The sequence below is a fragment of the Rhizobium sp. BK112 genome (genome assembly GCF_014193215.1).
Taxonomy (GTDB): domain Bacteria; phylum Pseudomonadota; class Alphaproteobacteria; order Rhizobiales; family Rhizobiaceae; genus Rhizobium; species Rhizobium anhuiense.
Window position 1 is genome coordinate 907,430 of record NZ_JACHYZ010000001.1, and the last position, 55,099, is coordinate 962,528.

Consider the following 55,099-nt stretch of genomic DNA (forward strand, 5'->3'; position numbering starts at 1 on the left):
AACTATAGCCACTCGTGCGCGGCTGCGAAGCGATGATGCCGCCGAGGAGGGCGCCGGCTGCCAGGCCGCCGATGATGGCGCCGGTATTGTCATATCGATTGTCATATCGGCGATACCGGCGATCGTAGCGGCGATCCCAGCCATAGCGGTCGTCGCGGTAGTAGCGCCCGTCGCGATAGTGGTGGCGGTTGCGATACCACTTGCGACCATTGTTGAACTGACCCGGGCAGTTCGTGAAGTTGTTACAGCCGATGGTCATGACGCGGGCGTCAGTGTTTTGAGGCGCCGACTGCGCCGACTGCACCGGGCTCGGCACGAAAACCGGACCTGCCGAGGCCGGCGTTCCGGAGAAGGCCGTCGCTATCGACAGGGCAATGATGGCGAATCTGTTCATTTCACTCACCTTGGGTCAACGGATGTATCGAAGGGATAACGTAGGGGAAGGGATTAAGTTTCATTTGGGGATGGACGGGAGGACATGTGTGCGTCGGCGCTAACGCAGCAGGGCTGTTCGGCCACATCGCGACGATCGAATGCCAGGAGAGTTCCGTGGGGTTTACTGGAGGGCTTCCCGTCACATGCCCTAGCGGATGCCGGACATAAGCAAGACGCAAAACGTCATAAAGACGGTAAATAGGTTTGTGTAAGGGACCCACGGAAATATGCGCTTTGGCTCGTGGTATTTTGGAATTCGCGATTTGGGCGGTGGCGGACCATAGGGCCCTTCGCCTTTCGCCGAGAAGTATAATTTACCAACGCCCATATGGATGAGAAGCGCGAGCGCTGGGGCGCCGACCAGTATAAAGAGCCATTTGGCGATCGGAGCCACTTCGAAAGGCTGAGTCAAAACGGCGATAGCTGCGGTTGAGAGCGCCCCGACCAGTATGCCAAATATTGTGAGCACACGAACTCGAAAATCCTCACCCACCGCGGACACCCTTCTATTCAACAAAATTACCTGAGCGTCATGGTGACGCTTCCCAAAGAGTGACACACTAGCCGCCGCGTCATTTCTCGAAGCTTCATCCCAAGCTGAGCAAAAACCGCGACTGCGTCCGCAGATCAAAACCAAGTCCGGGACGATCCAGGAAAACGCATCTTTCACCCCGCAGAGGGAAGGGGAGGTCGCGACTAGCTTGACGTCTGGCGCTGTCAGGCTCCCCTTCCGCCGGCCAGCAATCGAAGCTGGCTTTCGTCATGCACCCCCTGGCGATAGAGTTCGATGATGAGCGCGCCAAGACGGTCGGCTGCCTCGCCTGATCTGTCGATATTGAGCCCGCTACAGAGGGCTTCGTGGACACGCCTGCACACATCCAGATCTTCGGAGGCGAGCGGTTCGTCACGCGTGCTGAACAGCTTGTCTGACATCGCAATCTGCCCTTTTTGGATGCCGTGAATCGCTATCGAGTAAAAAAAAGATAATTTCGCGATCTTTGCTCCGCAAGATGGGCGAAGGTCCGAAATTCAAAACAATTCGGGGCGCACGCCGTAAGACGCAGGCGAGGGCGTCAGGGCATGGAGACGGACCGATCGGCGCGTCGGCTCAAGATGGTGCGAGCGCGAGATCTACTCGGTTGCGGGTGCCTTGCCGCTTTGCTGCGACAGGCGCAGCTCTTTCAGCCGCTTGGTTTTCTCCCGGCGAGCCCGCTGCTCCGCCTCGATGGTTTCCTTGGCGGCTCGCTCGGTGTTTTCGAAACGATCCTGCCGGTAAGCCTTTGATGAGGGTTCACGTTCTCTTTTCATGGCCGCTAAACGCAAATCGGCGAAAACGGTTTCATGGGAAAATGCGTAACTGGCCGTCAATCGATCGGCGTGGCCCGGCGTGAAAGCCATCATGGCAGCCGGGCGCCCTCATGGGCGCCCGGCACCATCAGGGATCAGCCTTTGATGAAGGCCAGGATGTCGGGATTGATGATGTCGGCATGGGTGGTGCACATGCCGTGCGGGAATTTCTCGTAGACCTTCAACGTGGCATTCTGCAGCAGCTTGGCCGAGAGCAGGGCGGAGTCGGCGATCGGCACGATCTGGTCGTCGTCGCCGTGCATGACGAAGGTCGGCACGGTGATGATCTTCAGGTCTTCGGTGAAGTCGGTTTCCGAAAAGGCCTTGATGCCGTCGTAATGCGCCTTGGCGCCGCCGATCATGCCCTGGCGCCACCAATTGTTGATGACCGGCTCCGACACTTTCGCACCCGGCCGGTTGAAGCTGTAGAACGGGCCGGCCGGCAGGTCGTGATAGAATTGCGAACGATTGGCGGCGAGCTGCCTGCGCAGATCGTCGAAGACCTCGATCGGCAAGCCGCCGGGATTGGCATCCGTTTTCACCATGATGGGCGGCACGGCGCCGATGATGACGAGCTTGGCGACGCGGCCCTGAGGCTGGCCATGGCGGGCGACATAATGGGTCGCTTCGCCGCCGCCGGTAGAGTGGCCGATATGGACGGCATTCCTGAGATCGAGATGTTCGACGACGGCTGCGGCATCGGCGGCGTAGTGATCCATGTCGTGACCGTCGCCGACCTGGGTGGAGCGGCCGTGGCCTCGACGGTCATGGGCAACGACGCGATAGCCCTTCTCAAGGAAGAACAGCATCTGGGCATCCCAATCGTCGGAGCACAGCGGCCAGCCATGATGGAACATGATCGGCTGGGCGGTCTTCGGCCCCCAATCCTTGTAGAAGATCTCGACGCCGTCCTTGGTGGTGACTGTGCTCATCTTTGGCTCCGTTGGTTGGGTTGGATTTGATGAATGCGGGCAGAAATTTGCGCCGTTGCCGGCGGAATTGACAAGGCCATAGGCAAGACTACCCGGGACCAGGTTGGAATATGTTGATCTCGTCATCAAGCTGTTCTTTGTATTCAATTGACATAACAGAATTTTATATTGGAGGAGGCTTCTTCGCGCCGCGGCCTGCGCGTCCCAGGATGAGGACCTTGGAGGATGCCGTAGCCCCCGACGATGAGGGCACACCGGTCGCCCGACGATAAGGGCACACCGGTCGCACGACGGCACGTCCCCCGACGCCCGCATGGCTGCCCCGCGGGCTGGGGCTCACTTGAACGCGGATCGAGGCCCAACCATCTAATCCTCATACAACAGCACAATGGCGAACCGTCGCAACCGCGACCGCATCGCCGGCGGCGGGACGATCGTTACCGCCGCTTGAGGATCACATCATGGGTTATATGGACAAGAACATAGCGCCTCAGAATGACGGGGCGCTGATCGATGCCTATTCGCAATCGATCGCAGCAGCAGTCGACATCGTCGGGCCAGCCGTCAGCCGGATCGAGAGGGTGGGTGGCCGGCAGGGGCACGGGTCGGGCTTCGCCGTCTCGCCCGACGGCCTGATCATCACCAACAGTCATGTCGTTGACGATGCCAAGGTCGTTCGCATCACCACGCCCGATGGCTTCGTCACCGAGGGCCGGGTGCTCGGCCGCGATGTCGATACGGATATCGCCCTCATTCGTGCCAATACGAGTACCGGCGCCTGGGCGAAGCTCGGAGATTCCCAGCGCCTGCGCCGGGGCCACATCGCCATCGCGATCGGAAACCCGCTCGGCTTCGAATGGACGGTTACTGCCGGTATCGTCTCGGCGCTCGGGCGGTCGATGCGGGCAGCCAGCGGCCGGCTGATGGAAGACGTCATCCAGACCGATGCGGCCCTCAATCCCGGCAACTCCGGCGGGCCGCTGGTGTCTTCGGGCGGGGAGGTCATCGGCGTCAATACCGCGGTGATCCAGGGCGCGCAGAGCATCGCCTTTGCCGTGGCATCGAATACGGCCAATTTCGTCGTTTCGGAGATTCTCCGCTACGGCCAGGTCAGGCGTGCCTTCATCGGCATTTCAGGTGACACGATCGTACTGCCGCGCCGGGTGGCGCTTGCGGCGGGCACGGTGCAGACGACCTCGGTTCGCATCCGCCGCGTCGAGCCGGAGGGCCCGGCGGCAAAAGGCGGACTGCAGGAGGGCGATTATATCCTCGCCATCGACGGCAGTCCGGTCGGCGGCGTCGACGATATCGTCCGGTTGATGGACGGCAGCAGGATCGGCAGGGAAACTTACATCCTGGTGTTTTCGGTGGCGGGACGGATCGAAAAGAAGATGCTGCTGCCGATGGCCCGATCGTGACACCACTGCGTCAGGCGCTGACCGCCTCCTGATCCGTTCCCGAAAAATCCACCGCCGCAAAGGCGGCCGCCAGCACCTCCGGCCCGGCGCCGCTTTTGGCCGCGTCGGTGGACAGGATCTGGCGGTAGCGCCTTGCGCCGGGCAGGCCGGTAAAGAGGCCGACCATGTGGCGGGCCACGTGCTGCAGCCGGCCGCCGCTGGCGATGTGGCGTTCGGCATAGGCCATCATCCGGCCGCAAAGCGCCTCCCAGTCCGGCTCGACCGCCGGCGCACCGAAGAAGCGCTGGTCGATATCGGCAAGGATCGCGGCATTCTGATAGGCGGCGCGGCCGAGCATGACGCCGTCGACATATTCGAGGTGGGCGACGGCTTCATCAAGCGTGCGGATGCCGCCATTGATGCCGATGAAGACATCGGGCCAGCGCTGTTTCATCCGGTAGACGATCTCATAATCGAGCGGCGGGATCTCGCGATTTTCCTTCGGGCTCAGGCCCTTCAGCCATGCCTTGCGGGCATGGATCCAGATCGCGTCGGCGCCGGCATCAAGGACGCGGGTGATCAACTCCGGCAGCGCCTGTTCCGGCTCCTGCTCGTCGACGCCGATCCGGCATTTCACCGTCACCGGCACGGTCGCAACCCTCTTCATCGCCGCGATGCATTCGGCCACCGTTTCCGGCGTCAGCATCAGGCAGGCGCCGAAGGTGCCGGACTGCACGCGGTCGGAGGGGCAGCCGACATTGAGGTTGATCTCGTCATAGCCATAGGGTTCGGCGATCTTCACCGCGTCGGCAAGCTTGACCGGGTCCGATCCGCCAAGCTGCAGCGCCAGCGGATGCTCGGCGGCGTCATGACCGAGCAGCCGGTCGCGCGGGCCGTGGATGATCGCATCGGCCACCACCATCTCGGTATAGAGCAGCGCTTCGCGACTGATCTGGCGGTGGAAATAACGGCAATGCCGATCCGTCCAGTCGATCATCGGGGCGACCGCAAAAATGGGCCTCTTCTGCGTCATCGACGTTCCATTGTTCGTTGTTCTCTGGGTGCCGCAATGCGGCATCGCACCGCCGCAGGGGCGGGATCATCCATAAGCGCGCATATAACACTTGCCGATGCGATCGACAAACGGCGGCCGCGCTGCAAACAAAAACGGCGCCCCCTGCGGAGCGCCGTTCATCCCGCGTGAGCGGAAGTCTGACTTACGAAGCCGAGATGTTGACAGCCTTCGGGCCCTTGCCCATGCGGTCCGGCTCGGTGTCGAAGGTAACCTGCTGGCCTTCGCGCAGCGACTGAATGCCAGAAGCCTGCAGCGCAGAGATATGGACGAAAACGTCCTTAGCGCCGCCGTCCGGCGTGATGAAACCAAAACCCTTGTCCTGGTTGAAGAATTTTACGGTGCCCTTGGTGGCCATTGGGATCGTCCTTTTCCCTTAGTCTGTGTAGTATCCGCGCCCCCGAGAGGAAGCGGACGGCTTTAGCTTTCGCCCCGATCGATTGGGACGAAGGGTCAGTCGGAGAAGTCACGTACGGGGAAAGAACGTCTACGTAGGCGGGTAGTCCCGCGCCGCCTTCCATAACGGAAGGGATTACCACATCAGTCCAGTCACCGGCATGCAAATGCCCGAGTAGGTGAATTGGTGCCAGCTTTTCGGGCAAAAAGCAAGCGGGATTATTGTGGCATGTCCCTTATCGTGACGGGAAATGCCGAAGATTCAGATACTTGACCGTGGGTTAACGGATCCTTGCACGGCTGTGCCATATCGGGATTCTGTGCCGAAACGGGATGAGCGGCGGATTCGATAGCCGGGCATGGATTTTGTCAGCAAATCGTTCTGGGCGGCTAGGCATGGCGGCGAACAGGATCTGGCGGATGCGAAGGTGATATGGTGGCCTGATGCTGGTGGCGGTGGAGCCGAATTTGGTGGAGCCGGCGGTCCCAACTCACCTTCACCATGAGGGCTCTCTTTGGCGTCTGCCGCCTTCCACTGCCGTTGGTGCCGTCGACCTCCCTCGTCTCCTTCATTCCTGTGCTCGTCACATGAATCCAGTGCGCCCACGTCCTTGGGCGCGGGCGAACGACTTCATCGCATGAGAGTCATTCACGGCGCCGACGCGCCGTGGCTGGATTCCTGTGACGAGCACAGGAATGAAGGAGAGGGTGGGATTGCCGGCGTGCGCCTCGTTGGCTTTATCCTGCCCGCCTACTGCGCCTCCCTCAGCAACGCACCGAGACTCCACGGATTATCCCCCTTCTGGTTGGCGATGTCGTCGACCTTCCAGCCGCCGTGTTCGCGTACCAGGGTGTAGAAAAGCGTCACCTCTTCGCCGTTTTCGAATTGCACCTCCACCTTGGCCTTATCATCCAGCAGGATCGGTTGGCCGATCCTGACGTCGCTGGCTGCGCCATCCTGACCTGATATGACGGGATCGAAGTCGACCGCGCCGACATCGCCTTCCGGCGTATTGTCGAGATCAGCCTGGAGGAGCTCGTTCAGATGGTCGGAGAAGAAGGCGGAATAGGGCGAGGGCGCTTCGGCGTCGCTCTTGTCGGTGTCATAGCTGTAAAGCGCCTTGAGCAGCGCCTTCGGCGTCTTGTAGGTCTGCGCTAACGCCGGCAAAGCTGCGAGCGCCGAGAAGGTGAGGGCGAGGATCAATGTGGGCAGACGCATGCGGCTCTCCTCGGATCGGCAGGAATTATAGCCGAATCGGGCGCGAAGGGGAGCGGCAATTTGGACCGGGCGGCCAACCCGAACTCGCTCTTCTTCCCAGCCGGGAGAAGAGATTGGGCGCGGCGCCCTGTTCCGCCTGATCGACACTGAGGGGCTTGCTGGCCGCAAGCCCCTCTATTTTGAAAACCATCGGCGACGCATCGCTGCGTCGCCTGCAATCCAGTCGCAACTAAATCAACGCCTCATGCGACAAGATCGAAAACGACGACTCGAAGACGTCCTTCACGGCCACCGTGAAATCGTGGCTGGTGACGTTTCCAGCCGCGTCGTAGGCTTCGGCGGTAAAGGTCAGGCTGTGTGTGCTTTCGTAGTCGATCGCCGCTTTCGTCTGGATCTTGTTGCCAACGAGCTTCAAGACGCCGTCGGCATCATCCGTCAGCCGCCACTTCACCGTGCCGCCCTCCGGATCGACCGCCGAGAGAAGGCCGACCGAAGTGCCAATCGCGACGTTCTCGGAGATCGAGCTGCGCGAGAAGGAAAGCTTGATCGGCGCCTGGTTAACCGGGGCTTCGTTGACGTCGAGGACGTTGATCGTGATGTCCTTTTCGACCGTGACCTTGCCGTCGGAGACCGCGACCTTGATCGTGTGCGACTTGGCCGTCTCGTAGTCCAGGGCCTTGGAGGTGACGATGCGGTTGCCGTTGATCCGGAAATGGTCGTTCGCCCCGTCGAGCAGCTTGTAGGTGAGGACGTCACCGTCGGCGTCCTTGGCGCTGAGCAGGCCAACCGTGGTCCAGATCGGGGTGTCCTCGGAGAGGGCGGTCTTGGAGAGCTGGATATTGGTCGGAGCGCTATTGCTGCCGTCACGCGTGAACTTTTCCGTGGCGAAATCGTAGACGCCATCGGCAAAGCGCGCGAATTCGACGTCATGCAGCGTATCCGACCCCTCCGCGGCGCTCGTCAGGATGTGATCGCCGTTGTTCAATGCGAAGGAATAATTGGCGAAATTACCTGAGAAGATCGCTGTATCGATGCCGTCGCCGCCATTGATAGTGTCGTTGCCGGCACCTCCGGTCAATTTGTCATTGCCGGCCTTGCCGTTGATGATGTCATTGCCGCCGCTGCCGTCGAAAATGTCGTTGCCGTTGGTGCCGGTAAACTCGTCGCTACCACCGCCGGTCTTGACGTCAACGCCGGAGACATAGCCGGTAATGAAAGCCCCGCGATCTCCGAGTTCGTCGGAAAGATCGAGGTGGGCGCTGTCCGTCACTGCCAATGAAGCGGGATAATTGTAGGCGGGGTTGTTCGAGTAGACGATCTTATCAAAGCTTTCGAACTGTGCGCTTGAACCCGAAACCAAATATCCCGCCGTTTCAAGGATTTCGATGTTCTTGATCGTCAAGCCCCTTAGTTCAAGGGCTTGCAGAGTATCGATCCCGGCGCCGCCGTCGATCGTTCCGGAGCCCTGACCGTTCACGCTTATGGCATCGTCACCGTCGCCTGCATTGATGTCGAAGATCTCAGGGTTACGGCCGCCGGCGTCACCATCGGAGATCATATCGTTGCCCGCGCCGCCTCTGATGACGTCATTTCCGACGTTATCTATAAGCTGGTCATTGCCGTCACCGCCATTCAGAATATCATTGCCATCTCTGCCCGCGAGCCAGTCATTGCCATCACCGCCGTTAAGCGTGTCATTGCCATCGCCGCCACGAAGCAGATCGTTTCCGGCGCCCCCATTCAGCGTGTCTGCGCCGTCGCCGCCATCGATGGTATCGTTGCCTGCGCCTGTCGTGATCACATTGTCGCCGCTCGAGCCAGTCACCTGCGCGGAGACCGAACCCAACTCGGCGGCCAGGTCGGCCATGCCGGAATCCGAGACAACCAGAGTGACAGGCGAGGAAGGATTTGCGGCGGAGTCCCGGATAACGTCGTAAGCTTCGAATGCGGCGCCTGTCTTGGTAATCGTTGCGCCGTTCGTGTCCAAAATATTCAAGGCCATATTGAAACTTTCCAAAAAGATGCGTTGCATTCTATGAAAATGAGACATCCTCAGTAGAACTGTTCTTGCAGCTTCAACGGACGACAACCCCCTGGGGATCTATGCCAATCCCCGATAAAGTTTTCAATGCAAAATTGTGTCTTTTCATTGCTTTTTAATGAAAAACTAAGGATAAAATACTGAGAGAACGAATTTTAATTTGAGAACTCAAAGCCATACTTTGGTTTTCATAATAGTATTATGTTTCATTTTCAGCCGGGATGCTCTCGGGAAAATTGTGTTTTCAGCGGGTTTTTCGGTGGTGTCGCGCCGTGCGACGGTCCTCCTGACTATCGCAGGTTGGTGCTGGCTTTGACTTGTTCCGGTTTCCCACGCGGGAGGCCTCACGCGAGCTTGATCAGTCCTGCCTTCGTCGACCTGAAACCGCAGGCGCGGTAGAAGCCGGTCAGGTGCGGTTCGAAATCGACATGCAGCCATTCGGCGCCGCGCTCGCGGGCGAGGCTCGTCGCTTGCCGAACCATGCGCGTCGCGATGCCCTGCCTTTGCATGTCGGGATGGACCGATGTGTCGAGGATGAAGGCATGGATGCCGCCGTCCCAGGCGACGTTGACGAAGCCGACGAGCCTGTCGTCGCGGTAGGCGCCGATATGGGCGAGGCTGCGGGACAGGATGGGAGTGAAGTCGCGGCTTTCAGAGGTGCCCCAGACGGCTGACCAGAGGGCGTTCAGTTCGGCGGCGGAGGGGAACGGGTCGATGCGCAGTTCTGGCATTGGCGGTTCCCTTCATTCAGCGGGCATGGAGGGTCTTCCCGATCAAAGGCAGGGGCGGGCCTGACTCATTTTGTGACGGCGAAGAGCACCTGTGGTGGCCACGTACCTAATTTCGCTTTCAAGACACGTAGAATTCGTTGATCACCGCCCCGGCCGCCCCGTCTTCCCCTTTGTCCGCCCCTTGCGCTTCTGCTCACCCGGGTCCTCATAACTCCCAACACCGGTCTTCCCGCGGACGACCGGCCGCACGTCATCGCGCTCCGGCTGGCCTTCCAGCAACGGCGAAAACCGCTTGGTGCCCTTGGCGGCTTCCGGCTTTTCCGGAACCTGGCCGATGACCGGCTTTTCCGTTCGGCCGACGGTCATTTCGTCGAGGTCGTTCTTGCGGAACAGGCTCTTCTTTGCGGGTTCGGCGATGTCCCGGCCCATCTCATCCAGATCCGGTTTCCGGAAGAGCGGGGTGCCTGGGCCCATGTCGTCGAGGCTGGGCCTGGTGAAGTAGGAGGCGGTGGCTGCCTCATCCGCTCTGCCGGGCACCGACCCGGGTCGAGCCGCTTGTCTCGACCCGTCCTCCGGACCCCCCGCGGGAAGAAGGGACTCGCGGGTCGCTTTGGCGTTCCGTCTGACGCCTTCCATCGCCTTTGACTCCTCGCGTGCCATCGGATCGTCCATGACGGCCAGTTCGGCAGCCTTGAGGCGTTTGATTTCGTCGCGGAGGCGGGCGGCTTTTTCGAAGTCGAGGTCGGCGGCGGCGTCGCGCATGCTCTTTTCGAGCGCGTTGAGATGGGTCTGCAGGTTGTTGCCGACGAGGTTGCCGCCATCGGCGAAGCCTTTGCCCGAGACGCCCGAGATATCGGCGCGGACGTGGTCGCGTTCGTAGACGCTGTCGAGGATGTCGGAGATCCTGGCCTTGACCGATTCCGGCGTGATGCCGTGTTCGGCGTTATAGGCCATCTGCTTTTCGCGGCGGCGACCGGTTTCTTCCATCGCCCGCTTCATCGAACCGGTGACCTGGTCGGCATAGAGGATGACCTTTCCGTCGACGTTACGCGCCGCACGGCCAATGGTCTGGATCAGCGATGTCTCCGAGCGCAGGAAGCCTTCCTTGTCGGCGTCGAGAATGGCGACGAAGCCGCATTCGGGAATGTCGAGGCCTTCGCGCAACAGGTTGATGCCGACGAGCACGTCGAAGGCGCCGAGGCGGAGATCGCGGAGAATCTCGATACGCTCCAGTGTGTCGATGTCGGAGTGCATGTAGCGCACGCGCACGCCCTGCTCATGCAGATATTCGGTCAGGTCCTCGGCCATGCGCTTGGTCAGCACGGTGCAGAGCGTGCGGTAACCCTTGGCGGATGTTTCGCGGATCTCGCCGAGCACGTCGTCGACCTGGCTGCGGGCCGAGCGGACCTCGACCGGCGGGTCGATCAGGCCGGTCGGGCGGATCACCTGTTCGGCGAAGACGCCGCCCGACTGCTCCATCTCCCAACTGCCCGGCGTGGCAGAGACGGCGATGGTGTCGGGGCGCATGGCGTCCCATTCCTCAAAACGTAGCGGTCGGTTGTCCATGCAGGAGGGCAGGCGGAAGCCGTATTCGGCCAGCGTCGCCTTGCGCCTGAAGTCGCCCCGATACATGCCGCCGATCTGCGGCACGGTAACATGGCTTTCGTCGATGAAGACGAGGGCGTTGTCGGGAATGTATTCGAAGAGGGTGGGCGGCGGATCGCCGGGGTCGCGGCCGGTGAGATAACGTGAATAGTTCTCGATGCCCTGGCAGGAGCCTGTGGCTTCGAGCATTTCGATATCGTAGCGCGTGCGCTGCTCCAGGCGCTGGGCTTCCAGCAGGCGGCCGGCCTTTTCCAGTTCGGCCAGGCGAAGCCTCAGCTCTTCCTTGATCGACTTAATGGCGCCGTTCAGCGTCGGGCGCGGGGTGACATAGTGCGAATTGGCGTAGATCTTCACCGATTTCAGGTCGCCGACCTTCTGGCCGGTGAGCGGGTCGAACTCGGTGATGGCGTCGATCTCGTCGCCGAACATCGAAATGCGCCAGGCGGCATCTTCCAAGTGGGCGGGGAAGAGTTCGATCGTATCGCCGCGCACCCGGAAGGAGCCACGGGTGAAATCCATGTCGCGGCGCTTATATTGCTGGGCGACGAGGTCGGCCAATAGCTGACGCTGGTCGAGCCGGTCGCCGACCGACATCTGGAAGGTCATCGCCGTATAGGTCTCGACCGAGCCGATACCGTAGATGCAGGAGACCGAGGCGACGATGATGCAGTCGTCGCGTTCGAGCAGCGAGCGCGTCGCCGAGTGGCGCATGCGGTCGATCTGCTCGTTGATCGAGGATTCCTTCTCGATATAGGTGTCGGAGCGCGGCACATAGGCTTCCGGCTGGTAATAATCATAGTAGGAAACGAAATATTCCACCGCATTGTCGGGGAAGAAGTTCTTGAATTCGGAATAGAGCTGGGCGGCCAGCGTCTTGTTCGGCGCCAGGATGACGGCCGGGCGCTGCGTCGCCTCGATCACCTTGGCCATGGTGAAGGTCTTGCCGGAGCCGGTGACGCCGAGCAGCACCTGGCTGCGGTCGCCATTCTCCAGGCCTTCGACGAGATCGCGGATGGCCGTGGGCTGGTCGCCGGCCGGCTCGTAATCCGACTGCATGCGGATGGCGATGCCGCCTTCGGATTTGTCGGGCCGGGCAGGGCGGTGCGGCGTCCAGATCTTGCCGTTCTTGTGCAGCGGATTGCCGCTCTCGATCAGCGCCGACAGCGCCTCTACGGTTGCGGTGACGGCGGTGCCGGCCTGCAGCGACGAAGCTTCCTCCAGCGTCGTATCCATACCGGAGACGGGATTGAGGCCGGCGGCCGCGCGCGTCTTCGGGTCGGTCGAGCCGCCCATGGAAGTGCCGCGCGCCGATTTCGAGGCGGCGATCTCGACCTTTTTGCGATGCTTGCCCGCCTTTGAGGCGATCTGACGCTGGGTCTCGACGCCCGAGGCCTCGGCATCAGCCTCGAGCTGCTTCACCCAGTCGGCGACAGAGCCGGAAAGCGGGGCTCCCTCAAAGGACGATTGGGCGGCTTCCTCGAAGCCATTCGGGGCGGGGGATTTCTTCGGAGATTTAGCCATGGCGCGAATATGGAGAGAGTCAGCGCGAAAGGGAAGAGGGAAAGAGTACAAAAGGGAAACGAACTGTGTGTTCGAAAGTGTGAATAGTTTGCAACGCAGGACCGCAACAGTGCTCCTTGCATTCTGTCTGCCGCCGGAGCACCCGCCTCGCCCTTCGAGGTGAGGCTCACTGCGTGTCGGCGCTCCGGCGCGGGGCACGACGGGTGCAATAAGCTCGGGCTAACAGCAGTTCACCATCGTTGTGCGGTAACCATTTGCTAACGTTAAGCATGTCCCAAGATCGTGTATTGCAAATAATATTCTCGCAATGTTTGTAGGAAATATATCGCGACTGCGCGTCGGCTTATTTGGAGATGAATTGAGTGAGAATTAAAGTCCTTGTTTGTGCCGCCCTGCTGGCGCTGGCCGGCTGCAATGCCCCGGTGTCGCAATCCGTTGCAGATTCCCAGCGTCCTCCCTCGACTGACGTCCGGCAGAACTTCGTCAACATCGTGTTCAAGAGAACCTACAGGCACGAAGCGGGAGAAGTCGTATGGGCTCGCATTTCCAGCGTGGTTCTGCTCGATCCTGAAAAAAAGATCTATGCTTACTGTGTGCGGGTGGTGCCCAAGCGCAGTTGGGGAGACTGGGCCTATCTCGGCGTCTCCTTCACGGACGGCAAAATATTAGGCGCGACGGTGAATGACGATCGCTGCCGCGACAAGCGGCTGCGCTACTACCCGTTTCCTGAGATGAACGGCATGAAAACCTGATGAAGGAGCGAGGGGCGCGCCACCGTTCGAGGCTTTGATGAGCGGCAGCGCGGCATGCCCGTCATGGGCGCGCGGCATCCTCCAACCTTCCTCATGCTGAGGTGCGTAGCCGCGCAGGCGGAGCCTCGAAGCACAGGGTGCGGCGCTGCTGCTTGCAGCCTCGGGAAACCCGATCCATCAATTTTGATTGAGAGAGCTTCAACGGAATGAAAATCAAGTTCCTTGCTTACGCTGCCCTGCTGGTATTGGCCGGCTGCCAAACCGCGGTGCCGCAATCCGTTACAGACTCCCAACGGCCGCCTTCCAGCGCAGTGCGACACGAGTACGTCGACGCTCTGCGGGGAACCATTAAACCGGGGAACTTCGTAAAGGCGGAGATTTCCAGCGTGGTTCTGCTTAATCCGGAAAAGCAGATATATGCTTATTGCACGCGCACGACGGAGCGCGGCAACCCAAACTGGTCCTATATCGGCCTGGGCTTGCAACACAACATGATATTGTACCTGAAAAGGAACGACTATCGCTGCCACGACGAACGGCTGCGTTACCATGATTTTCCGGAACTCCGGAACATGAAGTACTGAGCCAGAGGCGGGGTCTTTGCCAGCCTCGCCGGCACCCTTTCGGACGCCATCAAAACCAGAGATCTCGTCACTCAGCGCTTGACCAGCACGCTTGCCTGCACCGGCTGCTCGATACCCTTCAGGGCAAGCATGCGCGTTTCGGCGTCTGCGGTGAGAGCGGGCGCCTTCGCAGTCGTTTCGGCAGAGATCAGGATCTCGCCGGCGGCGGCCTGGGATTCGAGCCTTGCGGCCTGATTGACGACTCCGCCGATCGCGGTGAAATCGCTGCGGAAGCTTGAGAATTCGCCGATCTGGACCTCGCCGGAGTGGATGCCGACGCCGACGCCGAGGGTGCGGCCGGGTAATGCCTCGAGCGTCAGGCCGTTCAGCGCTGTGGCGCAATTTCGCTGTATTTCTAGGGCGGCCAGGATCGCAGCGCCGGCGTGATCATTCCGAACGATTGGGAAATTGAAGATCGCCATCAGTCCGTCGCCCATCTGTTTGTTGACGATGCCGTCATGCGCCCAGATCGCCTGCGCGCAGCGATCCTGGAACAGGCTGACGATCTCGCTCAGTTGCACCGCCTCGATACGCTCCGACAGATCCGTGAAACCACGGATATCGGCAAACAGGATGGTGGCGTCGACGGTGATCTGGCGCTGCTTCTTGACATATTGGAAGGAGCGCTCGCAGATCGTGCAGATATCGGGGTTCATCTTGCTGCGAGTGATGCCGAAGGCGCGGAAGGGCAAAGCGAGGGGGCCGCCGATCGGGATCGGCATATGCATCTGGTCCCAGCAGCCGCGGCAGATCCTGGCGCTGCCGTGCCTGGCCGGCTCCATGGAAGAGGTTGTCGTCATGTTTCCAAATCCGTCGCCTGATAGCCAAAAAAACAAGCTTCCAATACTTGGTTGCTTTTGACAACTCTCCCAATCATCGAAGACAATGATGGCTTGAAGTCTTTCGTCCGGCGCCATCCTGATCAGACACATCGCCGCCAAGTCGAATATCGTGTGGTGCGGCGATAGCATCGCGATAGGACCTCCTGTAGGATATTGTTCATAATACATTCGCTCTCCAGGAAAGACCGGGGATGGAGCGCCGTCTTGCAGCAATCCTGATCGCTGATGTCGTCGGTTACAGTCGATTGAGCCAGATCGACGAAGAGGGCACGCGTGCGCGTTTCCAGGCGGATCAGGACAATGTCTTCGAGCCGGCGATCGAGCGTCATCACGGCCGGCTTGTCAAAACCATGGGCGATGGTCTGCTGGTCGAATTCCAGAGTGTCGTCGATGCCTTGCGCTGCGCGGTGGAGGTTCAACAGCTGAAAGCCACGCATAATGCCGCTGTTGTCCCGGAGCATCGGCTCGAGTTCCGGATCGGCATCAATCTCGGCGATATTATCGTCGAGGGCGAGGACATCCAGGGCGACGGCGTCAATATCGCCGATCGAATGCAGGCGCTGGGGGAGCCGGGCGGCATCGCCATATCGGGCACGACATACGACCAGGTGAAATCGAAAGTCCCGGTCGGTTTCGCGTCGCTCGGCGAGCAGCGGCTGAAGAGCATCACCGAACCGGTCCGGGTCTATCGCGTCCTGCTCGATCCGACTGCTGCCGGCAAAACCGTCAAGACCCGCAGGCGCCCGCCGATGCGCCGCCTCATTGCGGGCATCGCAGCCGCCGTCATCCTCGCTCTTGCCGGTGCGGCGCTCTGGTGGTGGCAGCCGTGGATGCCGGCAAAACCCCCGGGGCTCGGCGAACGTTTTGCCTATCCGCTGCCGGACAGGCCCTCGGTTGCAGTTCTGCCCTTCATCAATGTCAGCGGCGATACCGAGCACGACCATCTCGCGGAGGGGTTGACCGACGACCTGATCACCGAACTGTCGAAAGTATCGGGTCTCTTCGTCATCGCCCGCCATTCGGTCTTCGCCATCCAGGACTCCGCCGGCAAGATCCAGGACGTGGCTGCCGAACTCGGTGTTCACTATGTGCTCGAAGGCACCTTGCAGCGCGCCGGGCCGCGGCTGCGGATCAATGTCAAACTGATCGACGCGGTCACCGGCCTGTCGCTCTGGGCCGAGCGCTACGACCGCCAGTATACCGATCTCTTCGCGGTTCAGGACGATGTGATCGGCAAGATCATTGCGGCCCTGTCGGTCAAGCTCAGCGCGCGCGAGCGCGACCAACTGGCCCGAATCCCGACCGAAAATCTCGAAGCCTATGATTATTACATGAGGGCCGAGCAGGAGGGCTTCATCTTCAGGGATGTCGATACCTATCGCCGGACGCTCTCCTTCTACCAGAAAGCGATCGATCTCGACCCGGGCTTTGCCAATGCCCATGCGGGCATTGCGCGCGTCGCCGTCGATGTCTGGCGCAACGACTACAATTATCTCTGGTCGGCGGCCGTTGCCCGCAAGATCGCCTATGACGCCGCCGGGCAGGCGCTCAAGCTCGATCCCAACAATGCCAGGGCGCACACCGTCCTTGCCCTGCTGCAATGGGTGGACGGGCGCGAGACGGAGGCCAGGAACTCCGCCAATATGGCCGTCGCGATGCAGCCGAACGATGCGGAGGCCGCCGCCAATCTCGCGCTCATCCTCGTTCACACCGGAAGCGCGGGCCAGGCCGTCGCCGAGATGGAGAAGGCCTTGCGGCTCGACCCATCGCCGGCGCCGAGCTTTCAACTGCTGGCGGGGATCGTTTTTTATACCGCCGGCGACGACCAGCGGGCGATCTCGCTGATAGAGCCGACGCTCCACAGCCTGCCGAAGGTCGAGCCGGCGCGCGAATATCTGGCGGCTGCCTATGCGGATCAGGGCAATCAAACCAGGGCCGCGGCGGAGACGGCAAAGCTGCTGGAGCTCTTCCCGGAGAGCAATCTGACCTATTACGGCTATCTCTATGATTATTGGCAGGACGGTGATCTGCAGCGCCATCTGGCCGGATTGCGAAAGGCCGGCATTCCCGAATGGCCCTTCGGTTTTACAGGCAATCAAGGCGACAGGCTCGGCGAGGCAGAGCTGCGCAATCTCGTCGACGGCAAAAGCTGGAGCGGCAAGCACAAGAACGGCACGGATTTCATGCAGTATTTCGACAAGGCCGGAAACACGGCCTATCGCAGCGCCAATACCAACATCACCGGCACGGTCGAGGTGCGAGGCGACAGAATCTGCGAAAAATTCGCCGGCTACTTCCTCGACCGGATGGTATGCGGATATGTCTACCGCAACACCACAGGCGAGCAGGGCGACCGGCCATATGTACACGTGACGCCGCGCGCCCTGACGTTCTTTTCACTTACGCCCTGACGTGCCGGCGATGGGCTTCATTTCGTCGCCGGTTGCTGCCAGACGGTGTGCATCTTCTCCGAAATCAGTGTCTGCTGAACTTCGGACCAATGCTTCTTGGAGTCGGTCACCTTGGTCGGATTCTTCTCCATGCCTTCCGCCGCCCCGGGATCATAGCTGAGATACAGTTTGCCGTCGATGATCCGCCAGGCTTTCGGATCGATATTGGTGGTCACCGTCCCCAAGGACACGCCATCGGCGCAATAGCCGCCATATTGCGGCGCATATCTGGACGGATCGCCCTTGAAGAGGTCGCGATTTCTAGCGCTGGAAAAATACCAGGTCGCGCCAAGCCAGTGATAGGAATATGTCTCGGATCCTTCGATGGCCTGATTTTCCGTGAAATAGGCGACCGGATCGTAGCCCTTGATCGCAACATTTCCGAAATAGCCGGTATTGACGAGTTCCTCGGCCCCCGCAGGCTGAAGGAAGGAGAGCAGCATGACCGTAGCGCCAACGGTTACGCCCACCCGCTTTCCGCATTTTTGCACATGATAAGACATAACAAGCTCCGTTCCCGGACGCGGTCTGTTACCTCAAGCGAAATGCTATTGCCGTTTGGTGCATTCCTTGTAGAGCGGTTCGCCTACAAGCTCGGCTTTCTGGCAAACAGCACCGGCTTCTATGAGTAATTTGGCCGTATCCCAATGCGCCCGCCACCCGGCTTGAGTGAGAGGCGTGTACCCATTTCTTTCCGTCGCTTCGACATCCGCATTCTTCGTCAACAGAAAAGCGACCACCTCAGTGCGGCCCTCTTCGGCGGCGCCGTGCAGCGGCGACATCTGATAGAAATTCTTCCTGTCGTTGACGACAGCTCCCTCTGCGACAAGCAGTTTCACCACCTCCAGATTTCCTCCATAGGCTGCCGCATGCAGTGCCGTCAGCCCACCCTTGTTGCGAATTTCGATGTCGGCGCCGCGATCCAGCAAAAGAGCGACGACATCGGCATGGCCCGCCAATGACGCGATAATCAGCGCCGGCTCGCCCGCCTCATCGACCTCCGACAGATCGGAGCCCTGATCCAGCAACTGTTTGACGCGTGCGACATCGCCATCCCCAGCCGCCTGGTGCAAAGGACCAGCCCATGATGGCAGCACGCCCATGGCAAGCGCAGCAACAGTCGCGATAAAAACATTCACGGGCACGATCTCGGCTTGATTGGGGTTCGCATGCGCCGTTTTGTCGCGTTTTAGCACGCGTGCCGGCCGTAAACAAGATTACGCTAATGGACGCGCTCGTGGTCAACACCACGCATGCGCTGCGGCTGCGACCAACGGTTCCGGGGAATACGGTCACACTTGTTACTCCCCCTGTCCGATTTCCGATGCGAAACTATCTCAGACCAATGCGCGATGAACCGGGCTTCCAAACCAGGGAATTCGCCCTGATGAGGAGATTGAACCATGACTGCTTCAGCCGAGAATGGAAAAAGCGGACAAGCCATGCACAAGCCGCCAGTCGTGTCGCCGCAGGCCTGGGAGGCGGCCCGCGAACAGCTGCTGGTCAAGGAAAAGGCCGAGACCCGGGCTCGCGATGCGCTCGCCGCCGAGCGCCGGCGCATGCCATGGGTGGCGGTCGAGAAGGCCTATGCGTTCGAAGGTCCCGGGGGCAAAGTCAGCTTGCTCGATCTGTTCGAAGGCAGACACCAACTCATCCTCTACCGCGCCTTTTACGAGCCCGGCGTGTTCGGCTGGCCCGAGCATGCCTGCCGCGGCTGCTCGATGGTGGCCGATCAGGTCGCCCATGTCGCCCATCTCAACGCCCGCGACACGACACTGGTCTTTGCCTCGCGGGCGCCGCAGGCCGACATCACCCGGCTGAAGGCGCGCATGGGCTGGACGATGCCGTGGGTTACCATCACCGACAGCTTCGACAAGGATTTCGGCGTCGACGAGTGGCACGGCACCAACGTGTTCTACCGCGACGGCGAGCGCATCTTCCGCACCTATTTCATCAACAACCGTGGCGACGAGCAGATGGGCGGCACCTGGAACTACCTCGACATCACCCCGCTCGGCCGCCAGGAAGTCTGGGAAGACTCGCCCAAGGGCTACCCCCAGACCCCGACCTACAAGTGGTGGAACTGGCACGACAGTTATGTGCCGGACGCCGAGCCCGACAAGAAGTGGGTCGAGGTGTCTGATGCAGGGGAGGCGGCGTTTCGGGCCGAGAGCGCAAACGAGAAACCGTGAGGGAGGCAGGCGGCTGCGGATCAGCGGCCTGCAGGCGCCGGTCCGTCGGGCCGCGCCGTCAAATCTTCGGCCGCCCGCCATAGAGCCGTTGCCTTGCCGGCCGCGGCCCGTGCTTTCCCGATGCCGGAGCGACCGCGCCATCGGTTGGTTTCTCCACAGGACCAGCAGCGGGGCCGGTAACGCTGCCCGCTGATCGCCAACTTATTCTTCTCAAAGTGGAAACTTTTCGGGGACGGTTGCGTTGTAGCCGCTACCGGCAGTGCGCCTGACAGGGCCGTCTATGGGGAGGCTTATGCATGAAGGTCATGATCGTTGAAGACGAGAATTTTATCGCTCTGGAACTCGAGCGCATCGCGCAAGAGGCCGGACACCAGACCATTGGGCCGGTCTCGACGGTGGAGCAGGCTCTCGCCCACGCTCAAAGAAGCGATGTCGCGCTCGTCGATCTCAGTCTCTCCGACGGGCTGAGCGGCGCCCAGCTCGCGCGCCGGCTGATCGATCGCCATAGAGTTGACGTCATCTTCGTGACTGGCAGTCCCGAGAGCGTCGGTCACGGTATCGACGGTGCGCTTGATGTGATCGCCAAGCCCTTTACCGACGAGAGGGTCGCCAGCGCGCTCTCGCGGGCGGCGGCGCGACGCAAAGACTTCGACAGCAGCAAGGCTGCGTTCTGAACAGCAAGGCTATGTTGTGATAAGAAGAAGATCGGCGTCATTCAGACCGTTGGCGCCCACCTGAGGAGACAGTCCGGATGAAGCACGCGCTCATTGCCGTTCTCTTCATTCTCAGCGCTTGCGCCAGCGCAGGGGATCCGCAGCCTCTTCCGGGCAGCCTCACCTATGGCGGAAAGGTCCTCCATTCGCCCTATCGTCCGGGAACGGTGGTCAAGAATACCTTTCTCGGCGATTTCGGTTACCGCGTCTTCGAAACCTATGTCGTTCAACCGGATGGGACGCTCAAGCTGACGTCCCAAAGCACAGGGCCGGACTTCCTTTGGCAGTGAAGGCTCCTCAATCCAGAGGGCGCAAGGTGCGCGCACCTCGAGCATTTGAGGCTGCTCGTTGACTTTTGCATTTTTCATTTCAGTGCAGTTGAATGTTGCGCTGCGGTAAAAATTTCGTCTATACCGCAGGCATTCACAACGGACCCGGTGAGACCCCGGGTGGCTCTTCTGGCCGCCGATCCGCCAGACAAAGCAAAACCTGCATGCCGTCACGCGACCGCTCGCCAGAGCGGGTCTGGCCATGCTTTGCGAGAATCTATCCCATGCTGCTTTCCTCCATCCGTCGTGATTGGTCCGCCAATCCTATGCGCGAAATGCTCGCCGGAGCGGTGGCGACCTTCGCCCTGATCCCCGAGGTGATCGCCTTTTCCTTCGTGGCGGGAGTCGATCCCGAAGTCGGTCTGTTTGCCTCTTTCGTGATCAGCATCGTCATTGCATTTACCGGTGGACGCCCGGCGATGATTTCGGCCGCCGCCGGGTCGGTGGCGCTGGTCGCAGCGCCGCTGGTGCATGCCCATGGTTTGCCCTATCTCTTTGCGGCCGGGCTGCTGGCGGGGTTAATCCAGATCGGCTTCGGCCTGCTGCGCCTTGGCGTGTTGATGCGCTTCGTGTCGAAATCCGTCCGCACCGGCTTCGTCAATGCGCTAGCTATTCTGATCTTTGCCGCGCAAATGCCGCATATTGTCGGTGCCGGCTGGATGGAATATGCCGTGCTGATCGCCGGGCTTGTTATCATTTACCTGACGCCGCGGATCACCACCGCGATCCCGTCGCCGCTGATCTGCATCCTGATCCTGACCGTCGCGTCGATGGTGCTCGGGCTTCCCGTGCTCACCGTCGCTGACCTCGGCAAGCTGCCGGAATCGCTTCCGGTGTTCGGCTGGCCGGCTGTGCCGCTGACGCTGGAAACGCTTAGCATAATCGCCGGACCCGCACTTGCCATCGCCATGGTCGGGCTGTTGGAATCGATGATGACGGCGAGTGTCGTCGACGATCTCACGGATACGCCGAGTTCGAAGAACCGCGAATGTACCGGTCTCGGTCTCGCCAATGCGGCCGCGAGCCTGTTCGGCGGCATTGCCGGCTGCGGCATGATCGGCCAGACAGTCAGCAACGTGAAATATGGCGGGCGCGGCCGGCTTTCCACGCTGTTTGCCGGCGCGTTCCTGCTGATCCTGATGGTGCTCCTGAAGCCGTGGGTGTCCGAGGTTCCCGTCGCCGCACTGGTGGCGATCATGGTCATGGTATCGATCGACACGTTCGACTGGTCGTCGCTCCGAGCCGTGGTGGTCCATCCCAGGATGTCGAGCGCCGTGATGGTGGCGACCGTCATCGTCACCGTCTTCACCGCGAACCTGGCGCTCGGGGTGACGGTCGGGGTGCTGCTCAGCGGCGTGTTCTTCACCTTCAAGGTTGCTAGCCTGCTGCGGGTGGACGTCGCGCCCGACGCAACGACCGGGCGGCTGACCTACCGCGTGTCCGGCCAGGTGTTTTTTGCCTCTGCCGATGTCTTCGTCGAGGCTTTCGACGTTCAGGACGCGATCGGCAAGACCGTGCTGATCGACGTGTCCGAAGCGCATTTCTGGGACATCACGGCCGTTGCTGCGCTCGACAAGGTCGTCCATCGTTTTAGGGCGCACGACATCGCCGTGGAGGTCGCGGGCCTTAACCAAGCCAGCGCGACTTTGATCGGAAGTCTCGACGGCAAGGTGGTGTTGAAGGAGGTCTAACGGCTAAGGTCGGATTTCATCCTAAGGCGATATGATGGCGAATTCCTCGCTCCCGCCAGTTCCTGTGGAGTTCAGCCGTGTGACGGCCAGTTCAATGAATGCTTTGACCAAAGGCGGCAGGTGTCGGCTGCTGGGATAGACGACATGGAAGCCGCCGGCCGGGGTCGTATAGCCGTCGAGAACGCGGCGAAGCCGCCCATCCTTGATGCAGGCTTCGGCAAATCGGTGTGGCAGTTGGGCGATGCCGTGGCCGGCGATTGCGGCGGCCATCACCGCCTGCATCTCGTTGGCGGCGAAGCGGCCCGAAACCGCGATCGTTTCCTGACCGCGCGGACCTTCCAGCAACCATTGCGCATGGACAGACTGGCCGGCGATGACGCAGTCGTGGCGGACGAGATCTTCAGGCGCGGCGGGCGGGCCGCAGCGGGCGAGATAATCCGGGCTTGCGCAGAGAAGGCGGTGCATCGAGCCGAGTTTGCGGGCGACCAAGGTAGAATCCTCGAGGACACCGGTGCGGAAGGCCAAGTCTATGCCGTTTTCGACGAGGTTCAGCCTGTCGTCGGTCAGGCGCAGTTCGACCCTCGTCTTCGGGTAGGTCGAAAGAAATCCAAAGATCGCATCCTGGAGGAAATGGCCACCGAAGCCGACCGGCGCCGATATGCGGATCGTGCCGGCAGGCTCCGCACGCGCTTCCGCAAGCTGCAGGTTGGCGCCTTCGATGGTGCGTAGCGCCTGGCTGCTTTCTTGGTAGTAGAGACGCCCTGAAGCCGTCAGGTTGAGGCTGCGGGTCGTGCGCTGCAGCAGCCGCACGCCGAGTTCGCGTTCCAGCTCGGCGATGCGGCGGCTGACCGTCGTCTTCGGCATGCCGAGCAAGCGCGCGGCGGCGGTGAAGCTGCCCGCTTCGACGACGCGGGCGAAGATCATGATATCGTTGAGATCGAGCATTGTAGCTCCACATGGTACGATGTTTCTCAATTATAGGCCATTATGGTTCAATGCGACAGACCCTAACTTTGCTGTATCCGTCACAACAAGGAGTAGACAGATGAGCAACACACGAAGCGTTCTGGTCACAGGCGCCACCGGCCAGCAGGGCGGCGCGGTCGTGCGCGCCCTGATCGCGCGGGGACATCGCGTCAAGGCGATTAGCCGCCGGCCGGACAGCGAAGGCGCAAAACGGCTGACCGCGGCGGGAGTCGAGGTCGTCGCCGGCGATCTTGACGACGCGGCATCCGTGGCGACGGCGGCAGAGGGCGTCGACACGATGTTTCTGATGGGCAACAGCTACGAGGCCGGAACGGACGCGGAAACCCGTCAGGGCATTGCCGTCGCCAATGCGGCAAAGGCCGCCGGCGTCGGCCACCTGATCTATTCCTCCGTCGCCGATGCCGACAAGAAGACCGGCATTCCGCATTTCGACAGCAAGTATCTGGTCGAGAAGCATATCGCCGGTCTCGGCATACCCTATACGATCAGCGCGCCCGTCGCCTTCATGGAAAACACCGTGGCACCCTGGGCGATCGACGGCCTGCGCCAGGGCGTCTACGCCGCCGCGCTGCCGCCGACGCGCGTGCTGCAACAGATCACCATTGATGACATTGGTGCTTTTGTCTCGGCATTGGCCGAGCGGCGCGAACAGGTGTTCGGCAAGCGTTTCGATATTGCCGGCGACGAGTTGTCGGGCGAGCAGCAGGTGAAGATCTTGTCCGAGGTGCTCGGCCGCCCGATTCGCTTCCAGGAATTGCCGATCGCGGCGATACGGCAGCAGAGCGAGGATACGGCGCTGATGTTCGAATGGTTCGACCGCACCGGCTACGACGCCGGTATCGCCGCCCTGCGCCGCGATTTTCCTGAGGTCGGCTGGCACAGCTACGCCGACTGGGCGCGGGGCTTCGATTGGAGTGTGCTCGGTAGGGCGGGCGGCTGAGTTGATGCGGTATCACCGGCTGGTGATATCGCCGGCTGATGACATCTGACGGAGGTGGATCGGCCGGCAATCGCCTTACGGCCACGTCGAAAGAGGGGCAACGATAGCCCAACTTCTCGGCATCCTCGGCCTCGAGCCGAGGATGCAGGCGATCGTGCCCGCTTGCACAGTCGCCGGTGAATCCTAGTATTCAATCGAAGACTTGTGTCCTTGAGAAGGAGGCTTCGATGCCGTCGAGTTTCAACGTCGAAAGTGCCGATGGTTATGAACGGCTGATGGGGCGCTGGAGCAGAAGGCTGGCGCCGATGCTGATCGATTTCACCGGTCTCGCGAATGGTAATCGCGTGCTCGATGTCGGTTGCGGGACCGGCAGCCTGGCGTTCACTTTGGCGGAAACGCCAGGCCTGCGGGAGATCGTCGCCGTCGACTATTCGCCGGTCTTCGTCGAGGCCGCAACCCGGCGGAACACCGATCCGCGAATAACGATCCAGCAGGCCGATGCCTGCGCTCTTCCTTTCGAGGACAACCGCTTCGACCGGGCGATGTCGCTGCTCGTCCTGCATTTCGTGCCGGAGGCGGGAAAGGCGGTGTCCGAGATGGTTCGCGTTGTGCGCCCGGGCGGCGTGGTCGCGGCGGCCGTCTGGGACCATTATGGCGGCATGTCCTGCATGCGAATGATGTGGGATACCGTGGTGATGCTCGACGAGAATGCGCTGCCCTTGCGCCGCAAATATTGTTTTCAGCCGATGATGCGGCCGGGGGAAATGAAGGAGAGCTTCATCGCGCAGGGCCTTGTCGATGTCGAGGAGACGTCGCTGCTGATCCGGATGGAGTATTCTTCCTTCGAGGACTACTGGGATCCAATCGCTGCCGGTGAGGGGCCGCTCGGTAAATATGTCGCAGGGCTGGATCCGGCGAAGCGAAGGGCCGTCGATGCCGCCGTCAGGGCGGCATACGAGGCGGGTGAGCCCGATGGGCCGCGGTCTTTCGCGTCGGTGGCGTGGGCGTGCCGGGGGCAGGTGCCAGCGGAAGGCTAGGCACAGCTTGCTGCGTATGGCGCAAGTCCAAGAGAGCCTCCTCCTGAGGCACCGCGCAGAGACCCCCAAGGATGGGGCGGATGCGGGGCGGCATCAAATGGACGCAGGGAGCGGCGTTGCGGCGTGTTCTTCGAGGCTTCGCCCTTCGGGCTCGGCGCATCAGGATGAGGGACGTTGGAGAATGTCGCGCCCAAAGGGCAGGGCGCTGGCCAGTCGCATTCCTGCGACAAGGAGCCGCGTGTGACCCGATCACGCCAATCGTGATGGAACAGCGGCAGGATTGATGACGTTATTGCCCGCTGTCGCCCACAGCGAACGCAATTGTCGACAGCATCACCCGCCCGTTTCGGGCACCCCTTCCGACGGCATCCGGAATTGCCCGCCTCGCCGCCGCTTTCGGACGGAGGAATTCATATGTCCGCTTTGGAAAGCCTGCGCCGGCTGACGCCGCAGCAGCGCAACACCGTCATCGCCAGTTATCTCGGCTGGACGCTCGACGCCTTCGATTTCTTCATTCTCGTCTTCGTTCTCAAATATATCGCCGAGGAATTCCACACAGACGTCCCCGCCGTCTCGGTGGCGATCTTCCTGACACTTGCCATGCGGGCGCTCGGCGCGCTGATCTTCGGGCTTGCGGCCGACCGCTACGGTCGGCGCATCACACTGATGGCCGACGTGCTGCTTTATTCGCTGTTTGAATTCCTGACCGGCTTCTCCACGGGGCTCACCATGTTTCTGGTCCTCAGGGCGCTCTATGGGATCGCCATGGGCGGCGAATGGGGCGTCGGCGCTTCGCTTGTCATGGAGACGGTGCCGGAGGAGAGCCGCGGCATCGTCTCGGGCATTCTGCAGGCGGGTTATCCCTCGGGCTATCTGATCGCCTCGATCGTATTCTTCCTGCTCTTTCCGGTCATCGGCTGGCGCGGCATGTTCTTCGTCGGCGCGGTGCCGGCGCTGCTGGTGCTCTACATCAGGCGCAATGTCGAAGAGAGCCCGGCCTTCCTGAAGCGGCAGGCCGAGGGGCGGCGGCCATTCCTGACGGTCTTGCGCGAAAACATTCCGCTGTTCATCTGGGCGGTGTTTTTGATGACGGCGTTCAACTTCTTCAGCCATGGCACGCAGGACATCTATCCGACCTTCCTTGAGACCCAACGCAACTATTCGAGCTACACGGTCGGCGCCATCGCCATCGTCTACAACATCGGGGCGATCTGCGGCGGGCTGTTCTTCGGGGCGCTGTCGCAGCGGATCGGGCGCAGGCGCGCAATCGTCATCGCCGCGCTGATCGCCGTGCCCGTGGCACCGCTCTGGGCCTATGCGCCGGGGCCGGTGCTGCTCGCCATCGGCGCCTTCCTGATGCAGTTCTTCGTCCAGGGCGCCTGGGGCATCGTGCCGGTGCATCTGAACGAGCTGTCGCCGGATGAGGTGCGCGGCACCTTTCCGGGCTTTGCCTACCAGCTCGGCAACCTGCTCGCCTCAGGCAATGCGACGCTGCAGGCGGGGTTGGCTGCCCGCTGGGACGGCGACTATGCGTACGCGCTATTAATCGTCGCCGCCGTAGTGGCGCTGGTCGTCGCGGCTCTCGCCGGCTTCGGCTACGAGAAGAAGGATGTCCGCTTCGGCACGGAGGAGGCCGAGGAGCCGCATGGCGCGATGCGAATCTAGCGCTGCCTGCGGTACGAGGGCCGGCGGCTGATGTCGCCGGCCTTTAACTCGGCGATCCGCATCGCCTCGATGGCGTGAGACGATCGGTCCATGCTCTGGGACTTGCGGCGGAACGCCAGCATGCTAGGTAAGGCCCGCCGGTATCTCGCCGGTCAACTTTCCCTTAACAGCCCCCCGAGTTTCTTCATGTCCTTTTCTCCCGCCGCCATCTGGCCCGTCGTCATGCTGTTTGCCTCGAATATCTTCATGACCTTTGCCTGGTACGGGCATCTCAAGCACAAGAGCAGCGCGATCTTCCTCGCCATTATCGTCAGCTGGGGGATCGCCTTCTTCGAATATTGCCTGGCGGTACCGGCGAACCGTATCGGCTCGGCGGTCTATACGACGGCGCAGTTGAAGACGATGCAGGAGGTGATCACGCTGATCGTCTTTTCCGGCTTCTCGATCTTCTGGCTCGGCGAGAACCTGACCTGGAACCATGCGATCGGCTTCGCCCTGATCGCAATTGGTGCATCCTTCATCTTCCGTGCATAAACTTTAGCCTTTTCAACAGATTACAAATCGTCCATGTCTCGATATCGCCGCATTTCCTACAGATTGCGGTCGCATTCGGCTGGCAGCCTGTCACCTCAAGCTTTTTGTTTTGCGCAATTCCGGGCGCAAACCGCTGTGCATTTTTGCTGGAATCGCTTCAGCATTGATCAGGAGGTGATCTGCCATGAGCCTGTCTTTCCCGACGATGGCGGCGATCCGGTTCGGCTATGGCTTGCGGCCGGGCGAGGCGCCACCTGACAGCAAGGACGAGCTCATCGGCCAGCTGCGCAATGGGGCGGCGGCGATGCCGGATTTTCCCATGGGCGGCCCGGACATGCGCCACCGGGCGATTCTCAGCCTGCAGTCGCAGCTGACGCAAATTCGGCAGGACGCCAAGACGGTGACTGACGATACGGTGCAGCGCGAGATGCGCAAGGGGGTGCAGCGCCAGGCGCAGCAGCAGTTCCAGCACGATTCGAACCTGCGGCTGATGCAGGCGGTGCTGTCGCCCTACGGTTTCTACGAGCGGCTGGCGACCTTCTGGACTGATCATTTCTCCACCAGCGCCAACAAGAGCCTGCCGATGCGCCTCATCGTGCCGCTCTACGAGGCCGAGGCGATCCGGCCGTTCATATCGGGCAGGTTCGGCGATCTGCTGCGCAGCGCCACTGCCCATCCGGCCATGCTGATCTATCTCGACCAGGCGGATTCGCTCGGGCCGGACTCGGCCGGCGGCATCAAGCGCAACAAGGGGCTGAACGAGAATCTCGGCCGCGAACTGCTGGAGCTGCACACACTCGGCGCCGGCAGCGGCTATAGTCAGGCGGATGTCACGGCGGCAGCCATGGTGCTGACGGGGCTCACCGTCGACCGCAAGGAGATGGATATCGTCTTCCGGCCGAATATATCGGAGCCCGGCGCGCATCAGGTGCTCGGCGTCAGCTATGGTGGTAACAGGCGCTCGCGCGACGATTATCTCGATTTGCTCGATGATCTCGCTGTCCATCCGAAGACGGCGGCGCATATCAGCCGCAAACTCGCAGTGCATTTCGTCTCCGACCAGCCCGACGAGGGCATGGTGTCCGACATGGTTGAAGCCTGGAAGAAGACGGATGGCGATCTGACGGCCGTCTATACCGCCATGCTCGACCATCCCGCCGCCTGGCGCGACGAGGGCACCAAGGCGCGCCAGCCCTTCGATTATGTCGTTGCGGGTCTCAGGGCGTTGAATGCGGGGCCGGTCAACGGCGTCGTCGGCAGCTTCCTGGCGGCCAACCAGCAGGGCACTGAAGAGGGCGACATGGCCGCCAATACGCCTGGCATGGCGGGATCACCGGTGACGACGGATCCCGCCGGCGAGGCAAGAGACAAGCGTCTCAAGGCCTTCCGGACGGCGCGGGCACTGGGGCAGGGCGCGTTGAAGCGCATGGGCCAGCCGATCTGGCTGCCGCCAAGCCCGGCCGGTTTCGAAGAAGGCTTCTCCGCCTGGATCACCGGCAGCCAGATTGCCGAACGGCTGGCCTGGGCAAGACGGGCCGCAGCGCAGTTCGGCCGAGACGAGGATCCGCGCGAATTCCTGAAATCGACGCTTGCCGATGCAGCCCGCGACGAGACGATCCGCGTAGTCTCCCAAGCGCCGAACAAGATCAGCGGGCTGACGTTGGTGCTGGCTTCCCCCGAATTCAATCGCCGATAGGAGCGTCTGCCCATGAGCCAGATCCTGCTTTCCCGCCGTGGCTTTCTGACGTCGGCCTGCTGTCTCGCCGCCGCCCCCGCCTTCATCCCGGTCACCTTCGCGGCGATGCCGGGTGACAACCGTTTCATCACCATCGTGCTGCGCGGCGCGATGGACGGCCTGGACCTGGTGCAGCCCTATGGCGATGCCGGTTTTGCGGCGCTCAGGCCGACCCTGGCGCTGACGCCCGACACCGGGCTTCTCGATCTCGATGGGCGTTTCGGCCTCCATCCTGCCGCCGCTGAACTGATGCCGCTCTGGAAGAGCCGGGAGCTCGCCTTCGTGCATGCGGTGTCGACGCCCTATCGCGACCAGCGCAGCCATTTCGACGGGCAGGATATGCTGGAATCCGGTGGCGAGCACGTCGCCGAGGAAAAGACCGGTTGGCTGAACCGGGCGCTCGCCATCATCCCGCGCTCGGATGCGCGCAGGGCGATCGACGTCAACACCTCGACGGAGCTGATCCTCTCCGGGCCGAACAATGTCGATGTCTGGGCGTCGGATTCCAATCTGTCGCCGGCGCGTGACGAGATGCAGTTTCTGGCGCGGCTCTATGCCGGCGATCCACCGTTTGCCGCAGCACTCGCCGAGGCGACGCGGGCTGACACCGCCGCGATGATGGTCGAGCCGGATGGCCAGCGCGGTGAAAAGACCGCCGATGTGGCCGCGCTCGCGGCCAATATGCTGAAGGGCGATTACCGCATCGCCAGCTTCTCCATCACCGGCTGGGACACGCATATCGGCCAGGCCGGCCAGTTCAAGCGGCCGGTGCAGGACCTTTCGCAGGCGATCAACACGCTGAAGACCACGCTCGGGCCTGAGATCTGGGCAAAGACGGTGGTGCTCGCCATGACCGAATTCGGCCGCACCGTCCGCCAGAACGGCTCGGCCGGCACCGACCACGGCACCGGCGGCTGCGCGGTGCTATCAGGCGGCGCCATCAACGGCGGCCGCATCCTCGGCCGCTGGCCCGGTGTCAGCGACGGCCAACTGCTCGACGACCGCGACTTGATGCCGACCGCGGACGTGCGCGAACTGGCCGCAGCGATGCTCTACCGGCAGTTCGATGTGAGTGCGGATGATCTGACGGGGAAGATCTTTCCGGGGCTGGGGTTTGATAAGGGGTCGCAGTTTCTCAAGGCGTAAGGCCTGGCCCACACCGACCAGCCTTATCCTGAGGTGCCCGCAGGGGTCTCGAAGCACGAGGCTGGAGAGAGGGCCCTTAGTGACCGGTCATCTTCAGCGCTGCCTCAGGCAGCCGCTCGCCTTGAACCTGGATTCCGGAGAGGGCCGCGTCGATTTCGGCGAGATCGTCGGCCAGAAGGTCGATGTCGACAGCCCCGAGATTCTCGTCCAGCCGATGCTGCTTCGTCGTTCCCGGGATCGGGACGATCCAGGGCTTTTGGGCCAGCAGCCAGGAGAGGGCGATCTGGGCGGGTGTTGCGCCCTTGCGGTCACCGATCCGCCTGATCAGGTCGACGAGCGCAAAATTGGCCTTGCGCGCCTCAGGTGAAAAGCGCGGCACGCTGTTGCGGAAATCACTCGCGTCGAATTTGGTGTTCTCGTCGATCTTGCCTGTGAGGAAACCGGCGCCGAGCGGGCTGAAGGGCACGAAACCGATGCCGAGCTCCTGAAGGGTGGGCAGCAGTTCCGCCTCGGGGCCGCGCCAGAAGAGCGAATATTCGCTCTGGACGGCAGTCACCTTCTGGACGGCATGGGCGCGGCGGATCGTCTGAACGCCGGCTTCGGAAAGGCCGAAATGTTTGACCTTGCCGGCTGCGATCAGCTCCTTGACGGCGCCGGCCACATCTTCGATCGGCACGGCGGGATCGACGCGGTGCTGGTAGAACAGGTCGATGCGGTCGGTCTTCAGACGGCGCAGACACGCGTCGGCAACCGCCTTGACATGTTCGGGGCGGCTGTTGGTGCCGCCGCGGCGCTCACCGGTTTGTGGGTCGATATCGAAGCCGAATTTGGTGGCGATGACCACCTGGTCGCGAATCGGCGCGAGCGCCTTGCCGACAAGCTCTTCATTGACGAAAGGGCCATAGGCTTCGGCCGTGTCGAACAAGGTTACGCCTTGCTGATGGGCGGTGCGCATCAATCTGATCATCTCGCCTTCGTCGGCGGGCGGGCCGTAAGCGGCGCTCATGCTCATGCAGCCGAGACCGAGTGCGGAGACTTCGAGATCGCCGATATTGCGTATTTTCATGGTCGTATCCGTTCGTGGCTTTGTATGGCTGGCTGCCGCCAGCATCCCAGGTGAGTTGACGTGAACTTAGTCCCCATGTCAGCTTTCGATTAGATGCTGTAATGCGCATGGACCTATAAGGCGGACTAATGAATGCCCCAGGACAACAACTTCAACGAACTCGTCGCCTTTCTCACCGTCGCCAGGGAACGCAGCTTCACCCGGGCGGCTGCCAAGCTCGGCGTGTCGCAATCGGCGTTGAGCCAGACGGTGCGCGGTCTCGAAGAGAAGCTCGGGCTTCGCCTTTTGACCCGCACGACCAGAAGCGTGTCGCCGACACAGGCAGGAGAACGCCTGCTGGAACGGGTCGGGCCGCGATTTGAAGAAATCCAGTTCGAGATCGCCGCCTTGAGCGAAATGCGCGAGCGGCCGGCCGGCACCATTCGCATCACGGCGGGCGAGCATCCGGCGATTTCCGTTCTCGCTCCTGTATTGGCGCGGTTTCTTCCTAATAATCCCGATATCAACGTCGAGGTAATCGTCGACTACGGCCTGACGGATATCGTCGCCGAGCGCTACGACGCCGGCATCCGGCTCGGCGAGCATTTGGCAAAGGACATGATCGCGGTTCGGATCGGCCCCGAGATGCGCATGGCGGTCGTTGGAGCGCCCTCCTATTTCGAGCATTATCCACGCCCTGATGTTCCTCAGGACCTGACGGCGCACAACTGCGTCAATATGCGGCTGCCGACGCATGGGACGATATATCCCTGGGAGTTCGAGAAGGACGGCCGCGAACTGCGCGTCCGTGTCGAGGGGCAGGCCGTGTTCAACAACATCGCCATGCGGATCGGCGCCGTACTGGACGGGCTGGGACTGGCCTACATGCCCGAGGACCAGGTTCAGTCCTATATCGAAGACGGGCGGCTGATCCGGGTTTTGGAGGACTGGTGCCAGCCTTTCCCAGGATACCATCTCTACTATCCGAACAGGCGTCATGCGTCTCCTGCGTTCACCCTGTTCGTCGATGCGCTCCGCTATAGAGGAAAGTAAATCCGATTTTATTCCATCACGGCTTATCAACAGCTTGTGATTAATTAGCGGTCCTAATAGACCCTAGCTGTCCGAGCCGTCTAATCCTTTCTCTGCAATGCCTCTACCTTCTCGCCATCTGAAACGGGAGAAGCCGACATGCGATATGGATTGCCCAACACTCTCGCGGCATTGCTGCTTGCCTCGGCGCAGTTTGCCGCGCCATTGGCGACGGCTACCGATGCGGCAAAGTCCGAGCCATTGGTCATCCAGGAGCAGGGCAGCTTTGCCGTCGGGGGAACCAGCACGACGGCGCCCGGACCCTTCGATCCGCTGAAACCTCTCGATCCCGCAGGCCAGACCTATCACGGCGATCATGCCTTTGCCTTTTACCAGGTGCCGGTGAACCCGCGTCAATACCCGATCGTGATGTGGCACGGTGCCGGACAATTCTCCAAGACCTGGGAGACGACGCCCGACGGCCGCGAAGGCTTCCAGAACATCTTCCTGCGTCGAGGCTTCTCCACCTATCTCGTCGACCAGCCACGCCGGGGCGGGGCCGGGCGGACCATGGTCGAGACAACAGTGAAGCCGACGCCGGATGAGCAGCTCTGGTTCAACCAGTTTCGCGTCGGCATCTGGCCGAACTATTTCGACGGCGTGCAATTCTCCCGTGATCCGGAAGCGCTGAACCAGTATTTTCGCGCGATGACGCCGAACACCGGCCCGTTCGACATGGAGGTCGTGTCGAATGCGGTGGCAAAGCTGTTCGAGAAAATCGGTCCTGGCGTTCTTTTTACTCACTCGCAGGGCGGTGGACCCGGCTGGCTGACGGCCATCAAGAGCGACAAGGTTAAAGCCATCGTCGCCTTCGAACCCGGCAGCAGCTTCGTGTTTCCGGCAGGCGAGGTCCCCGCTGATATGCCGAGCGCCTTCGACACGCTGAAGGGCGTGCCGGTGCCGATAGACGACTTTCTCAAGCTGACGAAGATCCCGATCGTCATCTGTTACGGCGACAATATTCCCGACCAGCCGACGACGATGCCGGCGCAGGATAGCTGGCGGGTGCGCCTGGCAATGGCTCGCCTGTGGCGGGACACGGTGAACAGGCATGGCGGCGATGTCACCGTCGTGCATCTTCCGGAGATCGGCATCCGCGGCAACACTCACTTTCCGTTCTCCGACCTGAACAATGTTGAGATCGCCGACCTAGTCTCGACATTCCTTCGCGAGAAAAAGCTCGACTGATCGTGCTCGCGGGGAAGTTGAGACATCTTCGCGCAGCTTCTCGCCTGATCCTGGAAACAGAAGTGAAACTCATGAAACAATTGTTGGGAAACCTGATGCTGTCGGCCAGCATGATGCTGGCCGTTCTGCCGGGCGTCGTCAGCGCTCAAACACCAACCGAAGGCGACGACAAGTCGCGGCGGTCGCGCGCCCAGCAACTGATGGGCGCGACCGCACCGAAGCTGGCTGAACTGACCGACGACGTCCTCTATGGCGACATATGGGAACGCCCGCAGCTGTCGAAGCGGGATCGCAGCCTCATCACCGTTGCGGCGCTGATCGCCATGAATCGGCCCGACCAGCTGAGATCCCATCTGGCCAGGGCCCGCCAGAACGGCGTGACCGAGGACGAACTGATCGAGACGATCACCCACCTTGCCTTCTATGCCGGCTGGCCGAGTGCTGTCTCGGCCGTTGCCATCGCGAAAGACGTCTTCGGGCGTGAATGAGGCGAGCTGCCTTCCGCTTTTGCCGGAGCCGGTCGCCCAAACGCCTTCCGCACAAAACCAGGAAAGACATCCATGCGTCATTTCATCAAACGCATTGCAATTCTCTTTGCCGTGGCCGGCGCCGTCACTCTCGTCGGCTGGAAGGTCGACGCTGAGCCGAACCGGACGACGATGCCCGAATTGGCCGGTCTCGTTCACTACACCACCGTCAGACGCGGCAACGTGACCGAGCACATCATGACGACGAAGGAAGCCATCCAGGCGGTGAAGAACGGGCAGCCTGTTCCGCCGGGCACGCATTTCGTGCTGGTCGATTACCGCGACGGGCAAGTCTATCGCACTTTCGTTATGGAAAAGGGCTCCGGCTGGGGCGGCGACTATGACGAAGACCGTCGCACCGGCGACTGGCAGTTCCAATGGTTCAAGCCTGACGGCAGCGTCAACATGGCCGAGAACACGGCGCGGTGCCAATCCTGCCATTCCTCCCGGGCCGACGAAGACTTCCTCTACACGCTTGATGATCTCAAGGCTTTCGAGGGAGCTGTCATTGACTAGAGGAGATCGAAGCCGCTGCGAGAGCGCCGCGTCATGAGCCCGCTATTCCTGATACGCTTGGTGTTGGACTTCACGGCCGCCGGGCTGCTTCTGGTCGCGCTAGCCTATTGGTGGCTCGACAACACGTCACATGAACTGATCGGAAGCGGTATGTTCGTCCTTCTCCTATCGCACAATGTCTTCAACAGGCGGTGGTGGGCGAGGCTTCCAAGGGCGGCGCGGGGCAGGCCTGGGCTCGTGACAATCGCCTCGAATATCTCGATTGCCCTGGTAATGGCCGCATTGCTGGTCACCAGTCTGCTGATGTCGCGCAGTGTGTTTGCTTTCCTTCCCGTCAGCGGTGGACCGACGGCGCGTGAAATTCACATCCTTGCTGCCTACTGGGCGTTCATCCTCGCAGCTGTCCATCTCGGCCTTCACTGGTCGATGATCACGGCGGTCGCGGGCAGGCTATTGCGGGCCGGGTCGCCAAACGCAATCCGGACTGCAGCCATTCGTGCCGTTGCGGGCGCAATTGCGGCTTACGGCATTCACAGCATGGTGGTCATGGGCATCGGAGACAGGCTCTTGGCCAGGCCATCGATCGATTTCTGGGACTTTCAGGAGTCGACCGCGGGCTTCTTTTTGCATCACGTCGCGATCCTGGGGGCGTGTGCTTGTGCTGCGCATTATGCAGCAGGATGGCTGCGATGGGCGGGTGGGGTGCGGCGGGTGACGGATGCCGGCGAGTGATGTTTGCGACGACTGTGGGGATGGAGTTTGCGGCTGCGCCTCTCCCGGCCCTTCGCTTGGGCTCAGGGCGTTCGACGTTGCAATCGATTCACTGGATCGATTGCTCCCGCTTCGCGGGACCACGTCTCACCCCAGCACATCATAGAGCCGGAAGATGAAGCTGATCTGGTAGAGCAGGTTGGCGGTGATGAAGGCGGTGTGGAAGCGGCGGTTGGGGGTCCAGGCGGCGATGGCGCAGAGGATGATGTAAATGATGTTGCGGGCGGGATATTCCCAGCCGAGCGAGAGGATGCGCTCGTGGCCTTTGATCGCCGTGTCGAGGATATCGATGGCGTAGGTGAGGCCGAGAATGCCGAAGAACCATTTCCGCCGGGAAATAAAATATTCCTCGTAGCCGCCATATTCGTCGAGTGAAGCAGGAAAGAGCAGGGCGCAAAGCAGGAAGAACAGGCTGCAGAAGCAGACGAGGAAGAGATAGATGCCGAAGCCGATCGCAGGCACGGCCTGCAGGCGATACTCCCACCACCAGATGTGGATGATGAACAGGAACATCGACAGCGCCCAGCCGAGATGGATGGGATAGACTTTGGCCTTACCAGGATGCTGGACGATGCCGGCAACGCCGGTCAGCACCCTGGCGAGCGACAGGCTGATGACCATGCCCATCACCACCTTGATGTGAAGGAAGACCTCCGGCGAGCTGACCGTTTCCATGCTTTCGATCCCGGCCTGTCACTCCACAGGGACTTGCTTCGGTTTGCCCTCTTCGTCGAGCGCGACCATGATGAAGGTGCCGGCCGTGACCTTTTCCTGCTGGTTGTAACGCGAACGATGCGCCCAGGCTTCGACGATCAGTGTGATCGAGGTACGCCCGACACGCTCGATATCGGTATAGACCGACAGCGTGTCGCCGATCTTGACCGGCAGTTCGAAGGCCATCTCCTTGACCGCGGCGGTAACGACGCGGCCTTTGGCGCGCTCGGCCGCACGGATGCCGGATGCAAGGTCCATCTGCGCCATGACCCAGCCGCCGAAGATATCGCCGGCCGGATTGGCATCGCCGGGCATGGCAAGCGTCCTGAGCGTCAGTTCGCCTCTCGGCTTGGCGGCATCGGTCATCACGTCTTCTCCATCTGGTATGGGCCATGGGCCGGCGATTCACTGCGGATCACCCTAGTGCAAAGGCCGTGGGCTGTAAAAGACGGCACGGCCGGGCGCTGAAGGCAGCCGACGGGAAAAATGTTGCAGCCTTCGCAGATCGAAATCTCATTCGATTTCAAATGGTTGATTTCGGGCGTTTCGGCCTGACCTTACGTTATTTAATCATCTTCTAATTAAGCTTTACGCTCCAGTAATTCCGGCAATTCAGAATGCGATCGATCTCACCTAAAAGAATCGCCGGGAACCTCATGCGCAACGTCAAGATTTCCACCCGCCTTTACTGCCTCGTCGGCTTCACGCTTGCCGTGCTTGCAGCGGCGATGATCTTCTTTCTGAACTACTCCTATTCCGAGCTGCAAGCGGAGCGGAAGGCGGGGCTGGAGAAGATGGAGGCGACGGCGCTCGGTATCTTCGACAAATATTACAAGATGGAACAGGCGGGCACGATGACCCGCGAACAGGCGCAAGCGGCGGCCAAGGAGGTGATCGGCGCGATGCGCTACGGCGCCGACGGTTATTTCTGGATCAACGACATGCGTCCCGCCATGGTGATGCACCCGATCAAGCCGCAGCTTGACGGTACCGATATCTCGCAGATGAAGGATCCCACGGGCAAGTTCCTCTTCGTTGAATTCGTCAACAAGGTGAAGAAGGACGGCAAGGGCTTCGTCGATTATTACTGGCCGAAGCCGGGCGCCGAAGAGCCGGTGCTGAAATATTCCTATGTCGCCGGTTTCGAGCCCTGGGGCTGGATCGTCGGCACTGGTGTTTATGCGGATGACCTTGCCGCGCTTTATCGCCAGAACGCGATCTGGGCGGCGGTGCTCTGCCTGCTCGGGGCTGCCGCCACGATGGCCATCGCCTATGCCATCGTGCGCAGCGTGACAGTGCCGATCGCCCGGCTGAAGGCGGCGATGAACGCGATCGCAGCCGAAGAGGCATCGGTGGAGATTGCCGGCAGCGACCGCCGCGACGAGATCGGCCAGATGGCCAAGGTGCTGCTGGTGCTGCGTGATTCCGTTGACGAGCGTAGCGCGCTGCGCGGCCGGGAAGACGAAAGGCAGCGGCAGATCGAGGAAGAGCGCCGCGGCAACGAGGCAAGCCTGCGTTCGGCCTCCGAACGACAGACCCAAGCGATGCAGGCGCTCGGCGTTGGCCTGGAGAAGCTCGCCGGCGGCGACCTGACGGTTTCGATCGGTGACATCGGCGAGGATTACGCCAAGCTCAGGAGCGATTTCAACGCTGCCGTCGATGCGCTGAACGGCGTCATCCATGCGATCGCCGAATCGAGCCGCGTCGTCAACGACAGCGCCTCCGACATCAGCGAGGCGACCGGCAACCTGTCGAAGCGTACCGAACAGCAGGCAGCCGCGCTCGAAGAGACGGCGGCAGCGCTCGACGAGATCACCGCGACCGTGAAGACGGCATCCGAGCGCGCGAACGAGGCGCGCGAGATGGTGGCCGAGACCAAGGCAAGCGCCGGACGCTCCGGCGATATCGTTCGCAATGCAGTGACGGCGATGGGCCGGATCGAGGAATCGTCGAGCCGTATCAACCAGATCATCTCGGTCATCGACGAAATCGCCTTCCAGACGAACCTTCTGGCATTGAATGCTGGTGTGGAGGCCGCGCGGGCAGGTGAGGCGGGTCGCGGCTTTGCCGTCGTCGCGCAGGAAGTGCGCGAGCTCGCCCAGCGTTCTGCCAATGCAGCCAAGGAAATCAAGGAACTGATCAGCCGGTCGGCAACGGAAGTCGAGGGCGGTGTGGCGCTGGTGCGCTCGACGGGCGAGGCGCTGCTGGAGATCGAGGCGTTGGTCAACCAAGTCAACGATCATGTCGCCTCGATCGCGACGGCGGCGCGCGAGCAGTCGACCGGGCTGAACGAGATCAACGGTTCCGTCAACCATATGGACCAGATGACCCAGCAAAATGCCGCGATGGTCGAGGAGACGACGGCGGCAAGCCGTACGCTCGCTGACGAGAGCACCCAGTTGAAGACGCTGCTCGCGAATTTCCGGCTGCGCGCGGAACCATCGGCGGTGGCCCGATACACACGGGCAGCGTGAGGAAGCGGAGAGATTAAAGGCCGGGAAACCGGCCTTTTTCAATTGCGTCGCGTTCAGATTGTGCCGGTAAGTTTTCATTCACCGTTTTTAACTAAAATTGAAGTGAGTTTTTTCGGTCACTGCCCAGCCAGCCTGCGGAAGCGATAAGAGTATGGCGTTTGTTTCCTTTCCTCGGCGAACCCTTTTGCCCGTTATCCTCTCGGCGGCGCTGACGACCTGTTCGATCAGTGACGGGCTGGTGCCGCCGGCCAATGTCGACAACGGCACCAGGGTCAGCTCAATCTCTCCGTCGAGAGGGGCAGCGCGCATGGCGCCTGCCGTGCGCATGGCGCCGGTGGAGAGCCAGTCCTCCTATCCGGTTTCCAGCGCGGCCGTCGGCAATACGCAAGGCTCCCTCGATTATCTTGATACGCCAAACCTCGCCGGCACCGGCCAAGCGGCACGAGCCGCACCGGCGCAGACCGCACCGGGGTCCCGGCGGCTGCCAATGATCGACAGCGACGAGGCGCTGGCGGCGGGCCAGCCGAGCGGCAATTGGGGCGGCACGCAGAACCTTGCGATCCCTTCCGGCGGCGTCAACATGGATGATGAGCTCGGCGCCCAGCCGGTCGTCGGGCTGGCGCAGGAACAACAGCAGCAGATCGCCGAAGGCAATGCTACCGAGCCGGTTGTCGACGGCATCGGCACCGACAATCCTACGCAGCTCAACCAGCCCATGCGCCAGCCCCCGCAGCAGCCAATGCCGCAGCCGGCGGCCGAGGCACAGATGAGCCGGGCGCCCGCTTGGAGCGACGGCAGCCCTGTCGTGGCGCCGACCCGCGTTCCCGAAGAGGACGAGAGCGAAGAGGTCGCGATGCTGCGGCCGAACAATCCGATGATGAGCGAACCGGCGGCACCCGTCGATCCCAGCGTCATGCCGTCCTCTGAGCTTGCCTGCCGGCGCGAGCTGAAGCGCATGGGCGTGCTCTTCGATGAAAAGCCGCCAATCTCGAACGGGCCGGCCTGTCAGGTGCCTTATCCGGTATCGCTGAAGGGGCTTTCCGGCAATATCGGCGTGAAGCCGGCCGTGACGTTGAACTGCCAGGTGACGCTCGCCTTCGCCAAATGGGTGAAGAACGAGCTGGCGCCGTCGGCGCGCTTCCGCTACTGGACCGGCATCAAGACGATCCAACCGCTCGGCGGCTATTCCTGCCGCCGCATGAACAACAGCCGGCAGAGATACAATCCGATGTCGGAACACGCCCGCGGCAATGCCATCGACGTCGGCAAGTTCGTGCTGAAGAACGGCCACGAGATCGACGTGCGCAAGAAGGGCCTGTTTTCGTTGCGCGAGGGCCGGCTGCTGAAGGCGGTGCGCACCGATAGCTGCCGCTATTTCAACACCGTGCTCGGGCCGGGCAGCAACCCGGAACACTGGAACCACTTCCACTTCGACCTGCGCTCCCGCAAGAGCGGCAAGGCCTATTGCGATTGATGTATGTCGCCGTAAGGCGTGCGGCGCGGGTGCAATTGATATCGTAGCAATCGGCCCGGCTGGCAGAAAATGGTTCATCCCCGCCGCGGCGCGCGCTATAGATCGGTCAGGCGGATTGCCTTTCGAGAGTTTGATCCATGAGCTATGATTTCCATGTCGGCCAGAAGGTCGTCTGCATCAACGATACTTTCAAGCATGTCAGCATCGACCAACTTATCCGCAAGGGCGAGATTTATACGATCCGCTGGGTGGGTGAATATACCCACTATGTCGACGGCACGTTCATCGGGGTGAAGCTCGCGGAAATCCATCGCGGCAATGATGACGGGCCGGAAGGTTACGGTGCGGCCGACATGCCTTACCGCGCAACGCGCTTCCGGCCGCTGGTCAAGGACAAGATCGCATCGCTGCGCAAGCTTCTGGCGCCGACACCGGATGCGCCGGTGGAACCGAAGGAAAAGATCAAGAAGAAAGAGAAGGTCTGAGCACCCCGGCGACACCAGCATTTTCCTGACTTCGTGCGCGGGACATCAACACCGTTATGACGCGCTTGTGCCTCTGGTCTAGTTTGCCTGTGCGACAGTCCGCGAGGGGCAGGTTTGAGGGTGCGCCATGAGACTGATTTCGAAAATCCTGGGGCTCTGCGCCGCCATCGCCATCATGATCGCGGCAACGGGAACGGCGGCCGCCGATCCGCTGGTTTTCACCTATCGCGGATGGCAGGTGGATCTCACCAATGCCAGGGACGCGGAGCCCGACCGGGAGATGGTCGCGGCCGTCAAACGGCAGCTCGATATTGTCGAGCATGTCGATCTAAAACCCGATGTCCTCACCTTTATGCGGTCGATCAGGATCTGGGCCAATCCGGCCGCCGCAAAGGCCGGGCCCGGCCACTACAGCAGCAAGACCGGCATCGACCTGCGCGTCAAGAGTCTTGCGTCCGACAAGCCGATCATCCTGCATGAACTTCTGCATGCCTATCACGACCGGATGCTTCCGGGCGGATTCGGCAATGCCGATGTCAAGCAATTCTTTGATATCGGCCGGCGGGTCTGGCCGGGCGATTCCTATATGATGAGCAATGATCACGAATTTTTCGCGGTCACGGCCAGCGTCTACCTGTTCGGCGACATCGACCGGCCGCCTTATTCACGCAGCCAGCTGCGGGAGAAACAGCCGCGATACTACCAGTGGCTGGCCACGCTGTTCGATGACGGCCGGCCGCCGCGGTCGTAGGGCCAGCAGCCCGCGATCCTGATCAGGCCGTCTTCCTGCTCAGGAACAGCGCGGTCTCTTTACGAACCTCAAGGACGCCGTCGGATTGCCTGAACGCATCGGCAATGGCTTGACGGAGCTTGGTGAGCTCGAGTTCGCCGGCGCTGTCGCCGGGCGGGTAGGAGGTCAGCGCCAGGAATACATCCTCGGGCTCGGTGATCCGCAGCTTTGCCGGATGCTGCGACATGGAGACGTTTCCAAACTGTGACCGCATCGATTGCTCGGCAGTGTCATATCCGAAGGCTTCGGCAGCCGGATCGGATGGCGCGCTGCCGAAGATGGTCGTCAGCGCGTAGATCTCGCCCATATTGCCGGCGCCGTTGGTTGTGACCGCAAGAGACCCGCCCGGCCTCAGCACTCTTGACATGTCGGCGATGCCGGCGTCCGGGTCGGGCAGGTGATAGAGCATATGCATCGCGACCACGGCATCGAAGGCGCCGTCTTCGAAGGGAAGCGCGGCGGCATCGGCTTGGCGGCCTCGAACGGAGCCAAATGGCAATGCGCTGCAGCGCGCCACCGCCTCGTCGACCATGCCAGGCGAAAGGTCGGCGAGCGTCAGGTCAAGATTCTCCGGCAGCAGACCTGCCGTTGCCGCCCAGAACCAGGCCGGCCCGCAGCCGATGTCGAGGATACGATCGCCCGGCTTCACCGGCAGCTGCGCCGCAACCCATGGAAACCATGCCGTCTCGGCGATGGTGTATTGGCTATGTAGTCGAGCCCGCGCGGCGAGCTTCCGGCTGTCGCCATATTGGTCCGCGTTGTCTTCTGTTATGGAGGACATCCCATCTCTCTGGCTCTTCATGGGGGCATCGGCTCGAGCTTGTGAGCAGAGCGTATAGAGGGCTCGGTCGCCCGACAAGACATGACTTGCAGGTCGGGCCTCTCGCATATCGCTGTTGAGGATTGTCCGGGTACGGCGAGTTTGGCTATCAAAATAAATCGTATCCGATTAAATCGGAATGGTGTTGACATCGATTTTGGTGGGGCGTATTAGAGCGTATCCGATTAAATCGGATGCGTATAAAACCCAAACCGAAAGGATATCATCATGACCGAGAAGCTTCTCTTTACCGGCAAGACCCACATCTCCGGCGGCCGCAACGGCTCTGCACGCAGTAGCGACGGCACGATCGACATCAAGCTGCCGCAACCGCATCCAGCTGCCGAAAACCTGTTCGGAATCGCCTGGTCGGCCTGCTATATCGGCGCCATCGAGCTTGCCGCATCCCAGCGGAGGATCACCCTGCCGGCCGGTCCCGAGGTCGATGCGGAGATCGATCTGAACGGCGATAACGGCTCCTTCTTCCTCAGGGCGCGCCTCAATGTCAGCCTGCCCGGCATCGATCGCGAGGTTGCGCAGGAATTGATCGAGGCAGCCCATGGCATCTGCCCTTATTCCAAGGCGACACACGGCAATATCGACGTCGAGACCACGCTTCTCTGAGCGGGGGAAGGGAGGACCTCACTGTCAGAGGATTTGATGCGAAGGGCCTGCCGATCGGCCGGCAGACCCCTTCCTGATGTAGCAGCACCGGAAATCTTGCCGATCTGGAGAACATGCCATGATCAATAGCCACGCCCAGCCGCACAAGGCCTATGACGAGTTTTCACGCGTGCTCGATCCTGATGTCTATGAGCCGTTGCCCGATGATTGGTTGATCGGCATCACCGACGTCGTCAACTCGACCTCGGCGATCCGCTCGGGGCGCTATGAAGACGTGAACTTCGCGGGCGCATCTGTGATCGCGGCGCTCGGCAATGCCTGGGGATCGTTCGATTTTCCCTTCGTGTTTCGCGGAGACGGGGCGGCTTTCGCTCTGCCGCCGCAGGGCATTATGGCCGCGACATCGGCATTGCGGCAGGTGGCGAGCTTTGCCGCAGCCGATCTCGGCCTTACTCTGCGCATCGGGCTCATCACCGTGCGGGAAATCCGTACCAGTGGACGCGACGTGCGCGTTGCGCGCTACGCGGCTTCGGAAAGTGCGACCTATGCGATGTTTGCAGGGGGCGGCCTCAAATGGGCGGAGCAGCAGATCAAGAACGGCCGGTATCTGGTCAAGCCGGGACGCTATGCGACGAAGCCTGATCTGACCGGCCTCAGCTGTGACTGGACCCCGTTTCCGAGTCGGCAGGGCGAGATCCTGTCGCTGCTGGTCGAGCCGAATGACCATACCAGTCCCGAGGCCTTTGCAGCGCTGGCAAAACGGGTGCTTGCGGTTTTCGATACCGCGCGGCGCCGGTCTCATCCGCTGTCGGGGGATATGGCTATTCCCCAGGACAGTGGGCGACAGGTCGATGCGAAAGGCTGGTCTGAGGTCGCCGCCAATTCGGATTTCCGCAAGTTCGACGACGGTTTGCGCCTGACGTTAGATTGTACGCCCGAACAGATCGACAGGGTCGAAGCCATGCTCGTTGCGGCGAGAACGCGCGGCGAGATCAACTTCGGACTGCATCGGCAGTCGCATGCGCTGATGACCTGTCTCGTGCCATCGGACAGGCCGGATTCCCATCTACATTTCCTCGACGGAATGGGCGGCGGTTATGCCAGGGCGGCCGAGATGATGGAGCAAGGAGCGCTTGGCGACGCTCAGCATCATGCTCGCTGAAGACCGGTTCAGCCGGCGAGACGTCGTGACCGCCAAGAAACCTAAGCGGGCGGGCGTGTTTCCCGGCCAGCCAGGTTCGCCAGCATTTCAGTGAGCTGAGGCAACGCCAATTCGGCTTCTGTTTCTATCGCAGCGGCGGTGAACCATCTGAGTTCGGTATGTTCATCACCGATCAGTCGCGGCTGGCCGTGCCATTTATCGACGTGATAGACATGGAAAGTGGTGAATGCTTCGGGCGGGCCTTCCGATGCGAACCGTCCTGCAAACCGCCAGCGCTCCGGCGCCACGCCTATTTCTTCGATCAATTCCCGGCACATTGCCGCCTCGGCGTCTTCGCCCTCTTCGATATGGCTGCCCGGAAGGCTCCAGCGATCCGGGTGCACCTTGCGCTTTGAACTGCGTCTTGCCAGAAGAACGGTTCCGTTCCGGCTCAAAACGCCCATCGCGATGTCGGGCATGCATTCTCCTCTCCCCAATCGATCTCGCACATGCTGCCCGCAGCTACGGCTTCTTGCAATGACCGGTCGTTCATCGAGACAGTCGAGACATAGCCTGACAGGGTAAGTTGACCCCTCTATTGCCCGGGAGCATAGTCCCCGGACAGACGCGAATGACCTGCTGCTGCGAACGAGGTCGGTCAGTCGATCTTCGTCCGTTTCCTGACAGACCAAACGGAGAGGAAAGCGTCATGCCACCCACATCTCTATCAACGCCCACGCGGCGCGAGCTGCTTGCCGCCACGGCCGCCGCCGGAGCCATGAGCATGCTTGCCGGGACGCGCAGCGCTGAGGCGAACGGCGACGGGCTTAGCCCCTTCAACGTCAACTTCCCCGAGGAGGCGCTGGATGATCTGCGCCGGCGCGTGGCAGCGACCCGCTGGCCTGATAAGGAGACCGTCACGGGCGATACGCAGGGCGTGCGGCTCGCGACGATCCAGAAACTCGCGAACCATTGGGCGACGGATTACGACTGGCGCAAGATGGAGGCGCGGCTCAATGCTTTGCCGCAGTTCATCACCGAGATCGACGGGTTGGATATCCACTTCATTCATGTCCGCTCCCAGCATAAAAATGCCTTGCCGTTGATCGTCACACATGGATGGCCTGGCTCCATCATTGAGCAGTTGAAGATTATCGAACCGCTCACCGATCCGACAGCGCATGGCGGGAGCGCAGAGGACGCATTTGATGTGGTGATCCCGTCTTTGCCGGGCTACGGCTTTTCCGGGAAACCGACGGGGTCGGGGAGCTGGAACCCGCCGCGCATCGCGCACGCCTGGGCGGCGCTGATGCAGCGTCTCGGCTACACCAAGTTCGTGGCGCAGGGCGGAGACTGGGGCAATGCGGTCACCGAACTGATGGCGATACAGGAACCGCCGGGATTGCTCGGCATCCACACCAACATGGCCGCCACGGTTCCGGCTGACATCGCTAAGGCTCTGGCTGCCGGCGGTCCGCCACCCGCCGACCTGCAGCCGGAGGAAAGACAGGCCTGGGGGCAGCTCGACGATTTCTACAAGAATGGGCTGGGCTATGCCATCGAGATGAACAACCGGCCGCAGACGCTCTACGCGATCGTCGACTCGCCGGTCGGCCTCGCGGCGTGGATGCTCGACCACGACATCCGCAGTTACCGGATGATCGCGCGCGTTTTCGACGGAGAGCCCGAGGGGCTGACGAAGGACGATATTCTCGACAACGTCACGCTCTACTGGCTGACGAATACCGCAATCTCCTCGGCACGCCTCTATTGGGAAAACGCGCACCATCCCACAGGAGGATTCTTCGACCCCAGGGGTATCAAGATCCCGGTTGCCGTGAGTGTGTTTCCCGACGAGATCTATGCCGCGCCGCGGAGCTGGGCAGAGCGGGCCTACCCGAAGCTGATCCACTACAACAGGCTGGAAAAGGGCGGCCACTTCGCCGCCTGGGAGCAGCCGACGGCTTTCACTGCCGAGCTCAGGACTGCGTTCCGGCCGCTGCGGCAGTAGACCCAGGCGGAATCAGGCGACTGATTCAAGATTTCCCCGGTTCGCCCTGCATCGATCGCAGCAGGTTGTCGCGCAGCGTCGTCACCGATTTCTGAACGACGGGAAAGTCGTCGCCGAGGCCGGTGGCGCCAAGCAGCGCGTTGGCGGGATCAGATTCGACGAGTTGGCGTCCCGCCGGCGTCAGGCTGACCCGCACCTGCCGTTCGTCGGCGGGATCGCGGTGACGGGTGATATAACCATTCGATTCCAGCTTCTTGAGGATGGGCGTCAACGTGTTGGATTCGAGGAACATCTTTTCCCCCAACACGCCGACGGTTTGGTCGTCCTGTTCGGAGAGAGCCACCATGGCGATATATTGGGTGTAGGTCAGGCCAAGCTCATCCAGGATCGGCTTATAGGCGCGGCCGAAGGCGAGATTTGCCGAATAGACCGCGAAACACAGGAAATTCGAAAGTTTCCTGCCATCTGCGCCTGCCTGAGGCGAGGTGGGCGCAAGCATATCCGGCCCCTTAGCTGCTTTAGACGTCGGCATCGGTTCATCCTGTCCAGGCTTTCTAACGATGAGACCTATATAAATCGTATCCGATTAAATCGCAATGGTGTTGAAGTCGGTTTTCAATCCTGCCGCTTGTGGTCACTCGACAAAGATCAGCGGAAACTCCTGGGAGGCTTCCCATACTTCTTGCGAAAAGCGGTCGCGAAATGGGCGGAGTCGGAGAATCCGATTTCAAAGGCGATGGCAGTCATCGGAAGCGTGCTATTTTCGACCAGAAAACGGCCATAGCGCAATCTCGTCTCGACGATAAAGCGCTTCGGGGCCATGCCGATATTGTCCTGGAAGAGACGCGCGAATTGGCGTGGTGACAGACCGACGAGAGAGGCCACCTGTTCCGGTGAGACGTCGCGGCCTTTCCGACTCTCGATGAGAACGACGGCTCGCTGTATGCGCGAATCTTCTGTGCGGCGAAATGTTGAGGCGCGGCCGTGATCGAAGGCGCTCATGTGCTTCTGCTCGGTGAGCGAAAGCTGGTGCACGGCCTTGGCCGCCCGATCCGGTCCGCAATGCGTTCGGATCAGCTCCGTCATCAGCGACAGGATCGATACGCCGCCAGGCACGGTAATGCGGCCGTTTTCGATCAGGAAGTCGTCGCGCGTGGAGAAGGCAAGACGCGGGAAGGCAGTCCGGAAATCCTCTGCGTGAAAGGGGTGGACGCACGCCTTGCGTCCGGTAAGCAGTCCCTCCTGAGCCAATACGAAGGCGCCCGTGCAAACACCAATTACCGGCACACCCGCCGATGCCGCCACCCTGAGATAGTCGCGATGCTTGCCGGGTGCGGCGCGCAGATGTGGCAGCAGGCCGCCGATGACCACGACGTAGTCGAAGTCGGTCGGGTTGATGTAGGGCGCGTCGGCGTGAACCCGGATGCCGCAGCTGGCCACCGCTGCATGGCCCGGAGCCCCCATGATCGACCAGCGACAATGTAATGGACGGGAATTGTCGGCAAAGTCCGCCGCATGCCTCAGAGGCTCGACGATACCCGTCAGCGACATCATCGGGAAGGTCGGCCAGAGGAGAATGCCGATGGAAAGATCGGCCTTTCGGTCGCGTGCGGCCAGAAGCCGCTCGGCCCAAAGATCGTCGAGCCAGCGCACATAGTCCGGCTCGTTGGCTGATACTTCGGAAGGTTTCTCGGATGTGATCATGGCGCATGGCAATGATAGAGAAGTCATGTCCTTTTTTCAAAGAAAATGTCCGATTTGTAAAATTCAAGGGCGACCTTCGGTGTCAAGTTTGCTCTCGTCGAACGCGACATCCGGGGAACTGAAACCACCGGACAGGGGAACCAACAAATCAAGGATCAGAACAATGGCACTTTCTCTTTCGAGAAGGATGGTGACGTGCGCTCTGCTGGCAGGGAGCTTCATGTCCCTTTCATCTATCGCCAGTGCTTTCGAGCTTGCCGAGCAGGGTAAGCTGACGGTTGCCTTTACCGGCGACATGCCCGGCTCCGGCTGGCAGGACGGGAAGCTGGTCGGCTATGACGGTGAAATCATGCAACGCATTGCCGACAAGCTCGGCCTCAAGATCCAGCCTGCGCTCATGGAATGGTCGGGTACGATCGCGTCGGTTCAGTCAGGCCGGGTCGACGTCATGCTCGGCACCATGGGCTGGACTGAAAAGCGTACGAAGATCATGACCCTGTCCGAACCGATCCACTACTTCAAGAACGGCATCATGCAATCGACGAAGACCAGCTGGGACAAGCTTTCCGATCTGGAAGGCAAGAAGATCGGCACGATCACCGGCTTTTCGTTCATTCCGGAATTGAAGAGCATCAAAGATCTCCAGCTCTCGCTCTACGACACTTCCGATGCGGCCGTCCGCGATCTTATCGCCGGGCGCATCGACGCTGTCATCGGCGATCCGCCGGTGATCTCCTACGCCATCAAGCAGAACCCTGATTGGAATATGCACTTCCTTGCCTTCACCGATAACAGTCCGGATTTCCCGCTGCTGACCGGTCTCGGTCAGGTCGTCTATGGCCTCAATCAGAAGAACGACGATCTGCGCCAGAAGATGGACGCCATCATCGCCGACATGTGGAAGACCTGCGAGATGAAGGAAATCGGCGCCCGCTACGGATTGTCGTCGGATGTCTGGTTCAAGCCTGTGGGCCAAAACTTCCGCGCCGGCGTCGATCGCCCCGCAGATTACAAGCTGCCGTCCTGCGCAGCTGGCGGCTGAACGGCCGTGCGGACGGAAGCTGCAATCGGCGGCTTTCGTCCCTCTCCGCCTACTGAATAATTCCTGAAATCGGAATCGATTTCAGGAGAAAATTATGCAGCAATTCAAAGTGCTACAGCGTCCTTGGCGTGTCTGAAAAGACGCGCGGCGCTGTCGATATGATCGCATAAGGAAACGGCGATGAATGCGCTTCTCAGCGTTGCAGGCCTGCGCAAGAGCTATGGTCCTATCGAAGTTCTCAAAGGCATCGATTTCGATGTCGCGCCAGGTGAGAAGATTGCCCTGATCGGTCCGTCCGGTTCCGGAAAATCCACCTGTCTGCGCTGCATGAATTTTGTGGAAAAGCCCAGTGCCGGCGAGATCCGCCTCGATGGCGAGCGGATCGGTGTGCGCAACGGCCATGTCATGAGTGATCGGCAACTGGCACCGCAGCGCGCCGAGATGGGCATGGTCTTCCAGCTCTTCAATCTCTGGCCGCATCTGTCGGTGATTGAAAACGTGGCGATCGCAGCGCGCAAGGTGCGCGGTCTGCCTGCTGCCGAGGCACGCGAACTGGCTTTGGAGATGTTGGCCAAAGTCCATATGACACACCGCGCCGACGCCTCACCGCTCGAACTGTCCGGCGGCCAGCAGCAGCGTGTCGCGATCGCGCGGGCGCTTGCTCAGAAGCCGAAGCTGATGCTGTTCGACGAGCCGACATCCGCACTCGATCCCGAACTGGTCCAGGAGGTTCTGAAAGTAATGGAGGAACTGGCGGCCGAGGGGCGCACGATGCTGATCGTCACGCACGAGATCGCGTTTGCGCGCGACATTGCCGATCGCGTCCTGTTTCTTGACGGCGGCACCATCGTCGAAGCCGGGCCGGCACGCCAGGTCATCACCGCTCCCCGCGAAGCGCGCACGCAAGCGTTTCTCAACAAGATCCGGCATTAGGCGCGCCATGACCGGATTTTCCATATTCTTCTCGGTCGTCGAAGGGCTCGTTGCCGGGCTTGGCGTAACCGCTTTCGTCACGATCGCCTCACTGGCGCTCGCAACCGCCTTCGGGTTTTTTCTCGCCCTGCTCAGGCAATTTGCCGGGATCAAGCTTATCAATCTGGCGATCGATGCCTGCTGCGAGATCCTCTGCAATGTGCCGGCCTTGACGCATCTGTTCATCCTCTATTTCGGGCTTGCCAGCATCGGCGTGAAATTGACGTCGATCACGGCGGCCGTCCTGGGCCTCGGGCTCATCGGAGCGGCGATTACCTGCGCAATCTTTCGCGCCGGTTTCGCTGCGTTGCCGGGCGGGCAGGCGGAGGCGGCGCTTGCCGCAGGGTTGACCCCGCTCCAGACGATCTTTGAGATCCTGACGCCGCAGGCCATGCGGATAGCGCTTCCAGCGCTCGGGAACTACGCGGTGCAGCTTCTCAAGGATACGTCCGTCGTCTCGGCCATCGCGGCGCCGGAAATCATGTTCTTTGCCCGTTCCATGGTGACGTCGTCCTTCCAGACAACAATGATCTACGCGACGGCGGCGGCACTCTACCTGTTGCTGAGCTTGCCACTGATGCAGGCAACGCGGTTCCTCGAAAGACGTTACGGGAGATTGAAAGGATGAGCGTCTTCTTCGCGCCCTATGGTGATTATGGTGTCGAATGGCTGCCTCTGCTGTTGCGGGCGATGGTGAATACGGCCTTGCTTTCCGTTTGTGCCTTTGCCCTGGCATTCGTTTTTGGTTTGCTGCTGTCGCTCTGCCAGAAATCCAGTTTTGCAGCGCTGAGGTATTTCGCGGTCCTTTATGTGACGATCGTGCGTGGCGTGCCGCTGCTGGCGGTTTTGTTTCTGCTTTATTTCGGTTTGCCGGGTATCGGGATCGTCTTCGATGCTTTCGGCGCGGCGATTGCGGGCCTGGCATTGTGTTTCGCGGCCCAGGTCGCAGAGCTTTTCCGCGCCGGCCTGAAGGCTATACCGGCCGGGCAGAGCGAGGCAGCGCTGGCTGCTGGCTTCACCCCGGCCCAGAGCTTCGTCCTGATCATCCTGCCGCAGGTCGCGCGTGTCATTCTGGCGCCGATGATCATCACCTTCGTCTCGCTGCTCAAGGATTCTTCGCTCGCTTCGCTGATTACCGTCAACGAACTGGTCCTCACCGGGCGGTCGATGGCGACGGAGTATTTCCTGCCCTTGCAGATCTACATTGCCGTCGGCCTCTGCTATTTCGCGATAGCCTGGCCTTTCTCGGTCCTCTCGCGCCGGCTAGCCCTTCCGGCCGCCCGCTAACTCGTCATCACAAGGCCAAGACCATGACCATTGAAACGACCGTTGCCACTGGCAACGCCCGTCGGCATGCAACGCAATCGCATGAACCTCGTTGGCCGGTGATCCTCATGACGCCCGATGTCAGCGAGGCGCCTGGTGTTCCGACCGAGACGGAGTATGTGGTGCGCGCCAACTATGCGGACGCCATAGCCGAGGCGGGGGGAATTCCGTTGATCCTGCCTTATAACTTCGAGAACCTGGCATCGGCGTTGGCTCTTGCGGATGGAATCGTCCTTACCGGTGCGCGGCCGGGGACTGAGGTGACAGGCGCGCGCAGACAGTTCGAAATTCAGCTGGTCGAGCAAGCCTTGAAAACGGGCAAGCCGCTTCTCGGCATCTGCCACGGCATGCAACTGATCGGGGAATGCCTTGGAGGCAAATTTCGCACCGAGCTGCCGGCCGCCGCCATATCCCACATCCCGCAAGGGATTCCCGATGTGTTGGCGCACGAGATCACGGTCGAGCCGGACAGCGTGCTCACCAATTGGGTCGGGAAAGGTCCAGCGCGCGTCAATAGCCTGCACCGCCATGCTTTGGCCGGCGACGGACGCTTCCGTGTCGCTGCGCGGGCGCCGGACGGCACCATCGAAGCGTTCGAAGGAGAAACGGACGGCTTTTGTCTGGGCATTCAATGGCACCCAGAATACCGGCTGACTGAACTCGACAGGAATATCATGAGAGCCTTCGTCGGCCGCAGCGCAGAAGCGGCAGCCCGCAAGGCGCGCAATGTTTCATCGGTTGGAAGCAATCGCGTGCGCGAACGGCTGGCACAGCTCGAGCTTGCTCTGCCGGAAGCATCCTTGCCGCCAGGCGCGTTTTCCGGGGCTGTGCGGACCGACAATATCATCACCGTTTCCGGTCAGGTGCCGCTGAAGGATGGCGCCGTGCTGCAGACGGGACATCTCGGAGCGGACGTCTCCATCGAAGAGGGGCGGGAATGCGCGCGCTGGGCGCTTCTCAATGCGCTTGCGCAGCTGGAGGCGGCTGCTGGCGGCTTCGGCAACATCCTGGGCTTCGTCCGGCTGGCGGGCTATGTCGCGGCAGATGCTGCTTTCGAGCGCCACGGCGCCGTCGTCGATGGGGCTTCGGAACTGCTCCGAGCGCTTTTCCCGGATCGATGGGCGCATGCCCGCATCGCGATCGGCGTAACATCCCTGCCGCGCGGGGTTCCTGTTGAAGTCGAGCTGACAGCCGTCGTCGGCGATGAGGCTTGAGATGGCGCGCGTTGCGGTGATCGGCGCCGGCGTCATCGGCGTATCGTCGGCCTATCTGATGGCCCGGGCGGGGCATGATGTGACACTTATCGATGCGGCAAGCGAGCCGGGCATGGGGGCGAGTGCCGGCAACGCCGCGCAGCTGTCCTGGGCCTACGGTGACGCAATGGCGTCGCCAGCCTTGCTGAAGCATCTGCCAGCCATTGCAATGAGCCGCGATCCGGCCTTTCGGATCCAGTGGCAACTCGATCGGGACTTTCTGTGCTGGGGTTTGAAATTTCTTGCCAATACATCGCTCAGGCGTTGGTGGACCAATACGCAGGACATCCTGCGCCTTGCCGAGCAATCCCGTCACGAACTCGCCATCCTGCTTAAGGAAACCGATGTCGAATTCGATTACCGTGTCGCCGGAAAGCTGCATCTCTACGCCGATCGGCAAAGTTTTGCTGCCGCCGACTCCAGTGTGGCGCGCAAGAATGCCCTTGGCTTCGAACAGTGCCTGCTGACGCGGGTGGAGGCGGAAAACATCGAACCTGCACTCGCCGCGTATCAGGGAGAGATTGCCGGCGCCGTTTACACTCCCGGTGATGCCCTCGGCGATGCGGCTGGATTTTGCCGCCAGCTCACCATCTGGATGATCGAGCGCGGGCAGGTGTCGGCGCTTTTCGGCAGGAGGGTCTCGAGCTTCGTCCAAACGGGAGGCGTGCTGACAGGCTTGAGGTTCGAGGACCGCGACGAGCTTCGCGTCGATGCCGCCATCGTTGCGGCAGGACCGCAGATCGGTTCCCTCATATCCGATTTGCCTGAGGCCCGGGACATACGCCCCGTCAGAGGCTACTCGCTCACCATTCCAAGAACTGGCCTTGCACCCAGTATCAGCCTGACAGACGTCAAGCGAAAGCTTGCCTTTGCTGCCATCGGCGACCGTTTTCGTGTCGCCGGACTGGCAGACATCGAGCGTCCCGGGGCCGGTTTTGATGCCAGACGTTTCGACACGCTCAAGCTGGCCGCGTCGGCGGTGCTGCCCGACCTTTTCGAGCGATCGGATGAACTGATGAGATGGTCGGGCGAGCGGCCTATGACTCCGACCTCCAAGCCCATTATCGCCGCCTCCCGACGCATCAAAGGTCTTTACATCAATGCCGGTCACGGCATGTTGGGATGGACGCTTGCATTAGGTTCTGCCCGCCGCGTGGTTGATCTCTTTCAATAAGTCGGTGGCTGGCACCCGGTGCGTTCGGGCAGAGGCTGCCGAGGCTTCGCTCAATTCATACCTCTTCACATCCATCGGATCGTTCCGGATCATAAAATCCGGAACGAAGGGAGTGAGAACTCATCACCAAATGGTATCCGGAATGCGGGGTTGGTCCTAGCCGAATTTCTCGGTCGTATCGGCCTTGCCGAATACCCAGTAGCCGGATGCCTTGATCCAGCTGAGCGGGCAACCTCGTTCCAGCAGATGGGCGCGGATATCGCGTGTTACCGAGGCTTCCGCCGCGACCCAGATGAAGGTCTCCGGCTGGATGTCGACCGTGCTCAGGAGCTTCAGCAGGGCAGTGGCATCGGTTGCCTGCGAGAGAGGCCGATGCGCCCAGCGGACGTGCAGTTCGGCTGATGTCTCGAAGACCTGTTCTTCCAGCGGGTCAGTGACGGCTGCGACTGCGGTGATAACGGTTCCGGCGCCGCTCTCCTCGATCCGGCGGCCGATCGCGGGCAGTGCCGTTTCGTCGCCGATCAGCAGCCATCGTTTTACCGTCCTGGAGACCACGGCGGAGCCCCTTGGTCCACCGATCTCGAGCCTGTCGCCGGCGCGTGCGTCGATCGCCCATCGGGTCACCGGGCCTGCCTCGTGCAAGGCGAAGTCGATGGTCAGTGTCCGCTCAGTATTGTCGTAACGGCGCGGCGTGTAGTCCCGGCGTTCTTCGCCGCCATCGGCGGCCGGTACGAAAATCTTGATGTGGTCGTCGGGAGCAAGACTGATGAAATCGGCAAGATCATCGCCGGTCAATGTGATGCGACGCATACCGGGGGTGACATCGACGACGCTGTCGACGGCGAGGGTGCGCCGCCGCGTGTCGTGGCGGACCCGTTCGATGCCGGGGGCAGGTGAAGTCTGATATTTGAGTTGATTGTTATCCATGTGTCCTCAGAAGCTTTCTTGAGCTCGATCCGCAGGACACAGTCGCGCAGATCGAAGCCGCAAAGCCGTTCGATCATACGCGTTGAGTGACGTTAACGCTTACGTGGCCGGGTGACCCGACCATTGAGGGCATGATGTAGCCGACGACGGCGGCATGTGCAACCGCAAGGGAGCCGACAACGGCGATGATTGCCAAAGTTTAACTTTCCGGTGCCGTTCCGGGCCGGGCAATGATCGGCCGATCAGCGGGCAGGAGTTCCGTCCGATGGAGGAGGGATTTGGCGCCCAGCCACGATAACCTCCCCAGCGCCATCTGCCCTGGTTGCTACTTTTGAATGCAGCATAAAAGATGACACGTTTGAAGCTAATTTCCGACACTTTCCCGATCGAAGCTCTGCGCTATTGCGAGCTTTGGAGATACGATGTCGGGCATTCTTATCGCCACCCTTTTGGCAACGGTTTCAGCAAAGATTCCCGCCGGATTTGCCAGCGGTGATCTCCTTTATTCTGATTGCGGCGGCTCACGGCAGTTTGTCGTCGGATATGTCGCGGGTTGGTTGGACAAGTGGAGCCGGGACGAGTATCTGGCCCGCCGTATCTTCACCGAAGCCGTTCCTGCACCGAAGGCGATGGTGAACTCGGCTTATTTTGCCAATTCCGTCGGCGTAAACCTGTGCGTCCCGGTTGGAACCACAGC

56 protein-coding genes and 1 other annotated feature (2 of these 57 cut by a window edge) are annotated in these 55,099 nt (G+C 61.3%); of the genes, 33 read left to right on the forward strand and 23 right to left on the reverse strand.

All coding sequences use genetic code 11. From position 1 onward, the window contains the following. The 4 genes from FHT75_RS04380 to FHT75_RS04395 all read right to left on the reverse strand — a co-directional run. On the reverse strand, window positions 1–394 hold the 5' portion of the coding sequence (locus tag FHT75_RS04380; protein WP_029733167.1) for a BA14K family protein. Its footprint begins 95 nt before the window's first position; 394 of the gene's 489 nt are visible here — the first part of the coding sequence; its start codon is at window positions 392–394; the stop codon falls past the left edge of the window. Between the two features lie 758 nt (window positions 395–1,152). Then, window positions 1,153–1,368 (reverse strand): hypothetical protein, encoded by a 216-nt coding sequence (locus FHT75_RS04385; RefSeq protein ID WP_029733165.1) that lies wholly within the window; start codon window positions 1,366–1,368, stop codon window positions 1,153–1,155. 198 nt (window positions 1,369–1,566) lie between these two features. Further along, window positions 1,567–1,836, reverse strand: coding sequence for a hypothetical protein (locus FHT75_RS04390; protein WP_088930345.1), 270 nt, complete (start codon window positions 1,834–1,836; stop codon window positions 1,567–1,569). A 41-nt stretch (window positions 1,837–1,877) separates the two neighbouring features. After that, window positions 1,878–2,714 carry an alpha/beta fold hydrolase gene (locus FHT75_RS04395; RefSeq protein WP_029733163.1) on the reverse strand — a complete coding sequence of 279 codons (837 nt, stop codon included), beginning with the start codon at window positions 2,712–2,714 and terminating at the stop codon, window positions 1,878–1,880. A gap of 461 nt (window positions 2,715–3,175) precedes the next feature. Between FHT75_RS04395 and FHT75_RS04400 the strand changes: the two genes are divergently transcribed. Beyond that, window positions 3,176–4,132 carry a S1C family serine protease gene (locus tag FHT75_RS04400; RefSeq protein WP_029733162.1) on the forward strand — a complete coding sequence of 319 codons (957 nt, stop codon included), beginning with the start codon at window positions 3,176–3,178 and terminating at the stop codon, window positions 4,130–4,132. A gap of 10 nt (window positions 4,133–4,142) precedes the next feature. Here the strand turns inward: FHT75_RS04400 and dusA are convergent, their stop codons facing one another. The 6 genes from dusA to uvrB form a co-directional block, all read right to left on the reverse strand. Continuing rightward, window positions 4,143–5,144, reverse strand: a complete 1,002-nt coding sequence (dusA, locus tag FHT75_RS04405) for a tRNA dihydrouridine(20/20a) synthase DusA (RefSeq protein ID WP_029868447.1) — start codon at window positions 5,142–5,144, stop codon at window positions 4,143–4,145. Between the two features lie 184 nt (window positions 5,145–5,328). Further along, window positions 5,329–5,541: a cold-shock protein gene (locus FHT75_RS04410; RefSeq protein WP_003540801.1), complete on the reverse strand. Its 213-nt coding sequence runs from the start codon at window positions 5,539–5,541 to the stop codon at window positions 5,329–5,331. Between the two features lie 789 nt (window positions 5,542–6,330). Beyond that, a complete protein-coding gene (locus tag FHT75_RS04415) occupies window positions 6,331–6,798 on the reverse strand; it encodes a DUF3828 domain-containing protein (protein WP_029733183.1) in 468 nt (155 codons plus the stop codon). A gap of 229 nt (window positions 6,799–7,027) precedes the next feature. Further along, window positions 7,028–8,800, reverse strand: a complete 1,773-nt coding sequence (locus FHT75_RS04420) for a cadherin domain-containing protein (RefSeq protein ID WP_029733182.1) — start codon at window positions 8,798–8,800, stop codon at window positions 7,028–7,030. A gap of 383 nt (window positions 8,801–9,183) precedes the next feature. After that, on the reverse strand, window positions 9,184–9,570 hold the full coding sequence (locus tag FHT75_RS04425) for a GNAT family N-acetyltransferase (RefSeq protein WP_025554792.1): 387 nt from the start codon (window positions 9,568–9,570) through the stop codon (window positions 9,184–9,186). A 141-nt stretch (window positions 9,571–9,711) separates the two neighbouring features. Further along, the gene (uvrB, locus tag FHT75_RS04430; RefSeq protein WP_025554794.1) at window positions 9,712–12,696 is read right to left on the reverse strand and encodes an excinuclease ABC subunit UvrB; all 2,985 of its coding nucleotides are present in this window, start codon (window positions 12,694–12,696) and stop codon (window positions 9,712–9,714) included. 362 nt (window positions 12,697–13,058) lie between these two features. On the opposite strand from uvrB, the gene FHT75_RS04435 reads away from it, so the two are divergent. Together FHT75_RS04435 and FHT75_RS04440 are read left to right on the forward strand one after the other, a co-directional pair. Continuing rightward, window positions 13,059–13,448, forward strand: coding sequence for a hypothetical protein (locus tag FHT75_RS04435; RefSeq protein WP_025554509.1), 390 nt, complete (start codon window positions 13,059–13,061; stop codon window positions 13,446–13,448). Between the two features lie 206 nt (window positions 13,449–13,654). Next, complete coding sequence (locus FHT75_RS04440) at window positions 13,655–14,032, forward strand: hypothetical protein (protein WP_025554511.1); 378 nt, start codon at window positions 13,655–13,657, stop codon at window positions 14,030–14,032. Window positions 14,033–14,103: 71 nt separating this feature from the next. Here the strand turns inward: FHT75_RS04440 and FHT75_RS04445 are convergent, their stop codons facing one another. Next, entirely contained in the window at window positions 14,104–14,871 is a 768-nt protein-coding gene (locus FHT75_RS04445; protein ID WP_025554513.1) for an adenylate/guanylate cyclase domain-containing protein, read from the reverse strand. Window positions 14,872–15,104: 233 nt separating this feature from the next. On the opposite strand from FHT75_RS04445, the gene FHT75_RS04450 reads away from it, so the two are divergent. Beyond that, window positions 15,105–17,324 (forward strand): adenylate/guanylate cyclase domain-containing protein, encoded by a 2,220-nt coding sequence (locus FHT75_RS04450; RefSeq protein ID WP_025554514.1) that lies wholly within the window; start codon window positions 15,105–15,107, stop codon window positions 17,322–17,324. Between the two features lie 17 nt (window positions 17,325–17,341). On the opposite strand, the gene FHT75_RS04455 is transcribed toward FHT75_RS04450, so the two are convergent. Together FHT75_RS04455 and FHT75_RS04460 are read right to left on the reverse strand one after the other, a co-directional pair. After that, a complete protein-coding gene (locus FHT75_RS04455; RefSeq protein ID WP_029723084.1) occupies window positions 17,342–17,866 on the reverse strand; it encodes a YHS domain-containing (seleno)protein in 525 nt (174 codons plus the stop codon). Between the two features lie 45 nt (window positions 17,867–17,911). Then, complete coding sequence (locus FHT75_RS04460) at window positions 17,912–18,559, reverse strand: ankyrin repeat domain-containing protein (protein WP_025554517.1); 648 nt, start codon at window positions 18,557–18,559, stop codon at window positions 17,912–17,914. A gap of 207 nt (window positions 18,560–18,766) precedes the next feature. Here FHT75_RS04460 and FHT75_RS04465 point away from each other — a divergent pair, with 207 nt between their 5' ends. The 4 genes from FHT75_RS04465 (at window position 18,767) to FHT75_RS04480 (ending at window position 22,288) form a co-directional block, all read left to right on the forward strand. Then, the gene (locus tag FHT75_RS04465; RefSeq protein WP_025554519.1) at window positions 18,767–19,555 is read left to right on the forward strand and encodes a DUF899 domain-containing protein; all 789 of its coding nucleotides are present in this window, start codon (window positions 18,767–18,769) and stop codon (window positions 19,553–19,555) included. 296 nt (window positions 19,556–19,851) lie between these two features. Then, window positions 19,852–20,229, forward strand: a complete 378-nt coding sequence (locus FHT75_RS04470) for a response regulator (protein WP_025554521.1) — start codon at window positions 19,852–19,854, stop codon at window positions 20,227–20,229. Between the two features lie 77 nt (window positions 20,230–20,306). Then, window positions 20,307–20,558, forward strand: a complete 252-nt coding sequence (locus FHT75_RS04475; RefSeq protein WP_025554522.1) for a hypothetical protein — start codon at window positions 20,307–20,309, stop codon at window positions 20,556–20,558. 137 nt (window positions 20,559–20,695) lie between these two features. After that, window positions 20,696–20,751, forward strand: a sequence feature (sul1 is cis-regulatory element that is thought to sense ions involved in sulfur or methionine metabolism; They are found in Alphaproteobacteria). Between the two features lie 70 nt (window positions 20,752–20,821). Next, window positions 20,822–22,288: a SulP family inorganic anion transporter gene (locus tag FHT75_RS04480; RefSeq protein ID WP_029868238.1), complete on the forward strand. Its 1,467-nt coding sequence runs from the start codon at window positions 20,822–20,824 to the stop codon at window positions 22,286–22,288. 21 nt (window positions 22,289–22,309) lie between these two features. Here FHT75_RS04480 and FHT75_RS04485 read toward each other — a convergent pair whose 3' ends face one another. After that, window positions 22,310–23,233, reverse strand: a complete 924-nt coding sequence (locus tag FHT75_RS04485) for a LysR family transcriptional regulator (RefSeq protein WP_029733195.1) — start codon at window positions 23,231–23,233, stop codon at window positions 22,310–22,312. A 100-nt stretch (window positions 23,234–23,333) separates the two neighbouring features. On the opposite strand from FHT75_RS04485, the gene FHT75_RS04490 reads away from it, so the two are divergent. The 6 genes from FHT75_RS04490 (at window position 23,334) to FHT75_RS04515 (ending at window position 30,332) form a co-directional block, all read left to right on the forward strand. Next, entirely contained in the window at window positions 23,334–24,215 is an 882-nt protein-coding gene (locus FHT75_RS04490) for an NmrA/HSCARG family protein (protein WP_029733196.1), read from the forward strand. Between the two features lie 227 nt (window positions 24,216–24,442). Then, window positions 24,443–25,252 carry a class I SAM-dependent methyltransferase gene (locus FHT75_RS04495; RefSeq protein ID WP_028757582.1) on the forward strand — a complete coding sequence of 270 codons (810 nt, stop codon included), beginning with the start codon at window positions 24,443–24,445 and terminating at the stop codon, window positions 25,250–25,252. Window positions 25,253–25,666: 414 nt separating this feature from the next. After that, complete coding sequence (locus FHT75_RS04500) at window positions 25,667–26,917, forward strand: MFS transporter (protein ID WP_029868239.1); 1,251 nt, start codon at window positions 25,667–25,669, stop codon at window positions 26,915–26,917. Window positions 26,918–27,103: 186 nt separating this feature from the next. Then, entirely contained in the window at window positions 27,104–27,451 is a 348-nt protein-coding gene (locus FHT75_RS04505) for a DMT family protein (RefSeq protein ID WP_029868240.1), read from the forward strand. A 184-nt stretch (window positions 27,452–27,635) separates the two neighbouring features. After that, on the forward strand, window positions 27,636–29,147 hold the full coding sequence (locus FHT75_RS04510) for a DUF1800 family protein (RefSeq protein WP_029868406.1): 1,512 nt from the start codon (window positions 27,636–27,638) through the stop codon (window positions 29,145–29,147). Window positions 29,148–29,159: 12 nt separating this feature from the next. Further along, the gene (locus FHT75_RS04515) at window positions 29,160–30,332 is read left to right on the forward strand and encodes a DUF1501 domain-containing protein (RefSeq protein WP_029868407.1); all 1,173 of its coding nucleotides are present in this window, start codon (window positions 29,160–29,162) and stop codon (window positions 30,330–30,332) included. 76 nt (window positions 30,333–30,408) lie between these two features. On the opposite strand, the gene FHT75_RS04520 is transcribed toward FHT75_RS04515, so the two are convergent. Further along, window positions 30,409–31,398, reverse strand: coding sequence for an aldo/keto reductase (locus tag FHT75_RS04520; RefSeq protein ID WP_029868408.1), 990 nt, complete (start codon window positions 31,396–31,398; stop codon window positions 30,409–30,411). Window positions 31,399–31,530: 132 nt separating this feature from the next. Here FHT75_RS04520 and FHT75_RS04525 point away from each other — a divergent pair, with 132 nt between their 5' ends. From FHT75_RS04525 to FHT75_RS04545, 5 genes are all read left to right on the forward strand, one after another. Next, entirely contained in the window at window positions 31,531–32,430 is a 900-nt protein-coding gene (locus tag FHT75_RS04525) for a LysR family transcriptional regulator (RefSeq protein WP_063475123.1), read from the forward strand. 138 nt (window positions 32,431–32,568) lie between these two features. After that, the gene (locus FHT75_RS04530; protein ID WP_029868460.1) at window positions 32,569–33,657 is read left to right on the forward strand and encodes an alpha/beta hydrolase; all 1,089 of its coding nucleotides are present in this window, start codon (window positions 32,569–32,571) and stop codon (window positions 33,655–33,657) included. A 71-nt stretch (window positions 33,658–33,728) separates the two neighbouring features. Continuing rightward, window positions 33,729–34,145: a carboxymuconolactone decarboxylase family protein gene (locus FHT75_RS04535; protein ID WP_029868459.1), complete on the forward strand. Its 417-nt coding sequence runs from the start codon at window positions 33,729–33,731 to the stop codon at window positions 34,143–34,145. A gap of 72 nt (window positions 34,146–34,217) precedes the next feature. Then, window positions 34,218–34,700 carry a cytochrome P460 family protein gene (locus FHT75_RS04540; protein ID WP_029868458.1) on the forward strand — a complete coding sequence of 161 codons (483 nt, stop codon included), beginning with the start codon at window positions 34,218–34,220 and terminating at the stop codon, window positions 34,698–34,700. Window positions 34,701–34,733: 33 nt separating this feature from the next. Then, window positions 34,734–35,432, forward strand: a complete 699-nt coding sequence (locus FHT75_RS04545; RefSeq protein ID WP_063475122.1) for a DUF4405 domain-containing protein — start codon at window positions 34,734–34,736, stop codon at window positions 35,430–35,432. A gap of 126 nt (window positions 35,433–35,558) precedes the next feature. Here FHT75_RS04545 and FHT75_RS04550 read toward each other — a convergent pair whose 3' ends face one another. Together FHT75_RS04550 and FHT75_RS04555 are read right to left on the reverse strand one after the other, a co-directional pair. After that, on the reverse strand, window positions 35,559–36,146 hold the full coding sequence (locus FHT75_RS04550; RefSeq protein WP_047610421.1) for a hypothetical protein: 588 nt from the start codon (window positions 36,144–36,146) through the stop codon (window positions 35,559–35,561). 18 nt (window positions 36,147–36,164) lie between these two features. Next, a complete protein-coding gene (locus FHT75_RS04555) occupies window positions 36,165–36,551 on the reverse strand; it encodes an acyl-CoA thioesterase (RefSeq protein ID WP_049813453.1) in 387 nt (128 codons plus the stop codon). A gap of 290 nt (window positions 36,552–36,841) precedes the next feature. On the opposite strand from FHT75_RS04555, the gene FHT75_RS04560 reads away from it, so the two are divergent. The 4 genes from FHT75_RS04560 (at window position 36,842) to FHT75_RS04575 (ending at window position 41,369) form a co-directional block, all read left to right on the forward strand. Next, window positions 36,842–38,659, forward strand: coding sequence for a methyl-accepting chemotaxis protein (locus tag FHT75_RS04560; protein ID WP_028757226.1), 1,818 nt, complete (start codon window positions 36,842–36,844; stop codon window positions 38,657–38,659). A gap of 151 nt (window positions 38,660–38,810) precedes the next feature. Continuing rightward, window positions 38,811–40,133 carry an extensin family protein gene (locus FHT75_RS04565; RefSeq protein ID WP_028757225.1) on the forward strand — a complete coding sequence of 441 codons (1,323 nt, stop codon included), beginning with the start codon at window positions 38,811–38,813 and terminating at the stop codon, window positions 40,131–40,133. Between the two features lie 137 nt (window positions 40,134–40,270). After that, a complete protein-coding gene (locus tag FHT75_RS04570) occupies window positions 40,271–40,618 on the forward strand; it encodes a hypothetical protein (protein ID WP_028757224.1) in 348 nt (115 codons plus the stop codon). A 127-nt stretch (window positions 40,619–40,745) separates the two neighbouring features. After that, entirely contained in the window at window positions 40,746–41,369 is a 624-nt protein-coding gene (locus FHT75_RS04575) for a hypothetical protein (protein ID WP_028757223.1), read from the forward strand. A gap of 22 nt (window positions 41,370–41,391) precedes the next feature. Here the strand turns inward: FHT75_RS04575 and FHT75_RS04580 are convergent, their stop codons facing one another. Further along, window positions 41,392–42,189: a class I SAM-dependent methyltransferase gene (locus tag FHT75_RS04580; RefSeq protein ID WP_063475121.1), complete on the reverse strand. Its 798-nt coding sequence runs from the start codon at window positions 42,187–42,189 to the stop codon at window positions 41,392–41,394. A 267-nt stretch (window positions 42,190–42,456) separates the two neighbouring features. On the opposite strand from FHT75_RS04580, the gene FHT75_RS04585 reads away from it, so the two are divergent. Both FHT75_RS04585 and FHT75_RS04590 read left to right on the forward strand, forming a co-directional pair. Further along, window positions 42,457–42,852 carry an Ohr family peroxiredoxin gene (locus FHT75_RS04585; protein WP_028757221.1) on the forward strand — a complete coding sequence of 132 codons (396 nt, stop codon included), beginning with the start codon at window positions 42,457–42,459 and terminating at the stop codon, window positions 42,850–42,852. 118 nt (window positions 42,853–42,970) lie between these two features. Then, on the forward strand, window positions 42,971–44,014 hold the full coding sequence (locus FHT75_RS04590) for a DUF3095 family protein (protein ID WP_183844919.1): 1,044 nt from the start codon (window positions 42,971–42,973) through the stop codon (window positions 44,012–44,014). A gap of 41 nt (window positions 44,015–44,055) precedes the next feature. On the opposite strand, the gene FHT75_RS04595 is transcribed toward FHT75_RS04590, so the two are convergent. Next, entirely contained in the window at window positions 44,056–44,472 is a 417-nt protein-coding gene (locus FHT75_RS04595; protein WP_063475119.1) for an NUDIX hydrolase, read from the reverse strand. A 230-nt stretch (window positions 44,473–44,702) separates the two neighbouring features. Here FHT75_RS04595 and FHT75_RS04600 point away from each other — a divergent pair, with 230 nt between their 5' ends. Next, complete coding sequence (locus FHT75_RS04600) at window positions 44,703–46,004, forward strand: epoxide hydrolase family protein (RefSeq protein ID WP_063475118.1); 1,302 nt, start codon at window positions 44,703–44,705, stop codon at window positions 46,002–46,004. Between the two features lie 25 nt (window positions 46,005–46,029). On the opposite strand, the gene FHT75_RS04605 is transcribed toward FHT75_RS04600, so the two are convergent. The 3 genes from FHT75_RS04605 to FHT75_RS04615 all read right to left on the reverse strand — a co-directional run bounded on the left by FHT75_RS04605 (window position 46,030) and on the right by FHT75_RS04615 (window position 47,930). Next, window positions 46,030–46,503, reverse strand: coding sequence for a MarR family winged helix-turn-helix transcriptional regulator (locus tag FHT75_RS04605; protein ID WP_082849719.1), 474 nt, complete (start codon window positions 46,501–46,503; stop codon window positions 46,030–46,032). A gap of 149 nt (window positions 46,504–46,652) precedes the next feature. Beyond that, entirely contained in the window at window positions 46,653–47,708 is a 1,056-nt protein-coding gene (locus FHT75_RS04610) for a GlxA family transcriptional regulator (RefSeq protein ID WP_063475117.1), read from the reverse strand. Window positions 47,709–47,771: 63 nt separating this feature from the next. Further along, window positions 47,772–47,930 (reverse strand): hypothetical protein, encoded by a 159-nt coding sequence (locus FHT75_RS04615; RefSeq protein ID WP_176707367.1) that lies wholly within the window; start codon window positions 47,928–47,930, stop codon window positions 47,772–47,774. Between FHT75_RS04615 and FHT75_RS04620 the strand changes: the two genes are divergently transcribed. The 6 genes from FHT75_RS04620 to FHT75_RS04645 all read left to right on the forward strand — a co-directional run bounded on the left by FHT75_RS04620 (window position 47,872) and on the right by FHT75_RS04645 (window position 53,475). Beyond that, window positions 47,872–48,750 (forward strand): ABC transporter substrate-binding protein, encoded by an 879-nt coding sequence (locus tag FHT75_RS04620; RefSeq protein ID WP_028757808.1) that lies wholly within the window; start codon window positions 47,872–47,874, stop codon window positions 48,748–48,750. The genes FHT75_RS04615 and FHT75_RS04620 overlap by 59 nt on opposite strands. Before the next feature lie 180 nt (window positions 48,751–48,930). Then, window positions 48,931–49,683 (forward strand): amino acid ABC transporter ATP-binding protein, encoded by a 753-nt coding sequence (locus FHT75_RS04625; RefSeq protein WP_183844920.1) that lies wholly within the window; start codon window positions 48,931–48,933, stop codon window positions 49,681–49,683. A gap of 7 nt (window positions 49,684–49,690) precedes the next feature. Continuing rightward, window positions 49,691–50,350, forward strand: a complete 660-nt coding sequence (locus FHT75_RS04630; protein ID WP_063475115.1) for an amino acid ABC transporter permease — start codon at window positions 49,691–49,693, stop codon at window positions 50,348–50,350. Next, the gene (locus FHT75_RS04635; protein WP_063475114.1) at window positions 50,347–51,009 is read left to right on the forward strand and encodes an amino acid ABC transporter permease; all 663 of its coding nucleotides are present in this window, start codon (window positions 50,347–50,349) and stop codon (window positions 51,007–51,009) included. Before FHT75_RS04630 ends, FHT75_RS04635 begins: the two co-directional genes overlap by 4 nt. A gap of 23 nt (window positions 51,010–51,032) precedes the next feature. Next, complete coding sequence (locus FHT75_RS04640; protein WP_063475113.1) at window positions 51,033–52,262, forward strand: Atu1372/SO_1960 family protein; 1,230 nt, start codon at window positions 51,033–51,035, stop codon at window positions 52,260–52,262. A gap of 1 nt (window position 52,263) precedes the next feature. Continuing rightward, window positions 52,264–53,475: an FAD-dependent oxidoreductase gene (locus FHT75_RS04645; protein ID WP_063475112.1), complete on the forward strand. Its 1,212-nt coding sequence runs from the start codon at window positions 52,264–52,266 to the stop codon at window positions 53,473–53,475. A 156-nt stretch (window positions 53,476–53,631) separates the two neighbouring features. Here FHT75_RS04645 and FHT75_RS04650 read toward each other — a convergent pair whose 3' ends face one another. Next, window positions 53,632–54,402, reverse strand: a complete 771-nt coding sequence (locus FHT75_RS04650) for a siderophore-interacting protein (protein WP_097594257.1) — start codon at window positions 54,400–54,402, stop codon at window positions 53,632–53,634. 422 nt (window positions 54,403–54,824) lie between these two features. Here FHT75_RS04650 and FHT75_RS04655 point away from each other — a divergent pair, with 422 nt between their 5' ends. Next, window positions 54,825–55,099: the 5' portion of a hypothetical protein gene (locus FHT75_RS04655; RefSeq protein WP_063475111.1), read on the forward strand. It continues 121 nt past the right edge of the window; the window shows 275 of its 396 coding nt (coding positions 1–275); it begins with the start codon at window positions 54,825–54,827; its stop codon lies off the right edge, out of view.

Bases quoted from the DNA above. Each gene is read 5' to 3' on its own strand.
- FHT75_RS04615 (WP_176707367.1), bottom strand. From the start codon at position 47,930: ATGAAGCTCCCTGCCAGCAGAGCGCACGTCACCATCCTTCTCGAAAGA.
- FHT75_RS04640 (WP_063475113.1), top strand. From the start codon at position 51,033: ATGACCATTGAAACGACCGTTGCCACTGGCAACGCCCGTCGGCATGCA.
- FHT75_RS04645 (WP_063475112.1), top strand. From the start codon at position 52,264: ATGGCGCGCGTTGCGGTGATCGGCGCCGGCGTCATCGGCGTATCGTCG.
- FHT75_RS04440 (WP_025554511.1), top strand. From the start codon at position 13,655: ATGAAAATCAAGTTCCTTGCTTACGCTGCCCTGCTGGTATTGGCCGGC.
- FHT75_RS04475 (WP_025554522.1), top strand. From the start codon at position 20,307: ATGAAGCACGCGCTCATTGCCGTTCTCTTCATTCTCAGCGCTTGCGCC.
- FHT75_RS04495 (WP_028757582.1), top strand. From the start codon at position 24,443: ATGCCGTCGAGTTTCAACGTCGAAAGTGCCGATGGTTATGAACGGCTG.
- FHT75_RS04395 (WP_029733163.1), bottom strand. From the start codon at position 2,714: ATGAGCACAGTCACCACCAAGGACGGCGTCGAGATCTTCTACAAGGAT.
- FHT75_RS04585 (WP_028757221.1), top strand. From the start codon at position 42,457: ATGACCGAGAAGCTTCTCTTTACCGGCAAGACCCACATCTCCGGCGGC.
- FHT75_RS04415 (WP_029733183.1), bottom strand. From the start codon at position 6,798: ATGCGTCTGCCCACATTGATCCTCGCCCTCACCTTCTCGGCGCTCGCA.
- FHT75_RS04620 (WP_028757808.1), top strand. From the start codon at position 47,872: ATGGCACTTTCTCTTTCGAGAAGGATGGTGACGTGCGCTCTGCTGGCA.
- FHT75_RS04575 (WP_028757223.1), top strand. From the start codon at position 40,746: ATGAGACTGATTTCGAAAATCCTGGGGCTCTGCGCCGCCATCGCCATC.
- FHT75_RS04450 (WP_025554514.1), top strand. From the start codon at position 15,105: ATGGAGCGCCGTCTTGCAGCAATCCTGATCGCTGATGTCGTCGGTTAC.
- FHT75_RS04535 (WP_029868459.1), top strand. From the start codon at position 33,729: ATGAAACAATTGTTGGGAAACCTGATGCTGTCGGCCAGCATGATGCTG.
- FHT75_RS04610 (WP_063475117.1), bottom strand. From the start codon at position 47,708: ATGATCACATCCGAGAAACCTTCCGAAGTATCAGCCAACGAGCCGGAC.
- FHT75_RS04420 (WP_029733182.1), bottom strand. From the start codon at position 8,800: ATGGCCTTGAATATTTTGGACACGAACGGCGCAACGATTACCAAGACA.
- FHT75_RS04385 (WP_029733165.1), bottom strand. From the start codon at position 1,368: ATGTCAGACAAGCTGTTCAGCACGCGTGACGAACCGCTCGCCTCCGAA.
- FHT75_RS04605 (WP_082849719.1), bottom strand. From the start codon at position 46,503: ATGCTTGCGCCCACCTCGCCTCAGGCAGGCGCAGATGGCAGGAAACTT.
- FHT75_RS04635 (WP_063475114.1), top strand. From the start codon at position 50,347: ATGAGCGTCTTCTTCGCGCCCTATGGTGATTATGGTGTCGAATGGCTG.
- FHT75_RS04485 (WP_029733195.1), bottom strand. From the start codon at position 23,233: ATGCTCGATCTCAACGATATCATGATCTTCGCCCGCGTCGTCGAAGCG.
- FHT75_RS04400 (WP_029733162.1), top strand. From the start codon at position 3,176: ATGGGTTATATGGACAAGAACATAGCGCCTCAGAATGACGGGGCGCTG.
- FHT75_RS04625 (WP_183844920.1), top strand. From the start codon at position 48,931: ATGAATGCGCTTCTCAGCGTTGCAGGCCTGCGCAAGAGCTATGGTCCT.
- FHT75_RS04555 (WP_049813453.1), bottom strand. From the start codon at position 36,551: ATGACCGATGCCGCCAAGCCGAGAGGCGAACTGACGCTCAGGACGCTT.
- FHT75_RS04525 (WP_063475123.1), top strand. From the start codon at position 31,531: ATGCCCCAGGACAACAACTTCAACGAACTCGTCGCCTTTCTCACCGTC.
- FHT75_RS04530 (WP_029868460.1), top strand. From the start codon at position 32,569: ATGCGATATGGATTGCCCAACACTCTCGCGGCATTGCTGCTTGCCTCG.
- FHT75_RS04510 (WP_029868406.1), top strand. From the start codon at position 27,636: ATGAGCCTGTCTTTCCCGACGATGGCGGCGATCCGGTTCGGCTATGGC.
- uvrB (WP_025554794.1), bottom strand. From the start codon at position 12,696: ATGGCTAAATCTCCGAAGAAATCCCCCGCCCCGAATGGCTTCGAGGAA.
- FHT75_RS04470 (WP_025554521.1), top strand. From the start codon at position 19,852: ATGAAGGTCATGATCGTTGAAGACGAGAATTTTATCGCTCTGGAACTC.
- FHT75_RS04595 (WP_063475119.1), bottom strand. From the start codon at position 44,472: ATGCCCGACATCGCGATGGGCGTTTTGAGCCGGAACGGAACCGTTCTT.
- FHT75_RS04650 (WP_097594257.1), bottom strand. From the start codon at position 54,402: ATGGATAACAATCAACTCAAATATCAGACTTCACCTGCCCCCGGCATC.
- FHT75_RS04500 (WP_029868239.1), top strand. From the start codon at position 25,667: ATGTCCGCTTTGGAAAGCCTGCGCCGGCTGACGCCGCAGCAGCGCAAC.
- FHT75_RS04560 (WP_028757226.1), top strand. From the start codon at position 36,842: ATGCGCAACGTCAAGATTTCCACCCGCCTTTACTGCCTCGTCGGCTTC.
- FHT75_RS04565 (WP_028757225.1), top strand. From the start codon at position 38,811: ATGGCGTTTGTTTCCTTTCCTCGGCGAACCCTTTTGCCCGTTATCCTC.
- FHT75_RS04515 (WP_029868407.1), top strand. From the start codon at position 29,160: ATGAGCCAGATCCTGCTTTCCCGCCGTGGCTTTCTGACGTCGGCCTGC.
- FHT75_RS04480 (WP_029868238.1), top strand. From the start codon at position 20,822: ATGCTGCTTTCCTCCATCCGTCGTGATTGGTCCGCCAATCCTATGCGC.
- FHT75_RS04505 (WP_029868240.1), top strand. From the start codon at position 27,104: ATGTCCTTTTCTCCCGCCGCCATCTGGCCCGTCGTCATGCTGTTTGCC.
- FHT75_RS04570 (WP_028757224.1), top strand. From the start codon at position 40,271: ATGAGCTATGATTTCCATGTCGGCCAGAAGGTCGTCTGCATCAACGAT.
- FHT75_RS04445 (WP_025554513.1), bottom strand. From the start codon at position 14,871: ATGACGACAACCTCTTCCATGGAGCCGGCCAGGCACGGCAGCGCCAGG.
- FHT75_RS04425 (WP_025554792.1), bottom strand. From the start codon at position 9,570: ATGCCAGAACTGCGCATCGACCCGTTCCCCTCCGCCGCCGAACTGAAC.
- FHT75_RS04630 (WP_063475115.1), top strand. From the start codon at position 49,691: ATGACCGGATTTTCCATATTCTTCTCGGTCGTCGAAGGGCTCGTTGCC.
- FHT75_RS04550 (WP_047610421.1), bottom strand. From the start codon at position 36,146: ATGGAAACGGTCAGCTCGCCGGAGGTCTTCCTTCACATCAAGGTGGTG.
- FHT75_RS04590 (WP_183844919.1), top strand. From the start codon at position 42,971: ATGATCAATAGCCACGCCCAGCCGCACAAGGCCTATGACGAGTTTTCA.
- FHT75_RS04580 (WP_063475121.1), bottom strand. From the start codon at position 42,189: ATGTCCTCCATAACAGAAGACAACGCGGACCAATATGGCGACAGCCGG.
- dusA (WP_029868447.1), bottom strand. From the start codon at position 5,144: ATGACGCAGAAGAGGCCCATTTTTGCGGTCGCCCCGATGATCGACTGG.
- FHT75_RS04465 (WP_025554519.1), top strand. From the start codon at position 18,767: ATGACTGCTTCAGCCGAGAATGGAAAAAGCGGACAAGCCATGCACAAG.
- FHT75_RS04410 (WP_003540801.1), bottom strand. From the start codon at position 5,541: ATGGCCACCAAGGGCACCGTAAAATTCTTCAACCAGGACAAGGGTTTT.
- FHT75_RS04520 (WP_029868408.1), bottom strand. From the start codon at position 31,398: ATGAAAATACGCAATATCGGCGATCTCGAAGTCTCCGCACTCGGTCTC.
- FHT75_RS04545 (WP_063475122.1), top strand. From the start codon at position 34,734: ATGAGCCCGCTATTCCTGATACGCTTGGTGTTGGACTTCACGGCCGCC.
- FHT75_RS04540 (WP_029868458.1), top strand. From the start codon at position 34,218: ATGCGTCATTTCATCAAACGCATTGCAATTCTCTTTGCCGTGGCCGGC.
- FHT75_RS04490 (WP_029733196.1), top strand. From the start codon at position 23,334: ATGAGCAACACACGAAGCGTTCTGGTCACAGGCGCCACCGGCCAGCAG.
- FHT75_RS04390 (WP_088930345.1), bottom strand. From the start codon at position 1,836: ATGATGGCTTTCACGCCGGGCCACGCCGATCGATTGACGGCCAGTTAC.
- FHT75_RS04455 (WP_029723084.1), bottom strand. From the start codon at position 17,866: ATGTCTTATCATGTGCAAAAATGCGGAAAGCGGGTGGGCGTAACCGTT.
- FHT75_RS04600 (WP_063475118.1), top strand. From the start codon at position 44,703: ATGCCACCCACATCTCTATCAACGCCCACGCGGCGCGAGCTGCTTGCC.